We start from the raw sequence: 56902 nt of genomic DNA, 5'->3' as shown, positions 1-56902 counted from the left end.
AGACGAAGCCGGATGATAGGGGCAGCGCCCCGGCGCCCATCTGAACGAATGCTGGCAAAGCGGTGACCTGCGGCGTCAGGAGCCCGCCTGCCAGGTCTCGGGCTGGGGTGAGAAGGCGCGCGGATGGATGTCCAGAGTCGCTTCCAGAGCCCGATTGTCGGCGATCAGGTCGCTATCGAGTCGGTGGATGGGGCCGCGCATGGCCGGCGATACAGCGGAAGCCACGTTCAGGATAAACCGGGGAACCGGCAATGGCAGGGTCGCCGAACCGGCGGAACGGCGTGCCCGGCGGAACATCTCGGCGGCGCTGAAGCGTTCGCCGCCCCCGATCGAGAACGTCTGGTTACGCCCTGCCGGCCGTGTCAGGGCCGCGACGATCGCGGCGGCGATATCGTCGGCGTGCACAGGCTGACGCTGCCCCCGTCCCGCCGGCAGCGGGAACACGCGGCGGCGCAAGGCGTTCTGGACCATCGGCGTGAGGCTCTTGTCCAGGCCAGCCCCATAGACGAGGGTTGGGCGGAAAATGGTCCACGGCATGCCGCGCGACGCGCAGGTGGTACTGAGCTCGGTCTCGGCGTCGCGCAGGATGCGCGACAACTCCCGCTCGGCGGGGTCCGTCGAGTCGCGCTTGGTCTCCGCGCTCATCGACGAGGTCGCCACGATGTGCGGCGTGCCCGGCAGGCGCGTGAGCGCCAGCCATGGCGACAACCCGTTCAGCGGACCCAGGCAGACGACCGCCTTCAGCGGCGGCAGCGAGGGCATGCCACCCGGGAGGTGGCCGACGATCCAATCGGGATGACTATCGTGAGGCTGCCGGCTCAGGGCGAGCACGTCCTCGCCGGCGGCGGCCAGGCGAGGCAGGAGAAAATGACCGATCTGGCTGGTGGCGCCGATGACGAGAATCCGCATGCGTTCGCTCATCGTCCTGTCGCGATGCGCTCGTAAGCGCCCTGCAGGCGCGGGTCGTCCGGCGTGTAATGGCGTGCCCGGTCCAGCGCCTGGAACGCCCCCTGGCGATCGCCTTGCGAGGAGCGCTGGAGGGCGCTGTCGATCCAGGCGCTGCCCAGACGGTGACGCATCTCGCCCTGCGACGCATCGCCCGGAGCAAGGTCCGACAGCGTGGCGTAGAGGTCCTCGGCACGTTTGACGTTGCCATTGGCGACGGCCTGTTGCATCAGCTTCTCGACCTGACCGGGCAAACCCTGCAAGCCGGCACGGGCAGCCGGGTCGTTACCATCGATGGCGAGCGCGTTGCGATACAAATCGTAGGCGCTGTCGCCCGGCGGATCCATGATGTCGCCGCGCGTGGCGGCGGCCTGCGCCCGACCGACCAGCGCGGTGACTTTCGCCTTCTGTTCCGGGCTGACGGCAAGCGACGCCTCGGCCGTGTCGCCGTTGCGTAGCGTCGCGACCGCATCGGACGATGGGCCAAGCCTGGCGCCCTTCGCGTCCCCGCCACCGATACGCGCACGCGCAGCGGCGAGCTCGGCGGATTTCGGCGCCAGCTTCGCGGCCTGATCGAGCAGGCGCGAGGCCTGGGCATCGTCTTCGCTGTCGAGCGCGGCGTTGGCCTGCACGATGAGGGCCTGGGCAACCTGTCCGAGGCCCGCCTTTGCATCCGCGTTATCGGGGTCGGCGGCCAGCACGGCCTGGAAGCGGGCGAGCGCATTGTCGTCGCCGTCACCGGTGAACTGGCCGGCGCGCATGGCGTCATTACCTTGCTGGACGAGGGCCGTGATGGCCTGGTCGTCCTGTTTCCGGTTTTCCGCCAGCGAGGCGCGCAGCGACGGCAGGTCGCCATAACCCGGCACGAGGATGGCGATGCGATCGACCAGCGCATTCGCCTTGGCCCTGTCGTTGCTGGCCATGGCCTGACGGGCCTGGGCGGCGAGTGCGTCGCCGACCTTGTCCAGGCCGCGGGCGGCCACGGTGTTCGATTTGTCCGCGTCGAGCACACGGCGATAAAGGGCACCGGCACCGTCGTCGCCATCGAACTTGCCGGCGGCGAACGCTTCCTGGGCCTGATCGATGAGGGACGCGGTATGCCCTTGCGGGTTGCGTGCCTGCGAGAGGCGAGCGCTCAGCTGCTCGACATCGTTGCCGCCACCGAGCAACTCCCTTGCCACGCCGAGCGCGGCATCGGCCTCGTCGAGCCGACCGGCGTTGAGCGCCTGGTCGGCGCGGGCGATCTCGGCCTGCCCGACGCGACGAAGACCATCACGCGCCTGGTCACTGTCCGGTTGCTGGTCGCGTGCTTTTTCGAACAGCTCGCGGGCGCTGTCGCCCTGCGCGCCGTCGAGCTTGCCGGCGTCCAGTGCCTGGTTGGCCTGGGTGAGCACGTCGTTGAGTTCGGTGCTGGGAACAAGATTGCGCAGGCGATCCTGCTGCAGCCACAGGCCGGTGACGGCGCCGATCAGCACCAATACCAGCACGGGAATCAGCCAGCCACGCTTGCGTGCACGGCGCGGAGGCGGCGTCGGCCCACCCGTCCGGCGGCGTGGCTCGTCGACGACGAAGTGAGGCAAGCCGTCGTCGACCGGCGGTGCCGGCTTGTCCAGGTCGTCGAGCCGACCCAGGGTCGGTTCGGTTCGTCCGCGTGGTTCGTGGTCGTTCGAGTCTCGGCGTCCGCTCATCGGTCAGGCATCTTCCCTAGGAGCGCAGCAGCTTAACATCGGGGTGTGAACGGCCGTTCAAAGCTCGACGCGGATGCGGCTGGCCGCGCGCTTGGCCTTGTCGAGCGCCTCTTCCACGGTCGCGCCGCGGGCCAGGGTCACGGCCATGCGGCGGCGACCCCGCACTTCCGGCTTACCGAAGATGCGCAACATCGTGCCCGTCTCGGCCAGGGCCTCCGCGACGCCGTGGTACATCGGGGCCGCGCCCTCGCCTTCGACGAGGACGGCACAGGAGGCGGCTGGTGCGAACGCGTGGATTTCGGGCACGGGCAGGCCAAGGATGGCCCGCGCGTGCAGGGCGAATTCGGAAAGGTCCTGCGAGATCAGGGTGACCAGACCGGTGTCGTGGGGGCGCGGACTGACCTCGGAGAAGATGACGTCATCGCCACGCACGAAGAATTCGACACCGAACACGCCCCAGCCGCCCAGGGCGGCCGTGATCGCGTCGGCCTGGCGCTCGGCGGAAGCGCGCGCCTCCTCGCTCATCGGCTGCGGCTGCCATGATTCGCGATAGTCGCCTTCTTCCTGGCGGTGGCCGATGGGCGCGCAGAACGACACGCCATCGCGATGACGTACGGTGAGCAAGGTGATTTCGTAGTCGAAGTCGATGAAGCCTTCGACGATGACGCGACCGCGACCGGCGCGGCCGCCGGACTGCGCGTATTCCCACGCCGCGTCCGCATCGCCCGGCTGACGCACGACGCTCTGCCCCTTGCCCGACGAGCTCATCACGGGTTTGACCACGCACGGCGTGCCGAGCTCGGCAATGGCGGTAAGAAACGCCTCGTGCGTGTCACAGAACCGGTAAGGCGAGGTCGGCAGGCCGAGCGTTTCCGCGGCAAGGCGGCGGATGCCCTCGCGATCCATGGTCAGCCACGCGGCCTTGGCGGTGGGGATGACCCTGAGGCCCTCCTTCTCCATCTCGATGAGGGTCTGCGTGTGGATGGCCTCGATCTCGGGAACGACCAGGTGCGGCTGCTCCTCTTCGATCAGCTTGCGCAGGGCGGCACCATCCAGCATGTCGATGACGTGGCTGCGGTGGGCAACCTGCATGGCCGGCGCGTTCGGGTACCGGTCCACCGCGATCACCTCGACGGCGAAGCGCTGCAGTTCGATGGCGACTTCTTTGCCGAGCTCACCGGACCCCAGCAGAAGCACCTTCAGGGCGTTAGGGGAATGCGGGGTGCCGAAGCTGGTCATGGGGTGGGTCCGGAGGGAATTCGAAGCCCCTATTCTACCGGGCCGGGACACGACCAATGGGGGACTTGACTCCAGCCACGAAAGTGCTGTTATGAAGCTGTCCCCAACAATCCGGAAGTACGATCATGAGACGTCGTCTTGCCGCCGTCGCCGTACTGTTGTGTCTGACCGCCACCTCGGCCCTGGCGGATCAGCGCTGGATGACCGTTCTCCTCGACGGCCGCAAGGTCGGCAGCCTGCAGATCGACCGCGACGCGACGGGCGACAAGGTGACCACGACCCAGGTGCTCAACTTCCGTCTCACCCGTGTGCACACGCCGATCCTGCTCCAGACCCGGATCCAGACCCTGGAGTCCGCGCTGGGTGCCCCGCTCGCGTTCTACGCCACGACCAACATGTCCTCGCAGCAGAACCTGGTGCAGGGCGAGGTCCGTGACGATGGGGCTTTCCAGGTGGCCAATACGGTGGGCGGCCAGTCGAAGGTCAATCTGCTGATCTGGCCTACCGGGGCGTCACTGGCCGAAGGACAGCGCCTGTCCATGGTGGCCCATGGGTTCCGACAGGGCACGACGTACCAGATCCGCAACTTCGATGCCGTCAAGCAACAGGTGGCCACCGTCGATGTGCTCGTCATCGGTGATGAAGTGATCGAAATGCCCGATGGCAACCGCGAGACCCTGCATCACCTGCGACAGTCACTGGTGGGCTTCACGGGCGATCGCAGCGTCGATATCTGGGTCGACAACCAGGGTTACATTCGCCGCGGCATCTCGCCGATGCTCGGCTTTCGCCTGGAAATGGCCGCATGCAGCGAGGCCTGCGCGAAGGCGCCCGACCAGGACGTCGACCTGCTCCGCGCGGCCATGATCCAGTCGCCGCGCCCGATGGTCATGGCGCTGCGTGCTGCGCCTGTGCGCTACACGATCACGGTACGAGGCAACTTCCCGCAGCCCTTCGTTGAAACCGACGAGCAACATGTCACCGCGATCGGCGATGGTGTCTACACGATCGACGTCGGCTTCGGCCATATGACGAGCGACGAGGCGGCGCCCTCCCCCGAAGACATCGCACCCAATGCATGGGTGCAATCGGATTCACCGCAGATCCGTGCGTTCGCAAAACAGATCGTCGGCGACGCGACCAGCGATCTCCAGCGCATGCGCCGACTTCGCTCCTACATCTCGGATTACATCTCACGGAAAGGACTCGATGTCGGTTACGCATCAGCCCTGGAAACCATGGAAAGCCGGAACGGTGACTGCACTGAACACGCCGTCCTGCTGACAGCCCTGGCGCGGGCCGTCGGCATCCCGGCGCGCGTGGTCACCGGCATCGTCTATGTCGAGCGCATGGGCGGTGCGTCGCGCGTCTTCATTCCCCATGCCTGGACGCAGGCCTTCATCAACGGACGCTGGATCAGCTTCGATTCGGCGCAGCGCCGGTTCGACTCGACCCACATCGCGCTGGGCGTCGGCAATGGTGACCCTTGGCGCTTCTTTGCTGCGATGAGCACCCTGGGTCACATCACCATCAATCGCGCGATCGCCGCGTCGAACCTGATGGACATGCCCGTGCCCTCCGGGATGACGGCCAGCTCCAACGGCGGCAAGGGATCCGACTGATCGTGTGCGAGCCGCTTCAGCGGCGATGCTACGGAGCGGGCGCCACCCGTAACGACATCGCCGCAGCGATCCACCCACCGATAAATGCCACGCCGCCCACTGGCGTCACCAGTCCCACCAGCCGCGGCGCACCCACGGCCAACGCATAGAGGCTGCCCGAAAACAGCACGATGCCCAGCGAGAACAGAGCGATCGCCACCGACCGGGCCCGGCCGGACGGCAGCCCGATCACCGCGACGAACAACGCCAGCGCGTGCCAGAAGTGGTATTCCACCCCGGTGTGCCAGATACCCAGGCCGTGCTCGTCCACCACGCCATGCAGTGCGTGCGCACCGAACGCGCCGAGCGCCACCGCGGAGGCGCCGGCGATGCCGGCGAGAAGGGCTTGCGCGCCGCTGACATGTTGTCGCATCCGGATCGTTCCAGGTGAAGGAGGTGCCTGTAGGCCGGCACGGGTGGCGTATCCTTTGCGGGATATGTCGCGGAGTGTCGCATGAAGCCCTTGTTCTCCCGCCGGGTCCTGTGGGCCTTGCTGATCCTGATCGCCCTCGTCGGCGTGAGCGCTTGCCAGCGCCAGCCGCAACCCGAGTGGCGGCTGACCGATGTGTCCGGCCACCTGCCCGACCTCGACTTCCGGCTGACCGATGACAACGGCAAGGCCGTGACCGGGGCCGACTTCAAGGGCAAGGTCACCCTCATGTACTTCGGCTACACGCATTGCCCGGATGTCTGCCCGTTGACACTGACCCAGTTGCACGTGGTCCTGGATCGTCTTGGCCCGCCGGCCGACAAGGTCCGCATCCTGTTCGTCAGCGTCGATCCCAAGCGCGACACGCCGGAGATCATGCACGCCTACGTCAACGCCTTCGACAAGCGCGCCGTCGGCCTGGTCGGTTCGGACGCCGACGTCGAAGCGCTGGCCAAGCGCTATCGTTCCGCCTTCACCCGCGAACCGGACCGTGGCAATGGTGCCTACGACGTGAGCCACAGCTCGGCCATCTATTTCTTCGATGCCGAGGGCAAGGCCCGCCTGCTGGCCACGCCTTCCGCATCACAGGACGACATGGTGCACGACCTGCACCTCCTCACTTCACTGGGAGCCCAACCGTGACTTTCCGATCGCTCGCCATCGCCGTGATGCTCGTTGCCGGCGCCGCACAAGCCGCGGACGCACCTTCGGTCAAGGCCAGCGATGGCTGGCTGCGTGTCCTGCCGGGAAGCTTGCCCGCGGGCGGCTACGTGAGCTTCGAGAACCTGTCCGATCGCGCGGTGTCGATCGTCGGTGCGTCGTCGCCGGACTATGCCGAGGCCATGGTCCATCGCAGCAGCACCGACGGTGGCATGGGACGCATGGAAATGGTCGACAGCGTGCCGCTGCCGCCGAAGGGCAAGCTGGCCTTCTCGCCGGGCGGCTACCACGTGATGCTGATGGAGGCGAAACACCCGGTGAAGCCGGGCGACAAGATCGTCGTGACCTTTGCGCTGTCCGATGGCGGGAAGCTTCCCGTCACCTTGCTGGCGCGCCCCGCCAATGCGTCCGGCCCGACCGACTAAGTCGCGCGGGCTCTTTGTAGGAGCCGATTCATCGGCGATTGGGTGCTTGCCGCACCCTTCCCCGCTGCCGCGGGGTCGCCGCTGAAGCGGCTCCCACAGAAGCGGTGGCGCTACCGGGTAATGAATTCGCTCGGCGCGTCGTGCGCGCCGAGATCTTCGCGGTACAGCTCGTTGACCTCGGCCGAGTCCGGGCCATCGTGCAGCCACACTTCGAACCGGTCGATCGCCGCTGCCTCGCCGTAGACGACCACCTCGACGCTGCCATCCAGCAGGTTACGGGCGTGGCCGGTGAGTTTGAGTGCCGTCGCCTTCTCGCGTGCCGAGGCACGGAAGAACACGCCCTGCACCTTTCCCCTGACGATGAAGCGAGCGGCTTTCATCTCATTTCCCCTTGCTGATGGCCTCGCCGAGGCTCTGCTCGGTCACGGGGCCGACGAATCGCTTGGCCACCGTGCCGTCCGGTGCGATCAGGTACGTCGTCGGCAGGCCCTTCGGCGCCTCGAACGCTTTCGGCGGATCCATGACGTCGACCTGGGCAATCGGGTACACGACGGGGTGCTTGGCGACGAAGGCACGGATGTCCTTCGCATCGGTATCTTCGAAGGCGAGGCCGATCGCCGTGACGTTCTTGTGGTTCTTCACGAACGCCGAGATATCCGGCATTTCCTTGATGCACGGCACACACCAGGTAGCCCAGTAGTTAACCACCACCCATTTGCCATGCTGCGCGGCGAGATCGAACGGCTTGCCGTCCAGGGTGGTGACTTTCAGATCGGGCGTGGCGGCCGCGACAGCGACCGCGGGACCCGTGAGTACGAGCGCGGCGAGAGCGACGGCGAGAAAGCGGCGAATCATGCGGGAGAGTCCTCGATGGAAACACTGACGACAGCGGGGGGAAAGAGCTGGTCGAGCCGCGCACCCAGCGTCGCGTCCAGCGCGGCGGCAAGGTGATCGAGCAGCACGAGCAGCTCGGTGGGGAGATAGATGCCGAGGCGTTCCACCTGCTCGCGCGGATGCAGCGGCAGGCGATACGACGTGCAACGGTACACGCGAAGCAGCTCGGTGCAATCCAGGCTGCGGGTGAGCAGCCAGCCACCGGCTTCGCCGCGCTGGATCATGTCCGCGCGCTGGAGATCGTCGAAGTAGCAGGTGATCGCGCTCGACGGCAGGTACGGGGCACGGACGCGAACCGTGGCGGGATCCACGCTATCACCGGCGCGCTGCGCCTCGACGAAATGCTGCAGCACCACCAGCAAGCCGATGAACTCCGCCCCTTCGGGCAAGGCTTCCTGCGGCATGGTGTATTCGAACGCGGAAATCGAGGCGGCGATCGACGCACCGAGGATCACGATGATCCAGGAGAGGTAGATCCACAGCAGGAAAATGGGGATCGCCGCGAGCGCGCCGTAGATTTCTTCGTACGTCGGCGCGTTACGGATGAACAGCGTGAAGCCCCAGCGCGCGATCTCGAACAGGATCGCGCCCAGCAGCGCACCGATGCCGGCGTGCCGCCAGTCGACCCGGCGGTTGGGCACCATGGTGTACATCAGCACCAGGGTGACGAAGGTGATGACGAACGGCAGGAAATTGAGCAGACGGCTCTGCGTGGCGATCTGGTCCGCGGCCGCATGCAGCATCGGGAACGCGGTGATGTACGAGGTGAGCACCAGGCTGCCGACGACGAGGATGGGTCCGAGGGTGAGTGCCGCCCAGTAGAGCAAAAGACGCGACGTCCACCCTCGCGGCTTGCGCACCCGCCAGATGCGGTTCATGCGGTCTTCAATGCTGATCATCATCGACACCGCGCTGAACAGCATGACCAGGATGGAGATGCCGGTCAGCTGGCTGGCCTTGTCGGCGAAGGCCAGCATGTACTCCTGGATCTTGATGCCCGTGGCCGGCACGAAGTTCTGGAACGCATAGTTGGCCAGGCTGCCGCGCCACTCGGCGAACACCGGGAACGCCGAGAGAATGGCGAACACGGCAACGGTCAGCGGCACGAGCGAGACGAGCGTCGTGTACGACAGCGCACCGGCCGTCTCGAAGCATTTATCGTCGACGAAGCGCAGCCACGTGAAGCGGGTGAAGCTCAGGGCGCGGTCGCGGTCGAAGCGAAGCGGCGGCATGTCTGTCCTTAATCCTGTCCCGAAACATTGGGAACGTGTGGCAGTTCTGCGAGACTAGCGCCTTCGCACAGGCGCCCATCCATGTCCCACGACGTCCTCGTACTCTACTACAGCCGTAGCGGCCACACGGCCCAGCTCGCACGCCTCATTGCCCGCGGGATCGAGGAAGTACCGGGCATGCGGGCACGCCTGCGCCAGGTGCCGCCGGTGGCGCCGGTGACCGAAATCGCCATGCCGCCCGAGCCGGACGAGGGTGCTCCTTACGTATCCCGCGCCGATCTGCTCGAGTGCGTGGGTGTGGCCATGGGCAGCCCCACGCGTTTCGGCAACATGGCCGCGCCGTTGAAGTATTTTCTCGATACCACCGGTGCGGAATGGGCCTCCGGCGCGCTGGCCGGCAAGCCAGCCGCCCTGTTCACCTCGACCAGCACGATGCACGGTGGCCAGGAAGCCACCTTGCTGTCGATGGCCCTGCCCTTGCTCCACCATGGCATGCTGATCGTCGGCATTCCGTACACCGAGCCCGCGCTGACCAGCACGACCAGCGGCGGCACGCCCTATGGCGCCAGTCACGTGGCCGGCGGTCGCGGGGACAACACCATCAGCGAGCACGAGCGGGAGCTCGCCCGCGCGCTGGGACGTCGACTGGCCGACGTGGCGCGGCGGCTGGCGACGCCCGCATGAGCGTGCCCCTCACTGGCACGCAAAAGACCGGGCTGTGGGCATGGGGCGGCCTCTTCCTGCTCCAGGTGCTGTGGTACTCGCTGTATCCGCCGGTATCGATCCCGACCTGGGTCGCCTTCGCGATCACCGTACCGCCACTGCTCCTGCCCCTGCTATCGCTGCCGCGGGTGACACGCGCCCTGCTCTGGGTCGGCGTGCTGGCGCTGTTCTATTTCTGCCATGGCGTCACCGAGACGTGGAGTGGCGGGCCCGACCGCTGGCTCGGTGTGATCGAGCTCGTGCTGACCCTGCTGCTCATCGGCACGCTCGGCGTGGGTGTTCGCCGGCGGCGCTAGTCGATGGACTCTGCAAAGTCATCGGTGCACGCTAGGCCCGCTGACCGACGGAGAGGATGCCACGATGGCTTTTCTGCAGGACGCGCCTCGACTGGCGCACCCCTATCGCAACGACCGTGTACTGACCGCATGGCTCGGCCGTGTCCTGCCCGCCGAACGGCTCGACGCGATCCGTGCCGACCTCGACGCCCTCGGCGATTACGCGGTCATGGCCTGGGATCGACGCGGCCGCACACCGCGCACCGAACCCATCCTCACCTCGTGGGATGCGTGGGGCGTCCGCGTGGATCGCATCGCTCTCACACCCGCATGGGAAGAAGGTCCCGGCGTCACCACCCGCCATGCCGTGCTCGCTTCCGGTCATGACGCGTCGCCCTGGGCGCGCGTGGAAGAGTTCGCACGTGTTTACCTGTATCACATCGCCAGCGAGTTCTATTGCTGCCCGCTGGCCATGACCGACGGCGCCGCCACGGCGATTCGCGCCTCGGGCAACCGCGCACTGATCGAACGCGCGCTACCGCATTTCCTCAGCCGAGATGCCGCGACGTTCTGGCTGTCCGGACAGTGGATGACCGAAACGCCGGGCGGCTCCGATGTCGGCCGCACGGAAACCGTTGCCCGACAGGACGCCGACGGCCAGTGGCGCCTGTACGGCCGCAAGTGGTTCAGCTCGGCCGTGGTCGGCGAAGCCGCCCTGGCCCTGGCCCGGCCTGACGGCGCGGGTCACGGCACATCGGCACTCGCCTTGTTCTACGTGGAAACCAGGGATGATCGGGGAGCATGGCGCGGTATCACGATCGATCGCCTGAAAAAGAAACTCGGCACCCATGAACTGCCGACGGCGGAGATCCATCTCGACGGTTTGCCCGCGACGCCGGTGGGATCCCTCGACCACGGCGTGCGCCAGATCGCGCCGATGCTCAATGTCACCCGGACCTGGAACGCCGTGTGCGCCGTGGCGAGCATGGCCCGTGCCATTTCGCTCGCGCGCGACTACGCCACACGGCGCAGCGCGTTCGGAGCGCGCCTGATCGACCATCCGCTACATGCCCGCACACTGGCCGACATGCAGGCCGAGTTCGAAGCCGCCTTCTCGCTCACCTTCTTCGTCGCCGAGTTGCTGGGTCGCACCGAGCACGGAGAAGGCGCCGCGCACGAGGCCGCCCTGCTTCGCCTGCTCACGCCGCTGGCCAAGCTGTGGACGGCGAAAGTATCGATCCGCGTCGTTTCCGAAGCGCTCGAATGCTTCGGTGGCGCCGGTTACATCGAGGACACGGGCCTACCGCAGTTGTTGCGCGATGCCCAGGTCTACGCCATCTGGGAGGGCACGACCAATGTCCTCTCGCTCGACATGCTGCGCGCCATCGGCAGCACCGGCATCGCACCGTTGCGGGTCGCCATCGATGCACTGGTGGATCCTGGCGCCGCCGAGCGGACGCCGATCAACGTCGCCCTCGACGCCACCGAGGCCCTGCTCGGCGACGTCGTCGCGGACCGCGCCTCGCTCGAAGCCTCTGCGCGGGGCGTCGCCTACACTCTGGCGCGCACGATGGCGGCGGCCTTGCTGGTGCGCTCGGCGGGATGGTCGAGCGCGAGCGGCGACACACGGGCCTCGGCAGCCGCCCGGCGCTTCATCGCTCGCGGCCTCGACAGGCTGGCTCTGCCGGATAACGAGGAGGACATCCTGCTCGCGACCGACGTACTGCCCATGACCGGCCCGGTCACGCGGTAGAATGGCTGCCCCGCGTTACCCGGCTTCCCAGGTCTGACATGCAGCAGCTCACCATCGTTACCACCGGCGGCACGATCGACAAGGTCTACTTCGACGACAAATCGGACTACCAGATCGGTAGCCCGCAGATCGCCGATATCCTCCAGCAGCTCGGCGTCGCGTTCCGCTTCGACGTGATTCCGATCCTGCGCAAGGACAGCCTGCATGTGACGGACGAAGATCGCACGCTGATGCGCAGCACGATCGAAGCCCAACCGCACCGCCACGTGCTGGTCACCCACGGCACCGACACGATGGTCGAGACGGCGCGCGTGCTGGCTGGCATCCCCGGCAAGGTCATCGTCCTGACCGGCGCATTGAACCCAGCGCGTTTCCAGGGCTCCGACGCCGTGTTCAACATTGGCTGCGCCGTCGGCGCGGTGCAATCGCTGGACGATGGTGTGTACATCGCCATGAACGGCCGCGTATGGGACCCGGCCACCGTACGCAAGAATCGCGACGCGAATCGCTTCGAAGCGATTTGACGCCCCCGGATCGGCCATTCACGTGCCGGGGCGGGGGAGCACCCGATCCTCGACCACCGCGTCGACCGTCGCTCCCGCATCGATCAGCCCTGCTCCGCAACCTTTCGGGCAGGGACCAGGCAGCGGCCTGGCGTTGTCGACCAGCTGCGTCGTGATCTCGTCCACGCCGATGAGCGGATCGGCCGACCGCATGAGCGCGACCAGGCCGGCGACCTGTGGCGCCGCCATCGATGTGCCCGCGTAGTACTTGAAGATGGGCCGTTGGCGGGTACGCGCGCCCGCGTCGACCGACGAAACGATGTCGTCGCTGCCGAACTGCCCGAGTGAGCCGCCCGGCGCGGCCACCGTGACGCCGTCGCCGTAGTTCGAGTACCACGCCATGCCGCCGTCGCGATTGAGCGCGGCGACTGAAATGACGCCCGGGCAATTTGCCGGCGACACGGTGGAAGCCAGGATCGAATCGTTACCTGCGGCCGCCACCACGGCGGTGCCCCGGCTGCGCGCCTGTTCGATGGCGCGCCGCATGGCCACGCCGCAGGCGCCGTGCAGGCGCAGGCTGAGGTTGATGACGTCGACGGGGGGCCTGCTGGGTATGCCGGCCACTTCACCGCCGGAAGCCCACACGATGGCATCCGCCACATCGGAAAGTCTGCCGCCACAGTGGCCCATGACGCGCACCGGGACGAGTTTGGCCTCGGGTGCCACGCCAACGATACCCTGTACATTGCCGGCCCTCGCGACGACGATGCCCGCGACATGCGTCCCATGCCACGTCGAAGGCTCACTCCGGCTCGATCCGCAGTCCCCAGGCTCGGTCCAGTCGCCCTCGTCGGTAGGGTCGGCGTCGCGCGCGTCGCCATCGCGCGCCCCTTGCGCATCGGTGATGAAGTCGTAGCCGGGAAGCAGCTGGCCGTCGAATTCCGGGTGCGCCGTGATGCCCGTATCCAATACGGCGACCACCGCTCCGTCGCCGCGCGTATCGACCCATGCGACCGTTGCATCGATACCGACCTTCGGATCGTGCATATACCACTGGCGCCGCCAGAGCGAATCGACGATGCCGCCCGCCGGGGTGACCATGCGATCTTCCTCAACCGCGACGACACCCGCCGACGCCGCCACGGCGTCGGCCTCGGCGGCGGTAAGTTCCATGACTTCACCACCCGTCGCAAGACGACCCCGATGCCACGAAGGCGAAGGCGAAGGCGAAGGCGAAGGGCGCGACATCGTGGCGGGCGCCGCCTCGTCTGCCATGGCCTTCTCGACCAGGACGTCCTCGAAGTGGACGATGTAGCGGGTCGTCGTTCCGTCCGAGGCCACGACGGGCGTGCTTACCGAAAGGCACAGGGCAACGACGGCAAGGGGCGAACCCGAGCATTTCGACATGACGCTTTCCTTCGACAGAGCGCTTCGATGCGCCGGTCGAAACAAACTAGAAGACACCTGCCATCACAAACATTCGCAACGCCCCGACTACCCGCGTGCGAATGACGCCGGACTTGCGTCAGTTTTTCCCCACAAAGAAGGCCCGGCGTCGCCGCCGGGCCTCAGGGAACACACGATCAGACGCTTACGGCGTCCAGGTAGCCTTCAACGACACACCCGAGAAAGCGGAGTAGCCGCGGACCTTGACGTAGTACGTGCCAGCCTGGGTCGTCGCGAAGGTGCACGACTCGGCATTGCCTGCCTTGTACGGACGGCAGTTGTAGCTCGACGTGGTCGGAGCGGAACCGAACTTCACGTAGAGATCCGCGTCACCCGTGCCGCCGCTCGTGGCGATGACGAGGTTCTTGGCGCCAGCCGCGACCACCACGGTGTAGCTGAGCTCCTGGCCGGTGCTGCCGGCGAGCCCCGTCTTGGCGACGCCATTGGTCAAGGCACCACCACCGCCGCCACCCGTCGAGCAGGTGACGCCGACGCCGGTAAACGCCGAGGCGACATCCGTGGCCGAGAAGCCCAGGTCGGTCGCCGCGCTGGCGACGCCGCACGAGCCACTGTTGAACGTGGAGCTCGCCGTCCAGTACAAGGCGTTCGCGCGAGCGAATACCTTAAAGGCTTTCACCGTGTCCCAACCGGTCGTCTTCGCCAGCAGGCAGAAGGCCTTGTTGTAGACGCCGGACGAGTAATGCACGTCGAGGCCACTGGTGTAATCGGAAGCGTTGCCGATCGAGCCACCGTCCTGCGGCGGATTGCACATGTAACGCAGTGCGGTGCCGATTCCGGCACTGGCCTTGACGATATCCGCACCGACGAGGAAGTCATTGGTGCCGCGGTCGTAATACTCGGCCGCTTCGCCGGCGATGTCCGAATAGGCTTCGTTCATGCCGCCGGACTGGCCGCTATAGGTCAGGTTCGAATGCTGCTCGGTGTAACCGTGGCTGATTTCGTGGGAAGTCACGTCCAGGGCCACCAGCGGATAGAACGTGTTGGCACCGTCGCCGAAGTTCATCGAGCTGCCGTCCCAGAACGCATTTTCGTAGCTGTTACCGTAATGCACCTTCATCACCAGCACCTGGTTCAGCGGTGCCGCACCGGTGTACGCGGTGTACATGTCGTGCACCACGCCACCGAAGTGATGGGCGTCGTTGATCGGTCCGTAGGCGCCGTTGATCGCGTCACCGGTGGAATTGAAACAGGTGAAACTCCACAACGTGCCGGCACCGGACGTGAGGTGGTTGAGGTTGTATGTCTTCACGTTCGTGTTCTGCGCCGTACAGGTGTTACCCGACTGCGTCACGATCAAGGCGGGTTTACCGCCGGCACCCCAGGTGTACTGGCCGGTCTTCTGATTGCCGCCAGGACCGGTGGCGTTCACTTCGGCATAGGTCAGGCCATCCCACTGCTCGATGATCGCGCCCGTGTTGGCGTCGATCAGTGCCGTGGGACGCGTCGGATGGTCGCCTCCGGAGAAGAACGACGTGAGGTAAACCAGGCGTGCCGGGACACCATCACCGGGATAGACGTAGAGATCCGCCTTGGCGTTCTCGGGTTTGGCCACCGCACCGGCCAGTGCCGTCGCCTGCTTGCCAAGCAGCGCCACCGCGCGAGCCGCGTCGATCTTCGGCGTCACCGACGCCAGGTCGACCTGCAGATCGGACGTGACCACCCCGTTGGCGACCAGCGAGTTACCCTGGGCATCCTGCTCCACGGCGATACTCCGGCCGAAGACAGGCACGCCCTTGAAGGTCTGCTGCATGCGAACGGTCTGCGTACCCCTGACGGTCGGTAGCGCGTTCCTGGCGACGAAGGCGTTATCGGCGGAGAGGCCGAGCTTTGCGGCCAGCTGGCTGGCGGGGATGGCTCCCAGACTCTGCGCGCGCAGCGCCTGTTCGGTAGCCGCCGAAGCGACGGAACAGGTGGCGACGGCCAGCGAAGCGACCAGGAGTTTCAAGCGAACATGACTTGCCATTACGTTCCTCCTCCAGGAACAGGCCACACGAACCCATTGCGGTCGTGTGGACCACATTCCGAACGATATGATTGACGCGCCGAAGCGCGATGCCCGTTGCAACCTTCGGCCCCCCTGCCGAAAGTCCTTGTCAACCTAACGCAAGTTCTCGCGGTCGACTACCTAGGGATTTCCCTAGGAAACCGCCGGAACCGCGAAGCGACGCACGGATCCATTACACGAACTTGCGAAGATGAACGCCATGACGCAGCCGACCGATATCGACCTCGACCTCCGCCACATGACCCCCTCGGTACGTGCCTCATTCCGGCTCACATCGGAGCGGCATACCCTCGATCACCTGCTCGACGAACTGGGCGTGGCAGGTGCCCGGTGCTGGCAGCGCGGGGAAACGGAGGGGGATACCTTGCAGCGTCGCAGCCACGGCTGGTGCGTGGACCTGCCCGAGCAACGAACGTATTCGCTCGACGATGCCCTCAGCCAGCTGCTGGCCGTGCTTGCCCCGCACCGGGACGATATCGTCGCGACCATCCGCAGCCTGGAACTCGACGCGCATTTTGGTTTGCACGTGCAGGTCGCCGGCGACCGTGTGCCGGCCTGCTACTGGTCACCGGTGAACATCCGGACCGTGGCGCTCTATGAAGCCTCGCTGGAAGCCGATATCGCGGTATCCCCGGTCGCCTGACGCCCGCTCAGAGCATGCCGGTCTCGAGCTTGGCCGCGTCCGACATCATCGAATGGTTCCAGGGCGGATCGAAGACGAGGTCGACATCCGCTTCGGCGACTGTCGGGATAAGTTCGAGCTTGGTGCGCACATCGTCGACGAGGATGTCGCCCATGCCGCAGCCGGGCGCGGTCAGGGTCATCTTCACGTAGGCCTTGCGGACGCCTTCGTCGCTGGATTCCAGGCTGACGTCGTAGACCAGGCCCAGCTCCACCACGTTGATCGGAATCTCGGGATCGAAGCAGGTACGCAACTGCTGCCAGACCAGCTTCTCGACCTCGTCGTCGGAGGCGCCGTCTTCCAGTTCGATCGGGCGGGGCGGCTCCTTGCCGAGCGCGTCGGCATCGCCGCCGGCAATGCGGAACAGGTTGCCTTCCACATACACAGTGAAGCTGCCACCCAGGGCCTGGGTGATGTAGCCGATCTGGCCGGCCGGAAGCGTCACCGTCTCGCCCTGGGGCACCATGACCGCCTGGCAGTCGCGCTCGAGGGTGAAAGGTTCGCTGCTAAGGCTGAAACCGCTCATTGCTGTCCTGTAAAGGCCGCGCCGCGGCCGCAAAGTCGTCGATTATGCGCCCGCCGGGAGCCGACGGTAACCATCCTGCAGGGTAGATCGGGGCGATGGCCGACCGCCTCAAGAGCGCGCCGGCCGCCGGCCCGCTATCATTGCCCCCCTTTGCCCGACCCCGGATCCCATGCGCCATCGGAAGGAACACCATGCCGGCTGAGCGTTTCCGCCGCCTCCCCGGCCTCCTCTTTGGCGCCTTTTGCGCCGCCGCGTTCGGATTCGCCGCCGGTGCCGTCTGGATGGTGCCGTCGATGATGTTCGGCCGCGCCCTGCCCGCGCTGGTGCTTCCGGTGGGCTGGGTGCTGGGTATCGTGGTCCGGCGCTGGCTGGGCATCGAGCGTGGACTGGGCTCGGCCCTGGCCGCGCTCGCCACCCTGCTCGCATCGGCCTATACCGCCTGCCTGGTGGCGGCGGCGACCATCTCGGGGATGATGGGTATCGGCTTCGGCCAGGCCATCCATGACGCCGGGGCGGGCATGCTCCTCGAACTGGCGCGCCTGGCCCAAGGCCCCTGGGACCTGTTTCTCTACGTCGCCGGCGCCTTGCTCGCCGCCCTCGTCGCCTGGCCGATCGGCCGTCGTCCACCCGGGCGCTCCTGACTTCATAGGCCGTAAATGCCCGGCCCATGAAGATGGCGGGTGCGGAACCAGTCAACCGGCGGTCGCCGACCGCGTTTACCGGAGAGATTCAGGCTGTATGGAGCATCAGGATGCCAAGACCGACGAAGCGAAGGGCGCCGTGAACGGCTCGCTCGCGCTCGACAGCGCATCCCTCGACGATGTCCGCGAGGTCCCCGCGAGCATGGACGCCTTCCTGGCGGCTATCGAGCGTCGCGCCTGGCGCATGGCCGAGATCCATCTGGGTAACCGTGAAGACGGCATGGATGCGGTCCAGGACGCGATGTTGCGCCTGGTCCGTCACTACGCCGACAAGCCACCGGGCGAGTGGACCCCGCTGTTCTGGGGCATCCTCCGCCGCCGTATCGTCGATCTGCAGCGCCGCCGCAAGGTGCGCTCGATCATCGTCGGCTGGATCGGCGGGGGCCGCGACGACGACGGCGACGAGCTTCCGGCCTGGGAGCCCGCCGACGACAGTCCGGACCCATCCGCCCGCCTGCAGGACTCGCAAGCCTATGGCGACATCGTTGTCGCGGTGCGCAAGTTGCCACAGCGCCAGCGCGAGGCGTTCACCTTGCGCATCATGGAAGGCCTGGACGTGGCCGAAACGGCAGCCGTCATGGGTTGTTCCGACGGTAGTGTGAAGACTCACCTTTCGCGCGCGATGCATGCGCTGCGCGATCAACTGGAGGCATGGCGATGAGCCAGCACGATCGAGACCTCGAACGTCGCGCCCGGGAACTCTACCTGCGCGCCAGCCGCGATGTGGATCCGGCCACGGCCGGCCGCCTGCGCGCAGCGCGCCGCACGGCACTGGCCGCACCGCATGAATCCGCAGCGCGGCGCATGATGCTGCCCGCCGGCGCCTTCGCCGTCGTTGCGCTGGCGTCGCTGATGCTCTGGCAGCCCGGTGCGGCACCTCCGGCGGCACCGCCGGCGGTCATGCAGTCAGCGGATACCGAGGCGACCGATCTGCCGCCGGACCCGGACAGCGCCGATCCCGCCCTGTACCAGAACCTGCAGTTCTACAGCTGGCTGGCCTACAACGACACGCAGCCGTCCGCTGCCCATAAGTGATCCCCATGCGCCGCGTTCCCTTCATCATCGCCACCGTGTTCGCCCTGGCTGCGCCTCTCGCCGCCACGGCCCAGGATCGTCCGCCGCCGGGCGGGGCCTGGCCTACCAGCGAGCAGCCGCAGGTGCCGCCGCGCCCCTGGAGCCAGCTGACGCCTGATGAAAAGGACATCCTGTCCCCGGTCGCGCACGACTGGGACAGCTTCCCCGCCCGGAAGCAGTCGCACATGCTCGAAATGGCGCAGCGCTGGAAAGGTCTTCCGCCGGAACGCCGCGCCGAAATCCGCGAGCGTATCGATCGCTGGCAGCACATGACGCCGGAAGAGCGCGCGGAAGCGCGCAAGAACCAGCAGAAATTCCAGGACCTCAGCCCGGAGCAGCGCGCCAAGCTGCACGACGCCTTCGAACGGTTCCGCACCCTTTCCCCGGCGCAAAAACAGGCGCTGATGGAGAAGTGGCGCAACCAGACGCCCGAGCAGCGCCGCCAGGCCATCGACAATATGGGGCCGAACGACGCCCTCCCGCCCCCGCCGCCTCGCGGCGACAGGCCGGGCGAGCGTGGGCCACCGCCGGACGGTTCCGCTAAACTGGGCGGATGACGCAAACCACGCTGGACCTCCTCGACCGTCGCCGCTCCGTGCCCTCGCGCCAGCTCGGCGAACCGGCGCCCGACGATGCCGCCCTCAAGCGCCTGCTCGAAGCCGCGATCCGGGTGCCGGACCACGGCAAGCTGGAGCCGTTCCGGATCCGCGTGCTGCGCGGCGACGCCAAGCGGCAATTCGGCGCCGAACTGGCAAAGCTCGCCATCGAGGCCAATCCCGACCTCTCCGAGGCCAAGCGCGAGAAAGAACTGAGGCGCTACGACCACGCGCCGCTGGTGCTCGTCGTCTCGGCAAAGATCGACGACGAGAGCAAGGTGCCCGAGCTCGAACAGAACCTCACCGCAGGCTGCGTGGCGTACAACGTGCTGCTGGGCGCCCAGGCGCTCGGCTATGGCGCGCAGTGGCTCACCGGCTGGGCCGCCTACGATCGCAGCGTGGCCAAACTGCTCGGGATGAAGAAGCACGAACACGTCATCGGCTTCCTGCACATCGGCACGCCCTCGATGGACGCACCCGAGCGGGATCGCCCGGCCTACGACGATATCGTGAGCGTGTGGTCGCCGTGAGCGGCGATTCGCTCGTCCACCTGGTCGACGGCAGTCTCTACGTCTTCCGCGCCTGGCATTCGATGCCGGACGAGTTCCACGACCAGGATGGCGAGTCGGTCAATGCCGTGCACGGCTTCACGCGGTTCCTGTGCGAGCTGCTGGAGCGTAGCCGCGCGGAGCATGTCGCCGTCGCCTTCGATGCCTCGCTCACCACGTCGTTCCGCAACGCGATTTACCCGGCCTACAAGGCCAATCGCGAGCTGCCACCGCCGCAGCTCGTGCGCCAGTTCTCGGTCTGCCGTGAAATATCCGCGGCCCTGGGCCTGAGCGTGCTCAACGACCATCAGTACGAAGCCGACGACCTCATCGGCAGCGCGTTGTGGGGCCTGCGTTCGCATGGCTTCCGCGGCGTCATCGTCTCGGCCGACAAGGACTTCGGCCAGTTGCTGGGCGAGCACGACGAACAGTGGGATTTCGCCAAGAACGTCCGCTGGGGGCCGAGCGGCGTGTTCGACAAGCTCGGCGTTCACCCGCACCAGGTGGCCGACTACCTCGCCCTCTGCGGTGATGCCGTCGACAACATCCCCGGCGTACCCGGCATAGGCGCAAAAACGGCGGCGGCGCTGCTCGCCCACTTCGGCAGCCTCGACGCGGTGCTGGACCGGATCGATGAGGTCCCGTATCTGCGCATCCGCGGTGCGGCCGCCTGTGCGGCCCGCCTGCGCGAACACGCCGAGCAGGCCTTGATGTGCCGCCGACTGACCCGGATCGCCCTCGACATCGCGGTGGCCGAGACCGCCGATGCGCTACGCCGCCGTCAAGGTGAAGCGGCCACGCTCGACGAACTCTGTGAACGCCTGCGCTTCGGGCCGCTCACCCGCTCGCGGCTGCGTGCGCTGATCTGAGAGGATTCCACCCAACGTCACACGGCCGCGCTACCCTTGGTCGGATACTTCGTATCCACCCTCCAGGAGCCCGACCATGCAGACCAGCCCGTTGCCCCACGCCTCGCCGATCCCCGACGACGCCAGCGCACCGGAAGAGGTGCTGCACAAGGCGAAGTGGCTGACCCTGAAGCGTCGCGGTCGCTGGGAGTACGCCGAGCGGAACAATCCCGGCGGCGCGGTGATCATTCTCGCGGTGACGCCCGACGACAAGGTCGTCTTTGTCGAGCAGTACCGCGTGTCGATCCTGGCCAACACCATCGAAATGCCCGCCGGCCTTGTCGGCGATCTCGCGGACGCCGAAGACGAAGACGTGCTGATCGCCGCACGACGTGAACTCGAGGAAGAAACCGGCTACGCCTGCGGCAAGATCGAGTTCATTCACGAGGGCCCGTCGTCGGCTGGCATGAGCACCGAGATGATCGCCTTCGCCCGCGCCTGGGACCTCGTCCGCGTCGGCCAGGGCGGCGGCGATGAAACCGAAAACATCATCGTGCACGAAGTGCCGCGCGCCGAAGCCGGCAAGTGGCTGTTCGACCGGGCTGCCGAGGGCTTCTCGATCGACGCCAAGCTGTTCGCCGGGCTGTGGTTCATCGATCACCCCGAAGCGCACATGCGCTAATCAAATACATGTGGGAGCCGATTCATCGGCGAATAATGAATAAACCCGCTGCGCAGCAGCGCCTCCTTCAGGTTGCTGGCCTCGGTCCTCATCGGAGGAAGCCAGCAGGTGCCAGTAATCTGGCCCGCTGCCGCGGGATCGCCGCTAAAGCGGCTCCCACAGGTAGGGTCCATGGGTGGGGTAACCGCAATGTCAATTCTTGCTGACAACCCCCACCCCGGTTAGCCTTCCCTCTGCTTCACCCGGCGCCGCCCATGTCTGTTCGCTTTGCCCATCTTCACCTGCACAGCGAGTACTCGCTGGTCGATTCGACCATCCGCATCAAGCAGCTGGTCGCTGCCTGCGTGCGTACCGGCATGCCTGCCGTCGCACTGACCGATGAGAACAACCTCTTCGGCCTGGTCAAGTTCTACAAGCAGTGCACGGCAGCGGGCATCAAGCCCATCGCCGGCTGCGACGTCTGGGTATCGAGTCCGGACGATCCGCGCCCCTGGCGCCTGACCCTGATGTGCCAGGACCGCGACGGTTACCTCAACCTGTCGCGCCTGGTCTCCCGTGCGTGGCGTGAAGGCCAGGGCACCGGTCGCGCGCTCGTCGACGCTACCTGGATGCACCCCGAGAGCGTGCGCGGCCTGATTGCCGTGGTTGGGCGGGAAAGCGAGCTCGCACGTGTCGCCCTCGGCGCCGGCCTGCCCGCCGCCGGCCTCCGTCTGGAATCGCTGCGCCGCCTGTTCCCCGATCGCCTCTACCTCGAGCTGACCCGTACCGGTCGCCAGCACGAGGAAGACTGGGTGCGTGCCGCCATGGCCCTCGCCGGCGATTACGAGCTGCCGGTCATCGCCAGCAACGACGTGCGCTTTCTCGAGCGCGAGGGTTTCGAATCCCACGAAGCCCGCACCTGTATCAACCAGGGTCGCGTGCTCGCCGATCCGAAGCGTCCGCACGATTACAGCGAGGAGCAATACTTCAAGAGTGCCGAGGAGATGGAAGCGCTCTTCGCCGACATTCCCGAAGCCCTCGAGAACACGGTCGAACTGGCCAAGCGCTGCAACCTCGAACTGACCTTCGGCGAATACTTCCTGCCGAACTTCCCGGTGCCCGAAGGCCACACGCTCGACACCTTCATTCGTGCCCAGGCCCAGGCCGGCCTCGAAGAACGCCTCGCCGTGCATCCGCTCGCCGCGGGAAAGACGCGCGAGGACTACCAGGCGCGCCTGGACCGCGAAGTCGACGTCATCATCGGCATGGGCTTTCCCGGCTACTTCCTGATCGTGGCCGACTTCATCGGCTGGGGTAAGGACAACGGTATTCCGGTCGGTCCGGGCCGCGGTTCCGGTGCGGGTTCACTCGTCGCCTGGGTGCTCAAGATCACCGATCTGGATCCGCTCCAGTTCGAGTTGCTGTTTGAGCGCTTCCTCAATCCCGAACGCGTGTCGATGCCCGACTTCGACATCGACTTCTGCATGGATCGCCGCGACGAGGTGATCGACTATGTCGCGCGCAAATACGGCCGCGACCACGTCAGCCAGATCATCACCTACGGCTCGATGGCGGCGAAGGCCGTGCTTCGCGACTCCGGTCGCGTGCTCGGCATGGGCTACGGCCAGGTGGATCGCCTTGCCAAGCTCATTCCGAACCGCCCTCTCGACCTCACACTGGGCGACGCGCTCGGCCGCACCGAGAAGTCGAAGAAAGAGCCGGACCGCATCGTCAAGGAATTCTGCGATGTCTATGAGCAGGAGGAAGAACCGCGCCAGCTGATCGACCTCGCGCTCAGCCTCGAAGGCCTCACGCGAAATGCCGGCAAGCACGCAGGCGGCGTCGTCATCGCTCCCACGCCGCTGACCGACTTCGCGCCGCTCTACTGCGAAGCGAGCGGCGAAGGCGTCGTCACGCAATACGACAAGGACGATGTCGAAGCGGTCGGCCTGGTGAAGTTCGACTTCCTCGGCCTGCGCACGCTGACGATCATCGACTGGGCCGTCAAGGCGATCAACAAGCGTCGCGCGAAGGAAGGCACCGAAGCACTGGTGATCGAAGCCTTGCCGCTGGATGATCCCAAGGTCTACGACCTGCTGAAGAAGGCGCAGACCGTCGCCGTCTTCCAGCTCGAGTCGCGCGGCATGCAGGGCATGCTCAAGGATGCCCAGGCCGATCGCTTCGAAGACATCATCGCCCTGGTGGCCCTGTACCGCCCCGGCCCGATGGACCTGATCCCCAGCTTCTGCGCGCGTAAGCATGGCCGCGAAGCGGTGGAGTATCCGGATCCGCGCGTCGAGCCCATCCTGAAAGAGACCTACGGCATCATGGTCTATCAGGAGCAGGTGATGCAGATGGCGCAGATCGTCGGCGGTTACACGCTCGGCGGCGCCGATCTGTTGCGCCGTGCGATGGGTAAGAAAAAAGCCGAGGAGATGGTCAAGCATCGCGCCACCTTCCGCGAAGGCGCGGCGAAGGATGGCATCGATTCGATCAAGGCCGATGCGATCTTCGACCTCATGGAGAAGTTCGCCGGCTACGGCTTCAACAAGTCGCATGCCGCGGCTTATGCGCTGGTGTCCTACCAGACCGCCTGGCTGAAGGCGCACTACCCCGCCGAGTTCATGGCCGCGACGATCTCGTCGGACATGGACAACACCGAGAAGGCGGTCACCTTCCTCGAAGAAACCCGCACCATCGGCATCAAGGTGCTACCGCCGGACGTCAACGCCTCGGACTGGATGTTCGAAGCGGTGGAGCCGAAGGTCGTGCGCTACGGCCTCGGCGCGATCAAGGGCGTGGGCCAGGGCATCTGCGAGGAGATCGTCGCCGAGCGCAAGGCGAAGGGCCCGTACCGGGGTCTCGTCGACTTCTGCCAGCGCGTCGGCTCGAACAAGCTCAACAAGCGCACGATGGAGGCGCTGGTACAGTCCGGCGCGCTCGACGGACTCGGCGAGAACCGCGCCACCCTCGTCATGCACCTGCCCGAAGCGATGCGCGCCGCCGACCAGGAAGCGAAGAACCGCGCTTCCGGCCAGGTCGATATCTTCGGCAACGCCTTTGGCGCGGCGGAAACGCCGAGCATCATCGAACTCTCCGGCGCCGTGCCGGAATGGCCGCTCGAACAGCTGTTGCAGGGTGAGCACGATACGCTCGGCCATTACCTGTCCGGCCATCCGACCGACCCATGGAAGGGCGAGCTCGCCCAGTTGTCGAGCTGCCCGATCGGCGAGATCCCTCAGCGCTACCAGCCGCCCAAACCACGTCGCAACGACGACGATGAAAACGCCAGCCGTTTCCGTCGTGGCCCGGAAACGCCGTGGACGGTAGCCGGCATGGTGGTGGGCATGCGCAAGCGCGGTGACAGCGATGCCTTCGTACAGATCGAAGACGCCACCGGCCTGCTGGAAACGAGCTTTTTCCGCGAAGTATTCACCGAGGCGGCACCCCTGCTTACGCGGGGCACCCTCATCGTCGTCGAGGGTGGCCTGCGTATCGACGACTTCGCCGGCGGGTATCAATTGCGTGCGCGCAAGGCCTATGCCTTGTCCGATGCCATGGAACACTTCGGCCGCCTGCTGACGCTGCGACTCAACGGCATCGGTCCGGATTTTCCACAGCACCTGCGTCAGGCCCTCATGGCGTATCGCGGCGGCCGCACGCCGCTGATGCTCTCGGGCTACCGCAACGACACCGGCCAGGCCAGCTTCGAACTGGGCGAGGCCTGGCGGGTACGTGCCCTGCCCGACCTGATGCGCACACTGCGCGCCTTGCCGGGAGTATTGGGCACCGAGTTGCGACTGGTGCGGCCGGCCGACTAAGCCGTTCCGATCAGAGCACGTCCACGTCGGTGTTCTGGACGAGCGCGACGTCGTCCACCTGCACGGTCGTGTGCGCGCCGCCTTCGTTCTCGATTTCCAGCAGCACGTGTGCCGGGGCGGCGTAAGGGCGACCCTGCACGCTCAATGCCACGGTGCTCCATTCCTCCGCCTGCGCCGTGCTGGTGATGTGACCCAGGACAACCCTGCCAGCACCCTGGTCGGTGCTCATCGAGAGCGTGGCGCGTACCTGCGCCTGATCGTGCTCGGCGCGGACGCGAAAGCGCACGGCATAGACGGCATCGGCCGTATTCTGGCCCGTATGGGCGTAGACCGCTTGCGAGATGCCGCTGCCCGTCGGCAGGGCCGCATAGGTCATGCCGTCGGGGTCGACACCGTGACCCGGCAGACCGACGCGACGCCAGGACGACAGGCTGCCGTCCGTGAACTGACCGTCCTTCAGGGGCAGGAGGCAGGCGCCATCGTAGGCCTGCCCGAGGACACAGGCCGGGAGGTCCGGAAGCCGCCCGGGATCGCCGGCCAGGGCCGTGCCGGTGCCACCCAGGGCGACAGCGGACGCGAGCAGGAAGGCGGGGAGGGATTTGCGCATCATCATTCCTTGATGGTTGGGGGTGAGGCGATTGGAGCATGGAGGGCTGCATCGCGGGCGAGCCCAACGCCTGATCAGGCGGTCGACCTACACGGATTTCAGAAATCCGCTCAATCACTTACACCGATCCTCTGTCGTCCGTACCCTTGCGCACACCGCGCCGGGCGCCACTAGGTATAATCAGCGGTCTTGCCCGGATGCACCCTATTTCATGAATCCCAACTTCCTCGATTTCGAACAACCCATTGCCGAGCTGGAAGCGAAGATCGAAGAGCTTCGCCACGCCAGCAGCGGGCAGGCATTCAATATCGACGAGGAAGTAGGCCGCCTGCGTGAAAAGCTGAAGATCAAGACCGCCGAGATCTTCCGCAACCTCACGCCCTGGCAGGTCAGCCAGGTGTCGCGCCATCCGGCACGCCCGTACACGCTGGATTACATCCAGGCCATGTGCGAGGAATTCCACGAGCTCAAGGGCGACCGCATGTTCGCGGACGACCAGGCGATCGTCGGCGGCCTCGGCCGGATCAACGGCCGCTCCGTGATGATCGTCGGCCACCAGAAGGGCCGCGACACGAAGGCCAAGGTGAAGCGCAACTTCGGCATGCCGCGCCCCGAGGGTTACCGCAAGGCGCTGCGCCTGTTCAAGATGGCCGAGCGTTTTGGCATCCCGGTGTTCACCTTCATCGACACCGCCGGTGCGTGGCCAGGTATCAATGCCGAAGAACGCGGGCAGTCCGAGGCCATCGCCCGGAACCTGCTCGAGATGGCCGAACTGCGCGTGCCGATCATCTGCACCGTGACCGGTGAAGGCGGTTCCGGCGGCGCACTCGCCATCGGCGTCGGCGATCGCACGCTGATGCTGCAGTACTCGACCTACTCCGTCATCACCCCGGAAGGTTGCGCCTCCATCCTGTGGAAGAGCGCCGACAAGGCCAAGGACGCCGCCGAAGTCATGGGTCTCACGGCCCCGCGCCTGCTCGAAAATGGCCTGATCGACAAGATCGTGCGCGAACCGCTGGGTGGTGCACACCGCAACGCCCAGTCCATGGCGATTCGCCTCAAGGCCGTGCTGCTCAACGAGCTCGATGCACTCGAAACGCTCGGCGTCGATAAGCTGCTCGAGAAGCGTTACCAGCGTCTGCGCGGTTACGGCGCCTTCACCGAAGGCTGAGCTTCGACACATCGCGGCGGGGTACCATCGGGCTTCCATGCCCCGCACGCGGATCGAACCATGGCCAACGACGTCACCGATAAGCTCGCCGTCCTCATCGACGCCGATAACGCGCGTCCCGCGATCGTCGACGGCCTGCTCGCCGAAGTCGCCAAGTACGGCACCGCCCATGTGAAACGGATCTACGGCGACTGGACCGGCCCACACCTCAACGGCTGGAAGACCGCCCTGCTCGATCATTCGATCCAGCCCATCCAGCAGTTCGCCTACACCTCCGGGAAGAACGCCACGGACTCGGCGATGATCATCGATGCGATGGACCTGCTTTACTCCAATCGCTTCGACGGCTTCTGCATCGTCTCCAGTGACAGCGACTTCACGCGGCTGGCCTCGCGCATCCGCGAAGCCGGCCTCATGGTCTACGGTTTCGGCGAGCAGAAAACCCCCAAACCCTTCGTCTCCGCTTGCGACAAGTTCGTCTACACGGAAGTGCTCGTCGGCACGGTGGAGAACGAAGCCTCCGAGCCGCCGGTACAGCGCACCGCGCACGAGCTGCGCGGCGACACCAAGCTGGTCAACCTGATCCGCAACGCCATCGACGCCGGCTCCGACGAGAACGGCTGGGCGAGTCTCGGCGCCATCGGCAGCATCATCAACAAGCGCTCGCCCGAGTTCGACTCGCGCAACTACGGTTACTCGAAACTGAGCGGGCTGATCCACGGCATCGGCCTGTTCGAGGTCGAGGAGCGCGCGATCGGCAACGCAAGGCATCTCTTCGTTCGCCTCCGTGCCAAAGGTAAATGAACGTCTCGCTGATCGATCACCTCACCGCAGCCCTGGACGACGTGCCGGGCGTTGCGCTTGTCGTCGCCTTCAGTGGCGGCCCGGACTCCACCGCGCTGCTGCACGCACTCGCCGGCCAGATGCCGCGGCCGGCGCTGCGCGCCTTGCATGTCGACCACGGGCTGCATGCCGATAGCGCCACCTGGGCCGTGCACTGCCGCCGGATGTGCGATTCGCTTGGTGTGCCGATCGAGGTGGTACGAGTCACCGTGGACCTAACGCGCGGCGAAGGCATCGAGGCCGCTGCGCGACGCGCACGCCACGACGCCTTCGCTGCGGCGCTGAGGCCCGGCGAACACATCGTGCTCGCCCACCATCGCGACGACCAGATGGAAACCGTGCTGCTCAAGCTGATGCGTGGCGCGGGTCCGGACGGACTGGCGGGGATGCAGGCGATGCGCCCGCTCGCCGCCGGGATGCTGTGGCGCCCGCTGCTGGATCTCCCGCGTGCCGCGCTGCTCGACCATGTCGCCACACATGGACTGTCGACCCTGCACGACCCCTCCAACGACGACCCGCGCATCGCACGGGGCTACCTCCGCGCCACCGTCATGCCCGCCCTGATCGCGCAATGGCCGCAGGCACCCGTCAGCATCACGCACAGCGCGCGCCTGTGCCGGGAGGCGGCGGACGCCTTGCGTGAGAGCTGGATCGATGCACTCGACCACCTGCGCCGCGACGAGAACACCCTCGACGCCCGTGAATGGCTCGACCTGCGCCCGGCCTGGCGCGCCCCGCTGCTGGACCACTGGCTGCACGCCACTGGCCTGAGCGCACCGACGACGGCGCAGCGAGAGGCGCTCGAGCGGCAGATACGCGAGGCCTCGGCAGAACGCCTGCCACTCGTCGGCTGGCAGGACACGGAAGTTCGCGTCTGGAAGGGGCGGTTGTGGGCCATGTCCCGGTACCAGCCGTTCGACGAGGCATGGACGGGCCTGTGGCACGGCGAACCGATGGCCCTGCCCGGCGGCGGCGTGCTGACGCTGGGCGGCGCGCGCCTCGCCGAACCGCTCACCGTGCGCTACCGGCGCGGCGGCGACCGGATTCGCACCGCAGGCAACCACATCACCAAGGAACTGCGCGATCTTTTCCAGGAAGGCGCCGTGCCGCCCTGGCGGCGACCGCGCATGCCCCTGCTGTGCGAAAACGGCAGCCTGATCGCGGTCGGCGACCGCTGGATGAACGATCGCGGTAAGGCTTTGTTCGACGGAATAGGTGCCTTGCCGGTATGGCAGCGCGGCGTTTCCGATTGATCAAAAAGGCCATGTGAGCTAATTTTGCGGGCATGCCGAAGTCCCCCGCCCCTGTTGCACCCGCGTCATCCATTGCCGAATTCGAGCATTCGCTCGACGAGCTCGAGCAACTGGTCACGCGCATGGAAGGCGGCGAGTTGAGCCTCGACGAATCGCTCAAATCGTTCGAGCGCGGCATCGGCCTTTACCGGCACTGCCAAACGGCACTCGAGCAGGCTGAACTGCGCGTGCGCCTGCTGCTCGATCCCGAAGCCCCCGAGACCGCCGAACCCTTTGATTCCCACATCGACTGACCTGCCGGCGCCACTGAAGGCGCTGGTCGGCCGGGCTGACGAGGCGCTGGCGCGCGCGTTGCCCGGCGGCGACCTTCCTCCCGTGGAACTGCATGGCGCCATGCGCTACGCCGTCCTCGGCGGTGGCAAACGCCTGCGCCCGCTGCTGGTCTACGCAGCCGGGCACGCACTCGGCCGCGACGACGGCATCCTCGATGCACCCGCCTGCGCCGTGGAGATCATCCACGCGTATTCGCTGGTGCACGACGACCTGCCGGCGATGGACGACGACGCCCTGCGTCGCGGCCGGCCCACCTGCCACATCGTCTACGGCGAAGCCATGGCGATCCTCGCCGGTGACGCACTGCAGGCGCTGGCTTTCGAGATCCTCGCCACGCCGCACGGCGACCATGACGATCCGCTGGCGCGCATCGCCATGCTGCGCGCCCTCGGCGCCGCCTGCGGCGCCGAGGGCATGGCCGGCGGCCAGGCTTTCGATCTTTCCGCGGTGGGCCAGAAGCTGTCACTGGTGGATCTCGAGCGCATGCACGCCTACAAGACCGGCGCCCTCATTCGCGCTTCGGTGCGCCTGGGCGCCCTCGCAGCCGGCTGCACCGATCCCGACCTGCTCAGCCGCCTGGACCGTTACGGTCATGCCGTGGGCCTGGCTTTCCAGGTGCGCGACGACATCCTCGACGTGGAAGGCGAATCCGCCGTTATCGGCAAGACCGCCGGCAAGGACGCCGCCGCCGACAAGCCCACCTTCCCGTCGATCATCGGCCTGCCCGCCTCACGCGAGCGCCTCGACACCCTCGTCCGCGATGCCCTCGACGCCATCGAACCACTCGGCACACGCGGCGAATGGCTCGCCGACCTGGCGCGTTACTCCGCCCAGCGCGCGCACTGATCGGACAGCCCGCTGCGCGGGCTCATGCTTCCATTGTGGGAGCCGATTCATCGGCGATGAAGCCATGTGGGAGCCGATTCATCGGCGAAAAGCCAACGGAGCGGGGATGCCGCTGCGGTCATCGCTAGCGAAAGCCGCGAGGAGCAAAGCCCTTGGGGCCGCATAAGCTGAGGGCCGCTCAGTGATCGGCCGGAGCGAGCGCGTTGCTACGGCCCGCCTCGAAGAGCTGCGCCGGCGGCCCCAAGGGCCAACCCGACCGCGACTCCCACACCCACGCGAGCGCGAGGCGGCGAACGCCGCTGATACACGCGCCGCGAAGTGGCGGTCCTTCCAAAAAAAGAGCCCGCTAACGCGGGCTCTTCGTCACCCTGTTTGCGACAACTCAGCTAACCAGCCGCAACGCGAACGGATAGCGGTAGCTGCCCGACTGGCTGACGCGCACGGCGGCAAGGATGCAGAAGACGATGTTGAGGATCCACAGCACCACATGCAGGAAAGCACCGATCAGGATGACCGTGAGGATCCAGCAGATCACGTAGCCCAAAAGGACGGTGAGCTGGAAGTTCAGGGCTTCCTTGGACTCGGTTACGAGATAGGACTTGTCGGACCGGTCCTTGTTGATCAGCCACACGATCAACGGAACGATGATGCTGAACAGGAATCCCGAGAGATGCGTGAGCATCGCGAGGTTCTTGTCGTCGTTCCCGTGGGACACCGGCGGAACCGGCTCGTAAGGCGGTGGGCTCGGCGGGGGCGACGGTGGAATCTGGTCGGACGGCGTACTCATGGTGCGACTCCGGTGGCGATGTCAGGCCCACTGTCGGAGAGCGCCGGGGGCGTGTCAAGCCGTCCTTACGGCACATGCCGCCCCGCGAGGGGCGGCGCGCCTCGATCACTCGCCGGCGATCGTCATGTTTTCGATCAGCCAGGATCCGGTGAGGATGTGCGAGCGACGGTCCACGTCGTTACCCACGGCCACCAGATTGGCGTACATGTCGCGTAGGTTGGCGGCGATGGTGATCTCTTCGACCGGATAGGCGATCTCGCCGTTTTCCACCCAGAAGCCCGACGCACCGCGCGAATAATCGCCGGTAATGATGGACACGCCCTGCCCCATCACCTCGGTGACGAGAAGGCCCGTACCGAGCTTCCGCAGCATGCCGGCGAAGTCGTCATCGCCCGTCTTCACCAGCAGGTTGTGCACGCCGCCCGCGTTGCCGGTGGAGGTCAGGCCGAGCTTGCGTGCCGAATAACTGCCGAGGATGTAGCGCGAGAGCACGCCATCGACGATCAGCGGGGCATCGATCGTGGCGACGCCTTCGGCATCGAAGACCGACGAGCCCATGGCACGCGGAATGAGAGGTTTCTCATCGATGCGGAACCACGACGGCAGGATCTGCTTGCCGACGTGGTCGAGCAGGAAGCTGGAGCGGCGATAAAGCGATCCGCCGCTCACGGCGCCGAGCAGATGGCCGATCAGCGAACGGGAAATCTCGGGGGCGAACAACACCGGTGCCTGACGGGTACCCAGGCGACGCGCATTGAGTCGAGCCAGGGTGCGCTCGGCGGCCTTGCGGCCGATCGCGGCGGGATCCATGAAATCGGCGGCACGGCGCTGGCTGTCGTACCAATAGTCGCGCTGCATGCCGTCGTCATCGTCACCGGCGATCAGGGCGACCGACAGGGAATGCCGGGTGCCCCGTTCGCGTCCGAGGAAGCCGTGGGAATTGGCATAGACCGACAGACTCTGGCCAGCGCTCACGCTCGAGCCATCGGAGTTGGTGATGCCGGCGATGGCACGACCCGCGTCCTCGATCTCCTGACCCAGGGCAATCGCGCGATCCACGTCCAGGTCCCAAGGGTGCCAGAGGTCGAGGTCCGGGAAGCTCGTGGCCATGCGATCGGCCTCGGCCAGGCCGGAGGCCGGGTCGTCCTCGGTGAACCGGGCAATGGCGCAGGCCTGGTCGATCGTGGCCTGAATCGAGTCCGGATTGAGGTCGGCCGTGCTCGCCGATCCCTTGCGCTGACCGAAGTACACGGTGAGGGCGAAGCCGCGGTCCCGCGTGTGTTCGACGGTTTCGACCTCGCCCAGGCGGACATTCACGTTCAGGCCGACATCGACACTGGCGGATACCTCGGCCTGGGTTGCCCCGGCGGCGCGGGCCCTGCGGATGGTGTCCTCGGCCAGGGTGGCGAGGCGATCGAGGTCCTGCTGACTGCTGTCGACGGTGGAAACGAGGCTCACGTGGGCTTCCCGGGGGGCTGGCGGTTAGAATGGCAGGCCGCACGCGGCCAATCCCATCCAGATGGGGTCGCGTCACCCGATTAAAAAGCAACGCACCGCGCATGGTGCCATGGAACCCATATGAGCATCCGTGTCGGCTTCTACCGCCACTTCAAGGGCATGCCCTACCGCGTGCTGGGCACCGCCCGGCATAGCGAAACCATGGAAGAACTCGTGGTTTACCAGGCCCTCTACGGTGAGCACGGCCTGTGGGTACGCCCCGCCGCCATGTTCGCCGAGACCGTCGAGCACGACGGTCGCACGCAACCCCGTTTCGCCTTCGAAGGTGAAGCCACCGACCTATTCGCCACGCCGGAGACCCAGCCATGAAGCCCTACGACGATCGCCCGAAGAAGGACGACGAAGAAGAAGACTTCGGCCCGAGCCGCAGCGAACTGCGCCGCAACGCGCTCGACATGCTCAAGCTCGCCAAGCAGCTGGTCGAGCTACCGCCCAGCCGCATCCCCAAGCTGAAGCTGCCTGAAGATATCGTCGACGAGATCGGCCGGACGCGTAAGGTCACCGCCCACATCGCCCACAAGCGCCAGCTGGCGTTCCTTGCCAAGCAGATGCGTCGCCACGGCGATGAGGCCTTCACCGATGCGCGCGCCGCACTCGGCGAAGACCGCGACCGCCAGCGCCAGGAAGCCGCGCACATGCATCGCCTGGAAGCGCGCCGCGAAAAGCTGATGGAAGGCGGCGACGTCGCCCTCGGCGAACTGTTCGACGAATACCCGCAACTCGATCGCCAGCACCTGCGCTCCCTCGTCCGCCAGGCCAAGGCCGAACGCGAAGCGAGCAAGCCGCTGCATGCGTTCCGTGAGCTCTACCGGATCATCAAGGAACTCGAAGCCGGCACGGGCGACGACGAAACCTGAGCTCCACTCTCCCTGTAGGAGCCGATTCATCGGCGATGCTCTTAAAAAAAAGCCGGCGCTTCAGAGCGCCGGCTTTTTTTGTTCTTTGAGGAACGAACGGGAAAGAAGCACTCAGTCGCCGAAAAGCTCGAGTTCGCTAACGGAAGGAAGCGTCTTCGCCGCTTCTCCGGTCAACCCGTAGACCTCAACGCCTGCAAGCCGACTCGCTTGTTCGTAGACGAAAATGCCGCTCCGCTCCAGTCCCGCCTGGAAGGTGTATTCCGCCAAAGGTCGCATGCCGCCCACCGGCGCAGGATAACCGTTGATTTCAAATTGAAGGCTTGCACAGCCGCACTGGCACTTCCACGGCGAGACTTCGAGCAGATCAACTTGAGGCAGGAAGCCAGCTGCTGTGACCGAACCATGCTCGAGCATCCAGCAGACAAGCTGTCTTTCGCCGTCGCTCAGAGGACGATTCATTTGTGATGTCCATGGGACGAGTCTTCCTGGCGACGTTATCGGAGACTGCAAAGAGCATCAACACGAGGGTGTTTCAGCCCGTCCCTTTTCCCGAGACAACTTAGCGATCAGCGACAACGAACGCGGCAGCCGACGCGACATGCGTGGTGGGCGAAGCGACGAAGGCACCCAGCATCAGCAGGCAGGTCAGGACGCTGGCGGCGAAGAAGGTGTGCAGCATGGCGGTTTCGAATTTCATGGTCGTTGTCCTTTAGACGATGTTTGAGGTGGAGTCGTAGATACCTTTGCATCGGGCGTGCCAACGGGAGAAATCCGCTGCAGGGCGCATTCCTGTGCGGTTTTCGCGAAGTGATCAGACAAGGTGTCCGTGTCCGCGGACGATATGTGGGGCGTCCGGACGGGTGTCCGGGGTTGCGGCGACCGGGTTATCGCCGATGAATCGGCTCCCACAGGGGGTGGGCTCCCACAGGGGGCGGGGTCGCAAAAAGAAAAAGCCCGGCGTTAGCCGGGCTCTCCTTTTAAAGGGGCGGCGGATGAACCCGCCGCCCTGTCACACCAACCGCTTACCAGCCGATCCCGAGTTCGAGATGTTCCGGCTGCGTCTCGATCAAGGTCGAGCTCTGGTCGGATACGTCGTCGTACGCGAAGCCGTAGGCCTTGCCGTTCACGCCATGCAGGTGCCAGAAGCGCGAATAGTAGTTCGCCGGCGACTGCAGGTAGAACGAGGAGGCATCCTTCCACTGCGTGGTGTCTTCCATCACGTGGCGGTTGAACGCGGCACAGATCTGCGCCTCCAGCTGGCCTTCCACGCCCCAGGGGTCGTTCGACCGGGCCAGGGCGCCCTTGCCTTCCAGCACATCCTGCGTGGTCGGCTTCTGCACGTTGAAGAGCATGCCCTGCGGCTCGTCCGCTTCATGCGTATCGGCCCAGTTCGTGTGGCGGAAGGTCAGCACACCGTTGACCACCGACCCTTCGAACTGCTTGTTACCGATCGTCATCTCCAACAGGTGGCTCTGGTAGTAGGTCCACGAATCGTCGATGTAGCCGTCGAAGTAATGCTCCTGCGGCTTGCCCACGTCGAACTGATCCTTGCCCGGGGCGAGGATCCGGATCGGATCGGCCTCGGTCAGGGCGAACTCCGCCGGCACTTCCTGGTTGTACTGCGCGAAGATCTGCGCGCGGGTCTGCGTGATGCCGGACGCCACGTGCCTGGTCTTGTTGCCGCCGAACACATCGAGCGCGAGCGGGATGGAGAACTGATCCACCTGCGTCGTGTTGATGAAGATGGCGTTGTCGTTCCAGGTGAACTCGTACCAGTCGTAGTAGACGCCAATGTTCGGATCGGTACCGTTGAGCGGGTTGGGACCCGCGAAACCGATCGAATCGTCAGCGGCCTTGAGCACCTTGATGTACATCGGTTCACCGACCGAAACGAAGATCCGCCCGGAATCCAGCTTCGGCAGCAGGAGCAGCTTGGACTGCGCCAGCGTGAAGAAGTAGTTCGGGTAGTTCTGGCCGTTCTTGGTCAGGTGGCCTGCGCCATCGTTGTCCTCGACCTTCAGCGGTGCGACGGTGCCATCCGGCTTGACCCACGAGAACACGTTCGTCTTCGGGTCACGACCGATCACCGCGACGTACACCTTGTCGTCGGTCCACTTGCCGTTGGTCGTGTTACGCAGCTGGGTGCCGATGAAGCCCGGATACACCGAGTAATCGAAGCCCTGCGACGGATCGCCCGAACCAGGCTGGGTCGGCTGGGTCGGCGTCGTGCCGTCACCGTCCGTACCGTAGACCTCCAGTTCCCACAGCGAGTAGCCGTACTGCGTGCTGCGCTTGATGCCGTGCATGCGGACGTATTGCGCCGAGACCGGCGTAAACGTGCGCGTCTCCACGCCACCCGTGCTCGCCGGATTCGCATCCGCCGTCTGCCAGGTCGTGTGGTCCGTGGACACTTCGATCACGTACGACGTCGCGTGCGCGTTTTCCCAGTTGAGCACCACCTTGTTCACCAGCTTGACCGAACCGAGGTTCACTTCGATCCACTGGTCATCGGTGAAACCGGAGGACCAACGCGTGCCGGCATCGCCGTCATTGACGTTGGCCGGCTTGAACGCCGTCGGATTCTCCGAATCCGATGCGACCACCGGACGGTTCAGCGCGAGGTTGCTGGACCCGGAGACCGGCTGCTGCGGAGCGGCCGGCTGCTGCACGACCAGGGTCGCCGGCTGGCTGGTTGCGGTGCGACCGGCCGTGTCGGTGACGACCACGTCGTAATTGCCCGCATCGGCCACCGTGGCGTTGAAGCCGAGGCTGGCCTGGGTGGCACCGGCGATCGACGCACTGTTGCGGCGCCACTGGTAGCCCACCGTGCCATTGGCCTTGACGCCGACAGTGAAGTTGGCCGCCTGGCCTGCCGTCACGGTCTGCGACTGCGGCTGGCCGACGATCGTCGGTGCCGTCGCGGCATACACCTCGAACTCGAACATCGAGACGCCGTAGTCCGTGTTGCGCTTCAGGCTGTTCATGCGAACGTACTGCGCGGTCTGCACCGGGAAGGTCTGCGTGTCCACGCCGCCCTTGCCGACGACCGGACCGACCACGGTTTTCCACGTCGTGCCGTCCGACGACACATCGATCGTGTACTGGGCGGACGAAGCGTTCTCCCAGCGCATGATCACGTGGTCGAAGCTCTTCGGCGAACCGAAGTTCACGATCAGGTCGACCGGGTCCTGCTTCTGGATGGAACCCCAGCGGGAGTTGAAGTCGCCATCGATGGCCGCACCGGGATTGAGGTCCGGGCGCTCGGTGTCGTACGAGGACGACGCCGTGGCACCGAGGGCGATGTTCACGCCACCCTTGCCGTCACCCGGCGTACCCGGGCTGGGCGGATTGCCGCCACCGTTGTCGTTGCCGCCGCCGTTGTTCGGCTGCGTGACCGGGCCTGCCCACGTCGGCGGGTCGATACCGGCCGTGGAGTTGTCGACCGTCAGCAGCACGTTGTTGCTGGCAGTGGTGAGGCCCTGCGCACTGACGACATTCACACGGTAAACGGTGCCGTTCTGCGCAGCCGTGAGGGCACGCGTCGCGTAGTTGCCATCGGCCGTGCTCGACACGAACGTGAGCACGTCCTGGTCGTTGGCGTCCTTGGTGACCGTGTACCAGTCGTAGCTGAGCGGACCGACGCCCGTCGCCTTCACCGTGAAGGGCGCGGAACGACCGACACCGGCGGTCTGGTTGGAGGGCTGGGCGGTGATGGTCGGCGCGACCACCTTCGTGCCCTTCACGCAGAGCACGTGACCCGGGTTGTTCTCCGCCACTTCGCGACGGATATCACCCAGCGAGCTCACCTGGAAGGCGAAGGTCGAATCGTTCGGATCCTGCCCGGCCGTCCACGTGTTCCATGCACCCGGGAACGCTTCGCTCGAGTAGCTCTGACCACTGATGGCCAGCGCTTCGTCGACCGTCGGAAGGCGCATGCCGTCCTTCGCGCATTCCTGGATGGCGACCGACTGGGTGAACTGCGCGCCCTGGTCGGTGAAGCCGCGCTGCACGCGATCCCACTGCAGGCCACTCAGGTTGTCCGTCACCAGGTTCGAACCCGTCGCGGAGGTATAGCGGTCCGTGGCGGCACAGCAACCGGGCGAGTTGTACACCTCGAACTCATACAGCGAGTAGCCGTAGTCCGTGGCGCGCTTGATGCCCTGCATGCGGACGTAGCGACCCTTGACCGGATGATCGAAGGTGAAGTCCTCCGTGCCGCCGGTGCTGGTGTCGGTGTGGTACGCATCCTGGAAGCCACTATCCGGGCTGTCCGAGTACTGGATCTTGTACTCGCTGGCGTGGGCGTTTTCCCACTTCAGCACGACACGATTGAACGTACGCGACGAGCCGAGATCGACCGTCATGAACGCTGCATCGTCGCCGATCTTCGAGCCCCAGCGCGTCGTCTCGTCGCCGTCCACGGCCTGCCAGGCAGCGGTGCCCTGGGTGTTCTCGACGAGCGAGGAGGCCGTCACTTTTTCACGCGCCAGGTTCGCACCCGGCGGAGCCAGCGTGAGCTTGGCGGTCGTCGTTGCCACCGTGCCGGTGATGTTGCTCACCGTGACGGTATACGTACCGATATCGCCCTGCTGCACGGCGGGAATGGTGAGCGTCGGCAAGTCGTCGCCCACCGCCACGCCACCGACCGACCACTTGTAGTGGAACGGCGAGGTGCCGGCGACCAGACTGGTCACGTCGAACGTGGCCGGCTGGCCAGGGTTCGCGCGGACGTCAGCCAGCGTGCCGGTAAACACCGGCGGACGCGCGGCATTCACCGTGAGCGCTGCCGCCTGCGACGGCACGTTGCTACCGAAGTTGCTGATGACGACGGAGTAGTTGACGTTGCTGTCCGCAATGCTCAGCGTCGGCGTGTCATAGCTCGGGCCATTCGCGCCGGGAATCGCCGAAGCGCCCTTCATCCACTGGTAGGTGAGCGTCGGAGAGCCCGCTGCAACCACCTGGAAGTGAGCCTGCTGGCCCTCGTCGACGTTCTGCGCCTTGGGCTGGGTGGAGATGACCACTGGACTGAAGGCAAACACCTTGAGTGCGGCGCTGCTGGACTCCTGGTCCGGACCCTGTCCGTGCACGACCACGCTATAGGTCGAACCGTCGTCCGCACGCGTCGAGGCCGGCGTGACGTAGCTCGCGCTGGTCGCACCGGGAATCTCGACGCCATTCTTCTTCCAGGTGAAGCTCAACGGCGGCGTGCCGGAAGCGGTCACCGAGAAGTGGCCGACATCGCCTTCGGTGATGTCCTGTTCGATCGGCTGCGCAATGATCGACGGCGGACCCGATGCAGTCGGCGGCGCCGGCACGTTGACGATGGCGAACGTCGCGCTACCGGCCGTGAGGCCTGTCGCCGACGCGGTCACCGTCACCTGGCCCGGGGTGAACTTCGAGCGCAGTGCGATCTTCTGCAGGCCACCTTCGAACTGCAACTCCGACGAACCCGGCGAGTGGTAGCTGTGGATCGGCTCCGGGATACCGCCGTTGTTGTCCGGCACTTCACCGGCGCTGTAATCGACGTACTGCTGCGTGCCGCCCTGGTACGTCACGATCGACGCACCGCTGGTGACTTCGAAGGTCACCTTCTGCGCGGCATCCGGCACGACGATGCCATTGGCATCGACCACCTTCGCAACGATGAAAGCCGCGTCCGAACCGTTGGCCGTGACCTGGAAACGCGTGCCATCCGGCTTGACCACGTTCGGGACGACATCGAGCTCGATGTGATCGGCCTTGCCTGCCGTCGTCAGCGTATCCGACACCGGCTGGCCATCGGCGCCGTTACGCACGCTACCCAGTGCATCGATGCACTGCGCCGTCGCGGTACCTGCCTGCCACGTGACGTTCCAGTGGACCTGGCCCGGCAGCTTCGTGGTGGCCTGCGCCTTGCTGGAGCCGACGATCTTGCCGGTGTCTTCGTCCGTCGGACCATTTTCGGCGGCATAGGACGCGTCGTCGATCGTGTCCCAGGGGTTCGGCACCTGGTCGCTACCCTGCGGGATGCCATTGACGAGCAGGCGAACCTTGGGGCAGTTACTGAAGGCATTGACCTGGATGTCGCCCGTGCGATTCCAGGTGTTCGCCAGCTTCACCACGGGACGCAGGTCATACGGCACCCAGACCGACTCGTAGATGTAGTACAGCATGCGCGGGAAACGGTTCGCATCGGTCATCGATGCGTTGTTGCCACGCACGTTGTGACGGAAGCCCTTGATCGGCTTGCCGTCGGCATGCGTCGCGATGCTGCCGTCCGGGTTCTTCTGGTACGTCCAGTGCGTGGCGTCCTCGAGACCTTCGACCATCTCGATGACTTCGCCCGGCGTATCGGACATGTACCACTGCGCCATGCCGAAGGTGCCGACCTTGCGGGCCTGCGAGTACGGCACGAGGTAGTTCAGCGCGAACGCCAGCTCGTAGTCGTACGAATGGCGAAGCGTGCCCGGACCCCAGTATTCCGCGCCCCAGGCGGGCTTGTTCGGAAACTCGTTCGAGTGCAGGTAGGTTTCGCAACCGGCCTTCGAGCAGCTGAGGATGTCACCGTTGGCGGCGTCCGGCGTGCGGTCGGCCGCGGCGCGGGGATTGATGCTGTCCCACGTGCGGGCAAGCGCGCGGAGCTCGACGGCGAACGGCGTCGACATCACGCCATTGTCGTGCTCCCAGGCCAGGATCGACGGATGGCTGCGATCGCGGATCACGATGTCGCGATGGACCTCGCGCTTGATCGTCCACATGTCGTTGCACTGCTGGTCGCCTGCCTTGCAGGGCGTGGCGAAGCCGTTCTCGCCGTCGCCGCTGGGCTGGACGATGAACACGCCCAGCGCATCCGCGGCCTCGACGAACTCGGGGCTCGACGGGGAGTGGCCAGGACGCCAGAGGTTGCCACCGCCGGCAGCGAGCTGCTGGAGGTCACGCCATTGCTGCTCCTCGGGCACGGACGATCCGAGCGCGGGATAGTCGTAGCGACCCGAGCCGCCCCACATGTACTGCTTCGCGCCGTTGACGTACGGGAAGTCCTTGTCCCAGGTGATGACACGGATGCCGAGCGTGCTCTGCTTCGCATCCACCACCACGCCGTCGATGCTGACGGTATGCAGCACCTTGTACAGGTACGGCTTGCCGTTGACGCTGTTGTTCGGATACCACAGGTGCGGATTGCTCACCTGGAGGCTTTCATCGAACACCGGCGTTTCGTTGCCCGGCACGAAGTTCGCCGGCAGCGTCTTCTGCTGCTGGTCGGACTTCACGACGTTGCCATCGGCATCGACGATCTGCGTGGTCAGCGTCACCGTCTTGGCAGCGTTGGTTTCGTTGGCGATGTTGGTCTGAACCCTGACCGTCGCCGTGCTGTGGTCCGCACTGAGGCTCTGGGTGCCGACGTACGTGCCCCAGGTGTTCTGGCCCGCGTAGACGTTCTCCGGGATGTGCACGAAGTTGGTCACGTGCAGTTTTACCGGGCGGAACAGACCCGCTTCGGCCTGGCCGAAACGGAACGAACCGGAAAAGCCCGGATCCTCGAAGAAGCCACCGCCACCGCGACTGACCTTGACGGCCAGGACGTCGGTGCCGTCGAACTTGAGGAAGGGCGTCAGGTCCACGATGTGCGGCAGGAAGCCGATGACGTGGGTGGCGTTCGCGTCCGGCTGACCGGGCTGGTTGAGCACGCCGGTACCGGGGACGAAGTGGCCGTTGATGTAGACGCGATCACCGGTGTGGGCGCCTTCGAACTCGACCATGACTTTCTTGCCGGCGAACTTCGCCGAGTCATCGAGCTTGACGCGATACCAGCTGGTCTCGCCGTCCAGGCTGCCCTGGCCGCCGCCGGACTCCTGGTTGATGAAGGTGGTGAAATCGTTGGCGGCATGCGGGATACCGACGGTCAGCCATGCGCTGTCGTTATAGGTCGGGATCGCGCCGTCGTCACCGTTGGGTAGTGGTGCGTACACCACCGGGTCGTTCGGGTTCTGCACGGCCTGCTTGGTGTATTTCCAGGGCCGTGCGCCGAGGTTGATGTCCTGGCGGTCCGATGGCGCGACGGTGACCGCTTGCGCGGTCATCGTCGCGCCAAGGAGCACGGTCGCGAGCAGGCTTGCCAGCCGCCCTCGTCCGTTCGCCCTGCGTTGCAAGATCGGGTGTGTCTGCATTGGGTGTGGGTCCCCTGTGAGAGCCGCTGTGGGACAGCGCGTTCGCAACAGGCACGACGGCACGAGCCGGCGAGTCGAGCTGCCGGCTTACTGCGATCGATACGAGGTGAGTGGGAGGCTATTTAGCCGTCCATACGCTGTCTGCCGGCGGATCATCCGCCTGCCTGATGACACTCACAATACCTTGCGATCACGCAATCGCAGGTTTCTCCACCATACGCTCGCGTTCCGTGACGTGCGTCATATTTATTCGGGACGGGATAGAATTCGGCAAGACGCTTTTGCAGCATCGTGCGGTGATATCGCGGCATCCCTCTTTCGAGGGTATGCCGCCGGGATCACTTCTTGGACAGCGCGTCGAATTGTTGCTGAAGGTAGCTGCTGGTGCTGCCGAGTTTCGTCATCATCGTGTCGAGCGCCGTGTATTGCTTGGTGATGCGGTCGGAGAAGGTCTTCATCGTGACTTCGAAGTCCGCCGTTTTTTTGGCGATGTCCTTGGTCCGCGCATTTAAATTGGCGGAGCGCTGACTGAGGATGCCGCTGGACGATGTCCAGCCGGTGATCAACTTGTCCAGCTTCCCGGCGACGCTTTGCGAACCACTGAGCAGTTCCTGCGTCTCGGCGGGCGATGTCGCGAGCGCCTTGGTCAGCTTGGTGTTATCGAACTTCAGCGTGCCGCCGAGCTGGAACGCGATACCCAGATCACTCAACGAGCGCGGCCCCTTGCTGGAACCTGTCGACTGCGAACCTAGCAACGCCGTCATCTGACTCTTGATCGAGGTCACGGTGGCGTCGCCGATCAGCGCACCCACCTGCTTGTTGTTCGGGTCGTATTTGGTCAGCGTCTGGTATTGCGAGACGAACTGGTTGTAAGCGGTGACCAGGGAGGTCAGCGCCGCGGCAACCGCACTCGTATCGTTCTGGATGACGACCGTGCTGGTGCCCGCCTTGGTCAGCGTGAGCGTGACGCCATCGATGGCCGAGGCCACGGTATTGGACGGACTGCTCGCCTTCGTATTGTCGATGGTGAACTCGGCATCCTGCGCGACGACGGTCGCACTGTCCGTCGCCGGATCGAAAGCGAGTTGAGTCAGTGCGGGATCGCCACTGGCGGCGACCGTGAAAGCATTCTGCTTACCTGTCGAGGTCGAGGTCAGCGTCAGGTGCGCGCCATCCGTACCTGTCACGATGCTGGCCGTGACACCGGGATTACCCGGCGCCTTGTTGATCAGGTCGCGGATGTTTTCCAGCGTGTTCGCCGGCGGCTTGATGTCGAGAATCATCGACTTGTCGCCGATGGCGATCGTCAGCGCGCCCGTGCCGACCGCCTCCTTGCTACCCGGAAAGGCCGCGGAGGTGGTCTTCTGGGCGGCGGCGAGCTTGTCGACGACGATGGTGTACGTGTTGGAGCGGGCGTCCGGCTCGGCGACGGCCGAGAGAACGGTGGTCTCGCTCACTGTCGTTTTATGCGCCTTGAACACCGAGCCATCGGCGAGCGACTTGATCGCCGTCTGGAGGTTGGTCAGGGACGCGGTGAAATTGCCGACGGCGGAGATCTGCGTCTTGTTCGTCGTCGTCAGTACGGCCAGGGCTTTGTCCGTGGCTGCGCGCTTGTTGTTCGACAAATTCGTGACGATGCTCGAGACATCGATCGAGCTCGACCCGAGATTGATGGTGTTGGTTGCCACGAGGTTCTCTCCTTGAGAACGCCTGTTCAAGGCGTCGGGATCTTGACGGCCATGACGCCGTCAAGCCGCTTTCCCTACTCGCAAGCAATTACGATGCCATCGTAAATACATGTGGGAGCCGCTTCAGCGGCGAAAAGCCAACGGAGCGGTGACGCTGCGGCGCCAATCGCCGATGAATCGGCTCCTACCAGAGCATGGGCCTCAGGCCGCCGTGCCGCCGACCGTCATGGCATCCACCCGCAAGGTCGGCTGGCCGACGCCGACCGGGACGCTCTGCCCGTCCTTGCCGCACACGCCGACGCCTTCGTCCAGCTTGAGGTCGTTGCCGATCATCGAGACACGGGTCAGGACTTCCGGACCGGAGCCAACCAGGGTTGCGCCCTTCACCGGACGCGTCACTTTCCCGTCCTCGATGAGGTAGGCCTCGCTCGCCGAGAAAACGAACTTGCCGTTGGTGATGTCGACCTGGCCGCCGCCGAAGTTCACGGCGTAGAGGCCGCGCTTCACCGAACGGATGATCTCTTCCGGCTCACGTTTGCCGGCGAGCATGTAGGTATTGGTCATGCGCGGCATCGGCAGCTGAGCGAACGACTCGCGGCGGCCGTTGCCGGTGGACTTCACGCCCATGAGCCGTGCGTTGAGCTTGTCCTGCATGTAGCCCTTGAGGATGCCGTTCTCGATCAACGTGGTGCACTCGGTCGGCGTGCCTTCGTCGTCGATGCTGAGGGAGCCACGGCGGCCCGGCAACGTGCCGTCGTCGACCACGGTGACGCCTTCCGCGGCGACACGCTGGCCGATTCGCCCGGCAAACGCCGAACTGCCCTTGCGGTTGAAGTCGCCTTCCAGACCGTGGCCGATCGCCTCGTGCAGGAGCACGCCGGGCCAGCCCGGACCGAGGACGACGGTCATCGTGCCCGCCGGGGCGTCGACCGCTTCGAGGTTGACCAGCGCCTGGCGTACGGCTTCATCGGCAAAACCGTGCGCGCGACCATTGGCGATCAGTTCGCGATAACCGTAACGGCCGCCGCCACCGGAATGCCCCTGCTCGCGGCGACCGTTCTGCTCGACGATCACCTGGATGTTGAGGCGTACGAGCGGACGCACGTCGGCAGCCAGCGTGCCATCGGACGCGGCGACGAGGATGGTATCCAGCGTGGCTGCCAGGCTGACCACGACCTGCTTGACGCGCGGATCGCGCGACCGAGCATAGGCATCGACCTCGCGCAGCAGTGCGATCTTGTCTTCGTTGGGCAGGCTCTCGACCGGATCGATCGCCGGATAGAGGCCGCGCCCGGTGGCGATGGCCAACGGCTTGCCCTGACCGGCACCACCCTGCGCGATCGCCCTCGCCGCACGCGACGCCTCGAGTAGCTGAGGAAGGACGATTTCATCGGAGTAGGAGAAACCGGTCTTCTCGCCGGAGATCGCCCGGACGCCGACGCCCTGCTCGATGGAATGGCTGCCGTCCTTCACGATGCCCTCCTCCAGCACCCAGGATTCGCTGCGCGAATGCTGGAAGTAGAGGTCGGCCGCGTCGATCGACGGCCCCATGAGCTGGGAGAAGACGCGATCCAGGTCAGTGGACGCGAGGCCGCCCGGGGTGAGCAGGCGACGTTCGGCGAGGGAAATCAGGGAGTCCATCAGGTCTGCCGGTAGGGAATCGGGGTTACCCCGGAAATGGGGTCGGATAGGGGGAGCTTAAACCCTGGGGCCGGCTTTGGCAGGGAGCGGGCTGGCGGGTAAGCAAATTGCTACGATGGGCCGGAATCCAGACGGACGGACCAGCATGAGCAAGGGAATCAAGAGGGACTTCGCCCGCCGCGTGGTGGCGGCACCTGCCAGGCGCGCCGAGGCGGTCGTCGACGAGACGCGCGAGCTGCTGCACAAGAGTGGCGAGCTCTCGCCGGGCAAGGCGATGGTCAGTACCGCCATCGCGCTATCGCTCGGCTTCCTTTGCCTTCTGGCGGTGATTGCCTTTCACTACCCGCAGTACCTGACCACACCCGACCTCCGCCATAAGTACTCGGTCGACGTGCTTCGGCAGGCCTTGCTCGGCGCCCTGCTGGTGGCCGGCGGCCTGTCCCTGGCGAACGTGATCCTGGGCCGCAAGCGCAACCTCAACATCGCCGCCTTCGTCATGGTGGTCGCCGCCGTCGCGCTGGGTGGCTCCCGGGTCCCGGTGGGAGCGTTTCCGGATCACACACCGTACATCGGGCTGGACTGGTTCATTCTCGACCTGCTCGGCTCGACCGTGCTCTTCGTCGTCATCGAGAAGCTCTTTCCGCTCTATCGCGGGCAAAGCGTCTTCCGCTTCGAGTGGCAGACCGACATGAAGCATTTCGCGGTGAACCACTTCATCGTGGGTCTCGCGTTGCTGATCGTGAACTTCCTGATCCACCATGCGTTCGGCTGGCTGGTCAGCAGTCAGTTCCAGCGCATGGTCGCCAGCATCTGGTTCGTCCCACAGCTGCTGCTGTGCGTTCTCGTCGCCGACATGGCCCAGTACTGGACGCACCGGGCGTATCACGAAGTGCCCTTCCTCTGGCGCTTCCACGCCGTGCATCACAGCGTGAAGACGATGGACTGGCTGGCCGGCTCACGCCAGCACATGCTCGAGCTGATCTTTACCCGGGTCTGCGTGCTGGCACCGCTGTATGTGCTGGGTTTCAGCGAAGCGGTGATGAATGCTTACATCATCGTGGTCGGCTTCCAGGCCGTGTTCAATCACGCCAACGTGCATCTGCCCTGGGGCCCGTTGAAGTACGTCGTCGTCACGCCGGACTTCCACCATTGGCACCACGCCTCGGACGACGAGGCGATCGACAAGAACTACGCCGCGCATTGGGCTTTCCTGGATTACCTCTTCGGCACGGCCGTGAAGTCGACGAAGACGTTTCCCGAAAAGTACGGCGTTGTTGGCGACTACATGCCGGATGGATTCGTAAAGCAGCAGATGTTTCCGTTTCGGCGGCAGAAGCCCTGATCAGCTGCGAGAGCTGCGTTTACCGGACGTCGCCGCACGAGGTGCGGCAGCCTTCGCTGCTGGTGTGACCTTCGACAACTCCGACCAAGGAACGATCGCGGCGAGCGTGTCGGCCATGAGGTCGCGAGTCATTTCTCGGTCGTAGCTTGCCTGCAGGCCCGTCCAGAACTCCGGCGACTGTCCGAAGAAGCGCGACAGACGCAGGCCTGTATCCGCCGTAATCGAACGCCTTTCAGCAACAATCTCACCGATTCGCGGAGCCGGTACGCCGATCGCTTTCGCGAGACGATACTGGGTCAAACCCAGGGGCTTCAAATATTCCTCGAGCAGGATCTCGCCCGGATGGGGGTAGGGAACCTCGCGCATGATTGCGATCCTCTCAGTGGTAGTCGACAACGGTCACGCTATGCGCGTTTCCGTTGTTCCAGACAAAACAGATCCGGTACTGATCGTTGACCCGGATGCTGTACTGGCCGTTTCGATCGCCCTGCAGCGACTTCAGGCGATTGGATGGCGGATCTCGTAGATCTTCCAGCTTTCGCGTGTCATTGAGCATGGCGAGCTTGCGCATGAGCGTCCGCTCGACGTTGATCCAGCGCCGGATGCGCTCGCCCTCGAAGAACGCCCGCACGTCCGGATCGCCATAGGACAAGATCATGACTAGTAACGCCGCTCGATAATAACGAGTGGCGATACTATCGACAAGACGCGTTGGCGAATGCCGGTTAGGGGGCCGACTCAGCGTCGGCACACCGCGTGTCTTTCGTAGGAGCCGCCTTCATCGGCGATGAGCGCCTGGCTTCACCGCTTCGTTGGCTTTCGCCGATGAATCGGCTCGTACAACGAGCGGGGTCAGAGCAACGGTGCGGTGGAGGTGCTGCCTTTGTCGATCGGGGTGAAGATGGGTTTTTCCCAGGTTCCCGTCACGTGGTAGCGCTTGCGCGCCGCCTGGTTGAGGCCGTGGCCGAGGATGCCCTGCACGGCAAGGCCGGCGGCGGCACCGACGGGGCCGCCGGCGATAGCGCCGACGATCGGCAGGCTGCTGCCGAGGTGGGGCACCACCAGCACTTCCTGGTCGTAGTCGTGGATCTTGAGTCCAGTGCGGCCAGTGATCGTGATCTCGGCGGCAGGGCCCTTGATCTTGAGGTTCTGTGTGCTCGCATCGCCATTGGCAAAGCGGAAGTCGCCGGTGATGGAGTCGAAACCGAAGCCCTTGCCAACGACGTCACCGAAGTCGAGCGAGAGGCGACGCGGTAGCTCGGCGACGGAGACCAGGCCAAAGAGCCGGCCGACACCGGGCTGCACTTCGAGGATGCGACCGTTGGCGATATCGATCTTGAGCGTGCCGTCCATGTTCGCCAGCGCGAGCGCTGACGGGCCGCCCGGCCACACCGCATCGAGTTTCGCCGACGTGCGTCCGCCCTGGAAGATACCGACGAAACCGAGGGCGTCGAGCATGCGTGCCACGTCTTCGGAGGCGAAGTCCATGGTGAGATGCGTACGACTGCGCTTTTCGTCGCCGTTCCAGTCGCCGGTGGCCGTGATCTGGACGTTCTTGGACTGCGCGCGCAGCTGGTCGATGTGCATGCCCTCGTCGGTCGGCCACGTCTCCAGACGGGCTTCGCCCAGCTTGGCCTTGCCCAGACGCATGTCCGTCACCTGAAGATGCAGTGGCGGGAGGCTGGAAGGCGCGACGCCCGCCTCGTTCGCGTCGGGCGGCTTCTTTGCCGTCGCGGCCATCGCGGCGGTCGACGACGCATCGCTCGCCGCCGCATTGGTTGCCGTCGACGCATTAGCGGCTGCGGCGGCTTTGTCTTCAGCCTTCAACGTCGTCGATGCTACGGTCGCCGCGGCACCGGCGGCAGCCTTACCTTTCTTGCTCGCATCGGCGGCATCGTCCGCTGCCGGCCACCACAAACGGTCCATGCGCGCGGTGATGCCACGGCGACGCATGTCCTCGTTGGGTACGGTGAGCTGGCCGGCCATGGCATCGCTGTCGACCCGTAGCGACAGCTCCTTGGGACCGGGCTTCGCCACGATATGCATGTTGGAAAAATGCTGGCCGAACACCTCGCCGTCGTCGGCGACCAGATCCAAACCGCTCAGGCCGGGACCACCGCTACCGCTGGTAGACATGCCGACCACGTATTGCACCCAGCCGGACACATCGAGTTTCGACGCGTGGCCGCCGATCAGGTAACCCTGCGCGGGCATGACGCCCGGCACCGTGGCACCGAGGTTGAATGCCGCGGCGATCGGCAGCTTGTCGGTGGGCAGGCGCAGCCGCCCTCGCACGATGTCGCCGAGTGCGAGATCCAGACGCGCACCATCCACGGGCAAGCCCACACGCAGGGACAGGGACTGCGCGAGCGGCGCTGGCTTCTTCACCGGCGTCGGCAGCATCAACTCCACGCCGCGAAGATCCGAGTCCACGGTCAGGGCCTGTGAGGTCGCATCGCCCTGCCCCGTTTTCGCAAGCACATAGCCGATGCGGAAGTTGCCGCGCCCCTTCGCCGTGTCGCCCAGCCATGCGAGGTTCTCGTAATCGGCGACCATCTCGTTCACCGTGAACGCCCCGGTGATCGATGCATCGATCACCTTCGCCGGATCGCCGGTCGCGCCGGCGATAGCGAGATCCAGGGCGGCGGGCTGGCCGTGGAACGAGGTCTTCAGGTTGGACGCCGTGAAGCCCTTCGCATCGAAACTCATCGGCCCGGTGATCTTGTCCAGGCGCAGCTTCCATTCGTTGGCGACGAGGTCGGCGTCTTTCAGCGTGGCCTTGCCATCCAGTGTCACGTCATGCGCGTTGGCCAGCGGCATGAGCAGGTTGAAGCCGAACTCGCCGGTACCGCCCAGCTTCAGCTTGTCGATCGACTCGCGGCTGTTGCTGGCAATGGGGCTGTTCTTGATGAAATCGAGGAAGCTGTTGCCGGTACCCGCGCCACTCACTTTCAGGTCGAGGATGCCCTCGGCGAAATCGGGAATCGCCGCGGTCGCGGCGCTGACGGCATTGCCAAGCGAGTGACCTTCGCTGGCTTCGATATACATGCCGTTGTCGATGAAGCTGGCCACGGCCGACAGTCCTTCGGCGCGCGGCCAACCCGTGCCGTACTCGAGCACCGTGTCGTTGATGACGGCGCGTCCCTCGAAACGGCCTTCCTGGTTGCGGAACGGCCAGTCGCGAAGGTTGCCGCGGACCAGGGCCGAACCGCTTTCGATATGGCCCGAGACCAGACCACGGTTGAGCCAGTTCTGCGATCCCTCGGACATCGAATGCGGCCAGAAGAGCTTGGCCGCCGGCACATCACCCGGCCCGAGGGCGACATACATGTCCATGAACGGACCGGTATCCGCGCCGGGAAGAACGAACTCGCCGCGCGCCTGACCACCAAAACCCTCGCCCTGGAAGTCCAGCGGATCGGCGCCGATGTGCCAGTCGTCGCCATCCTTGTAGACCGCAACGTCGCCACCCAGCATGGACATCACGAAGGGCTTGCGGAACACGCCGGTGAAATCGAGCGTGGTGGCCTGTCGGGGCAGGCTGAGCGCGAGCGACTGGTCGTCGCCGAACACTTCGCCATCGAGTTTCGATACGCCAGGCAGTTTGCCGATCGCGTCGATGCCCAGCCCGGCAAAGGTCGCGTGGACGAAGCGGAGGCCGTCCACGGAATTCCAGTCCGCGCGCACGTCGTTGAAGCGTCCGCGCGGTCGCCCGTCCGCGAGCCAGTGGGCCAGCGACGGAGACACCTGCGGTGCGATGCCGACCCAGGGCAACAGTGGCCCGAGATCGATCCTGCGTGCGACGACCGTGCCATCGCTGCGATCGGCCTGCACGTGGGTCACGAACGCGACGTCCCCGCCATCGGCACCGGCCCAATCGATGCGCTGGCCGTCGGCGGTGCGATGCATGTCGACGATACCGTGCAGGCCGGGCGTACTCACGGTGCGTGCCGGACCTCGCACGGCAAGTCCGTCGAACGCGATGCGCGAGGTGGCGCGGACCACGTGACCATCGCGCCAGTCGAGCCAGGATTCGAAACCGCCCTTGCCGCCAGCCAGCGCATAGCCGCCGGCGTTGACGTCGGCCGTGAGCGCGGCGAGATCCAGGTCGGCGCCCTTGACGTAGACACGGCCACTGGAGCCGTCAGCGGCGAAGCGTCCGGCCGCGGTCAGCAGGCCGCTGACGTTCTCGCGCCGCAAGCTGCCACCGACCCGAACCGCCTGCCCCTGAAGACTGATGCGCAGCTGATCGGCGATGAGGCCATAGCTGCGGTGCGTGGTGTCGTCGGCGATATCCAGGTGGAGATTGCTGAGCCACAGATCCGCGGAAAGATTGCCGAAGGACACCTTCTGCGTACCGCCGCCGGCACCGAAACCATCGATGCTCCAGCGGCCGTCGGCCGCACGATGCAGGCCCATGCGCATATCGCGCAGACGAAGATTGAGCAGGTGGCGCGAGGGCAGGACGAAGGCGCCGAAGTCGAGCTTCACCGCGGCCTGGGGCAGGCGCAGCGCGTCACCACCTTCGGTCGGCGCGATGGTCACGTCGCGCATCACGAACAACGGGCCTGACGGCCGCCAGAAGCCTTCCAGCGAACCGAAGCGCACCGGCTTGCCGAGCTGCTTGCTCAGCAGGGCGGCGACCCGATCGGGATAGCGCGCCGCCAGCGGCAGCAATAGCTGGCCGACCGCCATCACCAGCGCGAGCGCCACCAGCACGCTTGCGACCAGGCCCAGAAGGAAGAACCGCAGGCGTCGTGCGCGATGGCGCCAGCCGGGACTCACCGGCCTACGTTCCGGCACGCGCCGGCGTCAGAGCAGTACGACATCGAACTGTTCCTGCGAATAATGCTCTTCCGCCTGGAAGCGGATGCTCTTGGCGATGAACTCCTCGAGCTCGGCGACGGCGGCGGACTCTTCCTCGAGAATGCGGCCGACGACCTTGGGGCTCGCCATGACCAACAGCTTCTGGGCGTTAAACTGGCGGACGGCACGCGTGATCTCACGGAAGATCTCGTAGATCACCGTTTCCGCGGTCTTCAGCGCACCGCGACCGCTGCATGCGGGACACGGTTCGCAGAGCTGGCGCTCGAGGCTTTCCGTCGTGCGTTTACGCGTCATTTCGACCAGGCCCAGCGCCGACATCGGATAGACCGTGGTCTTGGCATGGTCCTTCAGCAGGCCCTTCTCCAGCATGCGCAGTACCTGCCGCTTGTGCTCGTCATCCACCATGTCGATGAAGTCGATGATGATGATGCCGCCCAGGTTGCGCAGCCGAAGCTGGCGCGCCGCGGACTGTGCCGCCTCCAGGTTGGTGCGGTACACGGTTTCTTCGAGGTTGCGGCTGCCGAGGTAGCCACCCGTGTTCACATCGACGGTCGTCATCGCTTCGGTCTGGTCGACAATGAGGTAGCCACCAGACTTCAGCGGCACCTCTTTACGGAGAGCGCGCTGGATCTCGTCCTCGACCCCGTAGAGGTCGAAGATCGGCCGCTCACCGGCATAGTGTTCGATGCGGTCGGACAGCACCGGCATGAACTTCTGCACGAATTTGACGGTTTTCTCGTAGGTTTCGCGTGAATCGACGCGCACTTTTTCGATGCCGTCATTCAGCGAATCGCGCAACGAACGCAGCGGCAGCGAGAGTTCCTCGTAAACACGCTCGCCCATCTTCGCTTTCTGGATGTTCTCCTGGACCACACGCCACACCTTGCTCAGGTAGGTCACGTCGAACGCGAGTGATTCCTCGGACTGCCCTTCCGCGTTGGTGCGAACGATGTAGCCCAGCGGGTTCTCGCCAATCAGCGGCGTGATGATGTCCTTCAGCCGCTGACGCTCGGCCTCTTCCTCGATGCGCACGGATACGCCCAGCGTCCGCGAATGCGGCAGCAGGACGAGATAGCGCGAAGGTATGGACAGATGCGTGGAAAGACGCGCGCCCTTGCTGCCAATGGGATCCTTGACCACCTGGACCACGATCTCCTGGCCTTCGTGGACGAGCTCGCTGATCGGCGGCACCGGACCGTGGCCGTTGGACTTGCCATCCGTGGGGGCATCGGTGGGCGGCAAGGGGGCACGAACGATATCGGAAGCGTGCAGGAACGCCGCGCGATCGAGCCCGATCTCGACGAACACCGCCTGCATGCCGGGCATGACGCGCTGCACACGACCCTTGTACACGTTGCCGACGTAGCCGCGCTTGGATGCGCGCTCGACGTGGACCTCCTGCAGCATGCCATTTTCGACAACGGCCACTCGCGTCTCACGCGGCGTGACATTGATCAGGATTTCCTCGCTCACACCAGCCCCTATCCTTAAGTCATCGCGCTTTATAGCCCGCGCGTCGATAACATGTCACTGACTCCTGAGGAGCCGGGAAGTTTCGTGGAGCGGCAGGCCCATGACGCCCGAATAGCTGCCGGAAAGGTGTTCGATGAAGGCCGCCGCGCGACCCTGGATGGCATAGGCTCCGGCTTTGCCGAAGCATTCGCCGCTGGCGACATAGTCGTCTATCTGGGCCACGTCGAGTGCGGAAAATCGCACGATCGACACCGAAAGAGCATGGCGCTCGCTTTTCCCGTCGATCAGCCAGACCGCCGAGACGACGCGGTGCTCGCGACCGGACAAGCGGCGCAGCATCAGGGCCGCGTCCGTCGCATCACGCGGCTTGCCGAAGACCTCGTCGCCCAGCACCACCTCGGTATCCGCACCGATCACCCGGATGCCGTTTTCGTGCGAGACCATCGCGTAGCCCGCGCGGGCCTTGTCCAGGGCCACCCGTGCCACATAGGCGTCGGGCGCCTCCCCTGCCTGTCGGATCTCCTCGACCTCGACATCGAGCACATGAGGGGCCTCACCGATCTGGGCAAGGAGTTCCCGCCGGCGCGGCGATTGCGAAGCCAGGTAGAGCACGGCGTGTCCTTCAGGCGCGGTGGTAAGGATGGCCGGCCACCAGGGTGGTGGCGCGATACAACTGCTCGGCCAGCACGAGGCGGACCAGCATGTGCGGCAGGGTCAACGGACCGAGCGACCAGCGCTGGTCGGCCCGGGCGAGCACGTCCGGCGCATGGCCGTCGGGTCCACCGATGAGGAACGCGATATCGCGACCGCCCATCCGCCACTGTTCGAGTTGCTGGGCGAGGTCTTCGCTGGACCAGGTCTTGCCCCGTCCATCGAGCGCCACGACGTGGATATCGCGAGGCAGCGCCGCAAGGATGGCCACGCCTTCGTCGAGCGTGGCGCGTACATCGTCGCGACCCTTGCCCCGCGTGCCGGGCTTGATCTCGATCAGCTCGAGCGGGAGCTCGTGCGAAAGCCGCTTGCGGTACTCGGCGAAGCCTTCAGCCACCCAGGCCGGCATGCGTTCGCCGACCGCGATGAGTCGAGCCCGCACCGCGGGCTCAGTCGTTGGCGGCTTCGAAGCCGTCGTCGCCCACGGTCCACAGGCGCTCGAGGCCGTAGAACTCGCGGATACGGGGCATCATCACGTGGACGATGATGTCGCCCAGGTCGACCAGCACCCATTCGGCTTCGGTCTGACCTTCGACGCCGAGCGGCATCACGCCCGCCTCTTTGGCGAACTTGATGACTTCGTCGGCAATCGACTTGACGTGACGGGCGGAGGTGCCCGACGCGATGAAAAGAATATCGGCGATGGAGGTCTTGCCACGAACGTCGATTTCGCGAACGTCCTTGGCCTTGAGGTCTTCGAGCGCGGCGACGACGCGCTGGCGCAGGAGCTCGTTGTTGTCGGCAGACTTGCCCTTGGCCTTGCGGGATGCGGTCGAACTCAAGATGCGAAAACCTCATGCGGCGGGATGCCGGCTTCGAGGGCAGTATAACCCCCGCCGCTGCGGGGCGCGTCAAATGCCTGGGCAGGTATTCAGGTGTAGGGGGAGCCGATTTATCGGCGGTCAGCGCCCGAGGGCGCGATACGGCGCCAGCAGCGACTCGTCGTCGAAACAGGCCGAGGGCAGCAGGAACCGCGGCTCACTCCCCGCCGCGAACGCCTCGCGGATCGCCGTCGCGGCGATATCCAGCGGGGTGATGGCGATGTCGATCACCGTCCCGGCGGCGCCGTGGACCCGCTCCGAACGACGTCCGGCGATGAAATCGGCCAGTTCGGGGGGCGCCGTATGCGTCACGCCGGGCCGGTTCAACACACCGACGTGGGCGAAGGTGAAGAGCTCCCGCCACAGGTGCCAGGACGCCAGCCCGGCAAACGCGTCGGCCCCGACCAGCAACACCAGAGGCCGCTCCGGCCCAATGTCCGCACGCAGCGAAGCCAGGGTGTCGACCGAATAGGACGGGCCGTCGCGGTCCAGCTCACGGGTGTCGATGGTGAGCCGGTCCTGGCCGGCGAGCGCCGCCCGAAGCAGGGCGACCCGACCTGCCGCATCGGCGACCGGCGCCGGTCGGTGTGGCGGCGTACGCGCCGGCACCAGGCGGACCTCGGCCTCGAGCGCCTCGGCCGCCTCCCAGGCGGCACGCAGGTGACCGTGATGGATCGGATCGAAGGTACCCCCGAGGATGGCGAGCGGACGTACAGAGCTCATCCGAACGCTACCGCGGCCCGGGGTTCGGCGATCGCGGCGATCAACCGCTCGGCCTCGAGCCAGGGATTGCCCTGCTCGCGTCCCTTGGCCATGCGATCGATCCGCGCCGCACGGGCCAGGCAGGCCAGCCAATGTTCACGGGGCGCACGACGCAGGGCCTTGCGAAACAGTTGCTCGCGCGCGGGCCAGAGTCGCTCCACCTTGGCCTGTGCCGCGAAATCACGGGCATTGGCCAGGCGCAGCGCCAACTGCAGCTGGTTCACCAGCCAGCCCATCAGTGCGATGAGCTCGTCGCCCTCGGAGCGCAGGCCCGCCAGGATACGCAGGGCGCGACCGCCCTCACCGGCAAACGCAGCGTCGGTCAGCTTGAACGCGTCGAAGCGCGCGCTATCGGCGACGAGGCCTTCGAGCGTCGCCGCATCCAGCCGCTGATCGCCCGCCAGGACCACGAGCTTGTCGATCTCCTGCGCCGCTGCCAGCAGGTTGCCTTCGACCCGCTCGGCCAGCATGGCCACGGCGTCGGGGCTGGCCTTGACCCCACGGGAGGTGAGGCGCGCGCCAACCCACTGGGTCCATTCGTTCGGGCGCGGAGCATTAAAGACGACCTGGATGCCGCCGGCGTCGACGTTCTTGGTCCACACCGCCTCGTGCTTGGTGCTCCATTCGGTGGCGGTGATCAGCAGGGTGGTATCCGGAGGCGGATTGGCGACGAATTCGCTGATCGCGCTGCTCCCGTCCTTGCCCGCCCGGCCACCGGCCAGGCGCAGGTCGAGCAGCCGCTGGGTGGCGAACAGGGAAAGGCCAGCCGAGGACCGGGCCAGATCGTCCCAGTCGAAGCGGCTGTCCGCTTCGAGCACTTCGCGTTCGCTGTAACCCAGTCGGCGCGCCATCGCCCGGACGGCATCCGCCGCCTCGAGTACGAGCAGTTCCTCACCGGCGAGCAGGTACACCGGCGCCATCCGGTCACCGGCGAGATGCTTCTGCCACTGGCCGGGACTCATCGGCACCGTCGGGTTTCCTCAGGTGCCGCTGGGCGCGGGGGCCGGCGTCGCCGCGGCGGCGGGATGCGCACCGGCGGCTTCGAGGCGGAACAGGATCGACTGGACCATGTCGCCGACCAGGCTGCGCTGCAGCTCCTCGGTCTGGCTGGCCGTGCCGATGGTGTTGGTGGCGTCGTAGCTGAACTCACGGGACATATCGACCGACTGCGTCGGGACGATGACCGTGCCGTCGCCGGCCCGCACGTTGAAGTCCACGTGATAGCGGACCGCGTACTCGGTCACGCGTGCCGTACCGCTCACCGTAAGCGAGTCGGTGCGGAAGGTGTTCGCGGTGATCGTCAGGTCGGCCGCGTCGACGGACGCGTGGTCGACGATCTCCGCATTCGAATTCGACAGCGCGCGGCTCAGTTCGCGCTCCAGCAACCCGCCCGCCGCCACGGTCAGGTGGATCTTCTTCATGCCTGGCGGGAGCGCCGCGGTCTGCCGCAGATGAAAGCCGCAGCCACTGACCAGCGCGACGGCAGCGAGGACCAGGGCGGTACGCAGGGAACGGGAGAGGATCGGGATCATGATTATCCTGCGACGATGTTGACGATCTTTCCGGGCACGACGATCACCTTGCGCACGGTCTGGCCTTCGAGCATGCGCGCCACGGTGGGCTCGGCGCGCGCCATGGCCTCGGCGTCTTCCTTCGAGGCCGAGGCAGGCACCTCGATGGTAGCGCGAAGTTTGCCGTTGACCTGCACCGCATAGGTCAGCGAATCACGGACCAGGGCCGTCGGGTCCACCACCGGCCAGCCGGCATCCTCGACCAGGGTCTCGCCGTGACCGAGCACCTGCCACAACGCATGGGCGATATGCGGGGTAAACGGGTTGATCAGCTGGACCACGGCGGTGAACGCTTCCTGGCGCAGGGCGGCGCCCTGCGCGCTGGCGTCGTCGAACTTGGCCAGGGC

General features: G+C 65.7%; 53 protein-coding genes (1 of these 53 only partly in view). 24 read left to right on the top strand and 29 right to left on the bottom strand.

The features are described 5' to 3' along the window. Positions 1 to 75 precede the first annotated feature (75 nt). From BJI69_RS12815 to purT, 3 genes are read right to left on the bottom strand one after another with little or no spacing between them, the layout of a single operon-like run. Positions 76 to 921: an SDR family oxidoreductase gene (locus BJI69_RS12815; protein ID WP_244465203.1), complete on the bottom strand. Its 846-nt coding sequence runs from the start codon at positions 919 to 921 to the stop codon at positions 76 to 78. After that, positions 918 to 2633 carry a hypothetical protein gene (locus BJI69_RS12810; protein WP_046966360.1) on the bottom strand — a complete coding sequence of 572 codons (1716 nt, stop codon included), beginning with the start codon at positions 2631 to 2633 and terminating at the stop codon, positions 918 to 920. The genes BJI69_RS12815 and BJI69_RS12810 overlap by 4 nt, the downstream gene beginning before the upstream one ends. A gap of 57 nt (positions 2634 to 2690) precedes the next feature. Further along, positions 2691 to 3872: a formate-dependent phosphoribosylglycinamide formyltransferase gene (gene purT, locus BJI69_RS12805; protein WP_046966359.1), complete on the bottom strand. Its 1182-nt coding sequence runs from the start codon at positions 3870 to 3872 to the stop codon at positions 2691 to 2693. Positions 3873 to 3997: 125 nt separating this feature from the next. Between purT and BJI69_RS12800 the strand changes: the two genes are divergently transcribed. Continuing rightward, on the top strand, positions 3998 to 5494 hold the full coding sequence (locus tag BJI69_RS12800) for a transglutaminase-like domain-containing protein (protein WP_046966358.1): 1497 nt from the start codon (positions 3998 to 4000) through the stop codon (positions 5492 to 5494). A 28-nt stretch (positions 5495 to 5522) separates the two neighbouring features. Here BJI69_RS12800 and BJI69_RS12795 read toward each other — a convergent pair whose 3' ends face one another. Next, on the bottom strand, positions 5523 to 5906 hold the full coding sequence (locus tag BJI69_RS12795) for a DUF423 domain-containing protein (protein WP_046966357.1): 384 nt from the start codon (positions 5904 to 5906) through the stop codon (positions 5523 to 5525). Positions 5907 to 5987: 81 nt separating this feature from the next. On the opposite strand from BJI69_RS12795, the gene BJI69_RS12790 reads away from it, so the two are divergent. Both BJI69_RS12790 and BJI69_RS12785 read left to right on the top strand, forming a co-directional pair. Beyond that, entirely contained in the window at positions 5988 to 6605 is a 618-nt protein-coding gene (locus BJI69_RS12790; RefSeq protein WP_046966356.1) for an SCO family protein, read from the top strand. After that, positions 6602 to 7048 carry a copper chaperone PCu(A)C gene (locus BJI69_RS12785; RefSeq protein ID WP_244465202.1) on the top strand — a complete coding sequence of 149 codons (447 nt, stop codon included), beginning with the start codon at positions 6602 to 6604 and terminating at the stop codon, positions 7046 to 7048. Before BJI69_RS12790 ends, BJI69_RS12785 begins: the two co-directional genes overlap by 4 nt. 110 nt (positions 7049 to 7158) lie before the next feature. Here the strand turns inward: BJI69_RS12785 and BJI69_RS12780 are convergent, their stop codons facing one another. The 3 genes from BJI69_RS12780 to BJI69_RS12770 are packed head-to-tail and all read right to left on the bottom strand — an operon-like array spanning position 7159 to position 9174. After that, entirely contained in the window at positions 7159 to 7428 is a 270-nt protein-coding gene (locus BJI69_RS12780; protein ID WP_046966355.1) for an acylphosphatase, read from the bottom strand. Position 7429: 1 nt separating this feature from the next. Beyond that, the gene (locus BJI69_RS12775) at positions 7430 to 7903 is read right to left on the bottom strand and encodes a TlpA family protein disulfide reductase (protein WP_052767037.1); all 474 of its coding nucleotides are present in this window, start codon (positions 7901 to 7903) and stop codon (positions 7430 to 7432) included. Next, positions 7900 to 9174, bottom strand: coding sequence for a YihY family inner membrane protein (locus tag BJI69_RS12770; RefSeq protein WP_046966354.1), 1275 nt, complete (start codon positions 9172 to 9174; stop codon positions 7900 to 7902). The genes BJI69_RS12775 and BJI69_RS12770 overlap by 4 nt, the downstream gene beginning before the upstream one ends. Before the next feature lie 81 nt (positions 9175 to 9255). Between BJI69_RS12770 and wrbA the strand changes: the two genes are divergently transcribed. From wrbA to BJI69_RS12750, 4 genes are all read left to right on the top strand, one after another. Next, positions 9256 to 9858: an NAD(P)H:quinone oxidoreductase gene (gene wrbA, locus BJI69_RS12765; protein ID WP_046966353.1), complete on the top strand. Its 603-nt coding sequence runs from the start codon at positions 9256 to 9258 to the stop codon at positions 9856 to 9858. Beyond that, a complete protein-coding gene (locus BJI69_RS12760; protein WP_046966352.1) occupies positions 9855 to 10193 on the top strand; it encodes a DUF2069 domain-containing protein in 339 nt (112 codons plus the stop codon). Before wrbA ends, BJI69_RS12760 begins: the two co-directional genes overlap by 4 nt. A gap of 64 nt (positions 10194 to 10257) precedes the next feature. Beyond that, on the top strand, positions 10258 to 11925 hold the full coding sequence (locus BJI69_RS12755; protein WP_046966351.1) for an acyl-CoA dehydrogenase family protein: 1668 nt from the start codon (positions 10258 to 10260) through the stop codon (positions 11923 to 11925). Between the two features lie 38 nt (positions 11926 to 11963). Then, on the top strand, positions 11964 to 12449 hold the full coding sequence (locus tag BJI69_RS12750) for an asparaginase domain-containing protein (protein WP_046966350.1): 486 nt from the start codon (positions 11964 to 11966) through the stop codon (positions 12447 to 12449). 18 nt (positions 12450 to 12467) lie between these two features. On the opposite strand, the gene BJI69_RS12745 is transcribed toward BJI69_RS12750, so the two are convergent. Both BJI69_RS12745 and BJI69_RS12740 read right to left on the bottom strand, forming a co-directional pair. Then, entirely contained in the window at positions 12468 to 13835 is a 1368-nt protein-coding gene (locus BJI69_RS12745) for a S8 family peptidase (protein ID WP_046966349.1), read from the bottom strand. Between the two features lie 184 nt (positions 13836 to 14019). Next, a complete protein-coding gene (locus BJI69_RS12740; RefSeq protein WP_046966348.1) occupies positions 14020 to 15858 on the bottom strand; it encodes a M4 family metallopeptidase in 1839 nt (612 codons plus the stop codon). 232 nt (positions 15859 to 16090) lie between these two features. Between BJI69_RS12740 and BJI69_RS12735 the strand changes: the two genes are divergently transcribed. After that, the gene (locus tag BJI69_RS12735; RefSeq protein ID WP_046966347.1) at positions 16091 to 16543 is read left to right on the top strand and encodes a DUF4279 domain-containing protein; all 453 of its coding nucleotides are present in this window, start codon (positions 16091 to 16093) and stop codon (positions 16541 to 16543) included. A 7-nt stretch (positions 16544 to 16550) separates the two neighbouring features. Here the strand turns inward: BJI69_RS12735 and sufT are convergent, their stop codons facing one another. After that, positions 16551 to 17108, bottom strand: coding sequence for a putative Fe-S cluster assembly protein SufT (gene sufT, locus BJI69_RS12730; RefSeq protein ID WP_046966346.1), 558 nt, complete (start codon positions 17106 to 17108; stop codon positions 16551 to 16553). Between the two features lie 191 nt (positions 17109 to 17299). On the opposite strand from sufT, the gene BJI69_RS12725 reads away from it, so the two are divergent. From BJI69_RS12725 to dnaE, 8 genes are all read left to right on the top strand, one after another. Beyond that, complete coding sequence (locus tag BJI69_RS12725) at positions 17300 to 17749, top strand: hypothetical protein (RefSeq protein WP_046966345.1); 450 nt, start codon at positions 17300 to 17302, stop codon at positions 17747 to 17749. 97 nt (positions 17750 to 17846) lie between these two features. After that, positions 17847 to 18470 (top strand): RNA polymerase sigma factor, encoded by a 624-nt coding sequence (locus tag BJI69_RS12720; protein WP_181016715.1) that lies wholly within the window; start codon positions 17847 to 17849, stop codon positions 18468 to 18470. After that, on the top strand, positions 18467 to 18844 hold the full coding sequence (locus BJI69_RS12715; RefSeq protein ID WP_046966344.1) for a hypothetical protein: 378 nt from the start codon (positions 18467 to 18469) through the stop codon (positions 18842 to 18844). The genes BJI69_RS12720 and BJI69_RS12715 overlap by 4 nt, the downstream gene beginning before the upstream one ends. Before the next feature lie 5 nt (positions 18845 to 18849). Further along, positions 18850 to 19440, top strand: a complete 591-nt coding sequence (locus BJI69_RS12710; protein ID WP_046966343.1) for a DUF3106 domain-containing protein — start codon at positions 18850 to 18852, stop codon at positions 19438 to 19440. Continuing rightward, a complete protein-coding gene (locus tag BJI69_RS12705; RefSeq protein ID WP_046966342.1) occupies positions 19437 to 20009 on the top strand; it encodes a nitroreductase family protein in 573 nt (190 codons plus the stop codon). The genes BJI69_RS12710 and BJI69_RS12705 overlap by 4 nt, the downstream gene beginning before the upstream one ends. A 62-nt stretch (positions 20010 to 20071) precedes the next feature. Further along, positions 20072 to 20896 carry a 5'-3' exonuclease gene (locus BJI69_RS12700; protein ID WP_244465212.1) on the top strand — a complete coding sequence of 275 codons (825 nt, stop codon included), beginning with the start codon at positions 20072 to 20074 and terminating at the stop codon, positions 20894 to 20896. A 76-nt stretch (positions 20897 to 20972) separates the two neighbouring features. After that, complete coding sequence (locus BJI69_RS12695; RefSeq protein ID WP_046966340.1) at positions 20973 to 21557, top strand: NUDIX hydrolase; 585 nt, start codon at positions 20973 to 20975, stop codon at positions 21555 to 21557. Positions 21558 to 21811: 254 nt separating this feature from the next. Further along, positions 21812 to 25357: a DNA polymerase III subunit alpha gene (gene dnaE, locus BJI69_RS12690; protein ID WP_046966339.1), complete on the top strand. Its 3546-nt coding sequence runs from the start codon at positions 21812 to 21814 to the stop codon at positions 25355 to 25357. A gap of 10 nt (positions 25358 to 25367) precedes the next feature. Here the strand turns inward: dnaE and BJI69_RS12685 are convergent, their stop codons facing one another. After that, on the bottom strand, positions 25368 to 25964 hold the full coding sequence (locus BJI69_RS12685; RefSeq protein ID WP_046966338.1) for a hypothetical protein: 597 nt from the start codon (positions 25962 to 25964) through the stop codon (positions 25368 to 25370). 211 nt (positions 25965 to 26175) lie between these two features. Between BJI69_RS12685 and BJI69_RS12680 the strand changes: the two genes are divergently transcribed. From BJI69_RS12680 to BJI69_RS12660, 5 genes are read left to right on the top strand one after another with little or no spacing between them, the layout of a single operon-like run. Continuing rightward, entirely contained in the window at positions 26176 to 27135 is a 960-nt protein-coding gene (locus BJI69_RS12680) for an acetyl-CoA carboxylase carboxyltransferase subunit alpha (RefSeq protein ID WP_046966337.1), read from the top strand. Positions 27136 to 27195: 60 nt separating this feature from the next. After that, positions 27196 to 27939: an NYN domain-containing protein gene (locus BJI69_RS12675; RefSeq protein WP_046966336.1), complete on the top strand. Its 744-nt coding sequence runs from the start codon at positions 27196 to 27198 to the stop codon at positions 27937 to 27939. Beyond that, entirely contained in the window at positions 27936 to 29231 is a 1296-nt protein-coding gene (gene tilS, locus BJI69_RS12670; RefSeq protein ID WP_046966335.1) for a tRNA lysidine(34) synthetase TilS, read from the top strand. Before BJI69_RS12675 ends, tilS begins: the two co-directional genes overlap by 4 nt. A 32-nt stretch (positions 29232 to 29263) precedes the next feature. Continuing rightward, entirely contained in the window at positions 29264 to 29524 is a 261-nt protein-coding gene (locus tag BJI69_RS12665) for an exodeoxyribonuclease VII small subunit (protein WP_046966334.1), read from the top strand. Continuing rightward, positions 29508 to 30410: a polyprenyl synthetase family protein gene (locus tag BJI69_RS12660; protein ID WP_046966445.1), complete on the top strand. Its 903-nt coding sequence runs from the start codon at positions 29508 to 29510 to the stop codon at positions 30408 to 30410. Before BJI69_RS12665 ends, BJI69_RS12660 begins: the two co-directional genes overlap by 17 nt. A 382-nt stretch (positions 30411 to 30792) precedes the next feature. Here the strand turns inward: BJI69_RS12660 and BJI69_RS12655 are convergent, their stop codons facing one another. Further along, on the bottom strand, positions 30793 to 31197 hold the full coding sequence (locus tag BJI69_RS12655) for a DUF4870 domain-containing protein (protein ID WP_078023171.1): 405 nt from the start codon (positions 31195 to 31197) through the stop codon (positions 30793 to 30795). 105 nt (positions 31198 to 31302) lie between these two features. After that, positions 31303 to 32655 (bottom strand): metalloprotease PmbA, encoded by a 1353-nt coding sequence (pmbA, locus tag BJI69_RS12650; protein ID WP_046966333.1) that lies wholly within the window; start codon positions 32653 to 32655, stop codon positions 31303 to 31305. Between the two features lie 120 nt (positions 32656 to 32775). Here pmbA and BJI69_RS12645 point away from each other — a divergent pair, with 120 nt between their 5' ends. After that, positions 32776 to 33024 carry a DUF1653 domain-containing protein gene (locus BJI69_RS12645; RefSeq protein ID WP_046966332.1) on the top strand — a complete coding sequence of 83 codons (249 nt, stop codon included), beginning with the start codon at positions 32776 to 32778 and terminating at the stop codon, positions 33022 to 33024. Further along, complete coding sequence (gene yjgA / locus BJI69_RS12640) at positions 33021 to 33572, top strand: ribosome biogenesis factor YjgA (protein ID WP_046966331.1); 552 nt, start codon at positions 33021 to 33023, stop codon at positions 33570 to 33572. The genes BJI69_RS12645 and yjgA overlap by 4 nt, the downstream gene beginning before the upstream one ends. Before the next feature lie 111 nt (positions 33573 to 33683). Here the strand turns inward: yjgA and BJI69_RS12635 are convergent, their stop codons facing one another. The 5 genes from BJI69_RS12635 to tldD all read right to left on the bottom strand — a co-directional run bounded on the left by BJI69_RS12635 (position 33684) and on the right by tldD (position 45048). Continuing rightward, the gene (locus BJI69_RS12635) at positions 33684 to 34031 is read right to left on the bottom strand and encodes a hypothetical protein (RefSeq protein ID WP_046966330.1); all 348 of its coding nucleotides are present in this window, start codon (positions 34029 to 34031) and stop codon (positions 33684 to 33686) included. Positions 34032 to 34131: 100 nt separating this feature from the next. Further along, entirely contained in the window at positions 34132 to 34269 is a 138-nt protein-coding gene (locus BJI69_RS22525; RefSeq protein WP_154670745.1) for a hypothetical protein, read from the bottom strand. 325 nt (positions 34270 to 34594) lie between these two features. After that, entirely contained in the window at positions 34595 to 41719 is a 7125-nt protein-coding gene (locus BJI69_RS12630) for a beta-1,3-glucanase family protein (RefSeq protein ID WP_078023168.1), read from the bottom strand. A gap of 338 nt (positions 41720 to 42057) precedes the next feature. Beyond that, positions 42058 to 43407: a flagellar filament capping protein FliD gene (gene fliD, locus BJI69_RS12625; RefSeq protein ID WP_052767307.1), complete on the bottom strand. Its 1350-nt coding sequence runs from the start codon at positions 43405 to 43407 to the stop codon at positions 42058 to 42060. Between the two features lie 201 nt (positions 43408 to 43608). Further along, positions 43609 to 45048 carry a metalloprotease TldD gene (gene tldD, locus BJI69_RS12620; protein WP_046968906.1) on the bottom strand — a complete coding sequence of 480 codons (1440 nt, stop codon included), beginning with the start codon at positions 45046 to 45048 and terminating at the stop codon, positions 43609 to 43611. Positions 45049 to 45193: 145 nt separating this feature from the next. Here tldD and BJI69_RS12615 point away from each other — a divergent pair, with 145 nt between their 5' ends. Then, positions 45194 to 46390 carry a sterol desaturase family protein gene (locus BJI69_RS12615; RefSeq protein WP_046968905.1) on the top strand — a complete coding sequence of 399 codons (1197 nt, stop codon included), beginning with the start codon at positions 45194 to 45196 and terminating at the stop codon, positions 46388 to 46390. Here the strand turns inward: BJI69_RS12615 and BJI69_RS12610 are convergent, their stop codons facing one another. The 11 genes from BJI69_RS12610 to leuS all read right to left on the bottom strand — a co-directional run. Beyond that, entirely contained in the window at positions 46391 to 46756 is a 366-nt protein-coding gene (locus BJI69_RS12610) for a HigA family addiction module antitoxin (RefSeq protein ID WP_046968904.1), read from the bottom strand. A gap of 13 nt (positions 46757 to 46769) precedes the next feature. Further along, positions 46770 to 47048, bottom strand: a complete 279-nt coding sequence (locus BJI69_RS12605; RefSeq protein WP_046968903.1) for a type II toxin-antitoxin system RelE/ParE family toxin — start codon at positions 47046 to 47048, stop codon at positions 46770 to 46772. Between the two features lie 194 nt (positions 47049 to 47242). Next, on the bottom strand, positions 47243 to 51175 hold the full coding sequence (locus tag BJI69_RS12600; protein ID WP_052767306.1) for a YhdP family protein: 3933 nt from the start codon (positions 51173 to 51175) through the stop codon (positions 47243 to 47245). Between the two features lie 27 nt (positions 51176 to 51202). Continuing rightward, on the bottom strand, positions 51203 to 52690 hold the full coding sequence (rng, locus tag BJI69_RS12595; protein ID WP_046968902.1) for a ribonuclease G: 1488 nt from the start codon (positions 52688 to 52690) through the stop codon (positions 51203 to 51205). 54 nt (positions 52691 to 52744) lie between these two features. Then, positions 52745 to 53302 carry a Maf family protein gene (locus BJI69_RS12590; protein WP_046968901.1) on the bottom strand — a complete coding sequence of 186 codons (558 nt, stop codon included), beginning with the start codon at positions 53300 to 53302 and terminating at the stop codon, positions 52745 to 52747. A gap of 10 nt (positions 53303 to 53312) precedes the next feature. After that, entirely contained in the window at positions 53313 to 53783 is a 471-nt protein-coding gene (gene rlmH / locus BJI69_RS12585; protein ID WP_046968900.1) for a 23S rRNA (pseudouridine(1915)-N(3))-methyltransferase RlmH, read from the bottom strand. A 7-nt stretch (positions 53784 to 53790) separates the two neighbouring features. Beyond that, a complete protein-coding gene (gene rsfS, locus BJI69_RS12580; RefSeq protein ID WP_075019287.1) occupies positions 53791 to 54183 on the bottom strand; it encodes a ribosome silencing factor in 393 nt (130 codons plus the stop codon). A gap of 120 nt (positions 54184 to 54303) precedes the next feature. Further along, positions 54304 to 54945 carry a nicotinate-nucleotide adenylyltransferase gene (nadD, locus tag BJI69_RS12575; protein ID WP_071924955.1) on the bottom strand — a complete coding sequence of 214 codons (642 nt, stop codon included), beginning with the start codon at positions 54943 to 54945 and terminating at the stop codon, positions 54304 to 54306. Continuing rightward, positions 54942 to 55952, bottom strand: coding sequence for a DNA polymerase III subunit delta (gene holA, locus BJI69_RS12570; RefSeq protein WP_046968897.1), 1011 nt, complete (start codon positions 55950 to 55952; stop codon positions 54942 to 54944). Before holA ends, nadD begins: the two co-directional genes overlap by 4 nt. A gap of 12 nt (positions 55953 to 55964) precedes the next feature. Then, complete coding sequence (locus BJI69_RS12565; protein ID WP_046968896.1) at positions 55965 to 56516, bottom strand: LPS-assembly lipoprotein LptE; 552 nt, start codon at positions 56514 to 56516, stop codon at positions 55965 to 55967. A gap of 2 nt (positions 56517 to 56518) precedes the next feature. Further along, a protein-coding gene (gene leuS / locus BJI69_RS12560; RefSeq protein WP_046968895.1) for a leucine--tRNA ligase crosses the window boundary here: on the bottom strand, positions 56519 to 56902 show its 3' end. Its footprint extends 2364 nt past the window's final position; only the last 384 of its 2748 coding nucleotides appear in the window; its start codon lies off the right edge, out of view; it ends in the stop codon at positions 56519 to 56521.

The organism is Luteibacter rhizovicinus DSM 16549, from assembly GCF_001887595.1.
Taxonomy (GTDB): Bacteria; Pseudomonadota; Gammaproteobacteria; order Xanthomonadales; family Rhodanobacteraceae; genus Luteibacter; species Luteibacter rhizovicinus.
This window is presented reverse-complemented; position numbering and strand designations above follow the sequence as displayed.

Excerpts from the sequence above, each read along its gene's own strand:
- yjgA (WP_046966331.1), top strand. The coding sequence starts at position 33,021 with ATGAAGCCCTACGACGATCGCCCGAAGAAGGACGACGAAGAAGAAGAC.
- purT (WP_046966359.1), bottom strand. The coding sequence starts at position 3,872 with ATGACCAGCTTCGGCACCCCGCATTCCCCTAACGCCCTGAAGGTGCTT.
- sufT (WP_046966346.1), bottom strand. The coding sequence starts at position 17,108 with ATGAGCGGTTTCAGCCTTAGCAGCGAACCTTTCACCCTCGAGCGCGAC.
- BJI69_RS12605 (WP_046968903.1), bottom strand. The coding sequence starts at position 47,048 with ATGATCTTGTCCTATGGCGATCCGGACGTGCGGGCGTTCTTCGAGGGC.
- BJI69_RS12735 (WP_046966347.1), top strand. The coding sequence starts at position 16,091 with ATGAACGCCATGACGCAGCCGACCGATATCGACCTCGACCTCCGCCAC.
- BJI69_RS12755 (WP_046966351.1), top strand. The coding sequence starts at position 10,258 with ATGGCTTTTCTGCAGGACGCGCCTCGACTGGCGCACCCCTATCGCAAC.
- BJI69_RS12790 (WP_046966356.1), top strand. The coding sequence starts at position 5,988 with ATGAAGCCCTTGTTCTCCCGCCGGGTCCTGTGGGCCTTGCTGATCCTG.
- BJI69_RS12680 (WP_046966337.1), top strand. The coding sequence starts at position 26,176 with ATGAATCCCAACTTCCTCGATTTCGAACAACCCATTGCCGAGCTGGAA.
- tilS (WP_046966335.1), top strand. The coding sequence starts at position 27,936 with ATGAACGTCTCGCTGATCGATCACCTCACCGCAGCCCTGGACGACGTG.
- BJI69_RS12795 (WP_046966357.1), bottom strand. The coding sequence starts at position 5,906 with ATGCGACAACATGTCAGCGGCGCGCAAGCCCTTCTCGCCGGCATCGCC.
- BJI69_RS12810 (WP_046966360.1), bottom strand. The coding sequence starts at position 2,633 with ATGAGCGGACGCCGAGACTCGAACGACCACGAACCACGCGGACGAACC.
- BJI69_RS12715 (WP_046966344.1), top strand. The coding sequence starts at position 18,467 with ATGAGCCAGCACGATCGAGACCTCGAACGTCGCGCCCGGGAACTCTAC.
- nadD (WP_071924955.1), bottom strand. The coding sequence starts at position 54,945 with ATGAGCTCTGTACGTCCGCTCGCCATCCTCGGGGGTACCTTCGATCCG.
- BJI69_RS12760 (WP_046966352.1), top strand. The coding sequence starts at position 9,855 with ATGAGCGTGCCCCTCACTGGCACGCAAAAGACCGGGCTGTGGGCATGG.
- BJI69_RS12800 (WP_046966358.1), top strand. The coding sequence starts at position 3,998 with ATGAGACGTCGTCTTGCCGCCGTCGCCGTACTGTTGTGTCTGACCGCC.
- BJI69_RS12635 (WP_046966330.1), bottom strand. The coding sequence starts at position 34,031 with ATGAATCGTCCTCTGAGCGACGGCGAAAGACAGCTTGTCTGCTGGATG.
- BJI69_RS12655 (WP_078023171.1), bottom strand. The coding sequence starts at position 31,197 with ATGAGTACGCCGTCCGACCAGATTCCACCGTCGCCCCCGCCGAGCCCA.
- BJI69_RS12725 (WP_046966345.1), top strand. The coding sequence starts at position 17,300 with ATGCCGGCTGAGCGTTTCCGCCGCCTCCCCGGCCTCCTCTTTGGCGCC.
- BJI69_RS12775 (WP_052767037.1), bottom strand. The coding sequence starts at position 7,903 with ATGATTCGCCGCTTTCTCGCCGTCGCTCTCGCCGCGCTCGTACTCACG.
- wrbA (WP_046966353.1), top strand. The coding sequence starts at position 9,256 with ATGTCCCACGACGTCCTCGTACTCTACTACAGCCGTAGCGGCCACACG.
- BJI69_RS12815 (WP_244465203.1), bottom strand. The coding sequence starts at position 921 with ATGAGCGAACGCATGCGGATTCTCGTCATCGGCGCCACCAGCCAGATC.
- BJI69_RS22525 (WP_154670745.1), bottom strand. The coding sequence starts at position 34,269 with ATGAAATTCGAAACCGCCATGCTGCACACCTTCTTCGCCGCCAGCGTC.
- BJI69_RS12745 (WP_046966349.1), bottom strand. The coding sequence starts at position 13,835 with ATGTCGAAATGCTCGGGTTCGCCCCTTGCCGTCGTTGCCCTGTGCCTT.
- BJI69_RS12740 (WP_046966348.1), bottom strand. The coding sequence starts at position 15,858 with ATGGCAAGTCATGTTCGCTTGAAACTCCTGGTCGCTTCGCTGGCCGTC.
- BJI69_RS12665 (WP_046966334.1), top strand. The coding sequence starts at position 29,264 with ATGCCGAAGTCCCCCGCCCCTGTTGCACCCGCGTCATCCATTGCCGAA.
- BJI69_RS12720 (WP_181016715.1), top strand. The coding sequence starts at position 17,847 with ATGGAGCATCAGGATGCCAAGACCGACGAAGCGAAGGGCGCCGTGAAC.
- BJI69_RS12695 (WP_046966340.1), top strand. The coding sequence starts at position 20,973 with ATGCAGACCAGCCCGTTGCCCCACGCCTCGCCGATCCCCGACGACGCC.
- BJI69_RS12710 (WP_046966343.1), top strand. The coding sequence starts at position 18,850 with ATGCGCCGCGTTCCCTTCATCATCGCCACCGTGTTCGCCCTGGCTGCG.
- BJI69_RS12675 (WP_046966336.1), top strand. The coding sequence starts at position 27,196 with ATGGCCAACGACGTCACCGATAAGCTCGCCGTCCTCATCGACGCCGAT.
- BJI69_RS12685 (WP_046966338.1), bottom strand. The coding sequence starts at position 25,964 with ATGCGCAAATCCCTCCCCGCCTTCCTGCTCGCGTCCGCTGTCGCCCTG.
- BJI69_RS12750 (WP_046966350.1), top strand. The coding sequence starts at position 11,964 with ATGCAGCAGCTCACCATCGTTACCACCGGCGGCACGATCGACAAGGTC.
- BJI69_RS12645 (WP_046966332.1), top strand. The coding sequence starts at position 32,776 with ATGAGCATCCGTGTCGGCTTCTACCGCCACTTCAAGGGCATGCCCTAC.
- dnaE (WP_046966339.1), top strand. The coding sequence starts at position 21,812 with ATGTCTGTTCGCTTTGCCCATCTTCACCTGCACAGCGAGTACTCGCTG.
- BJI69_RS12780 (WP_046966355.1), bottom strand. The coding sequence starts at position 7,428 with ATGAAAGCCGCTCGCTTCATCGTCAGGGGAAAGGTGCAGGGCGTGTTC.
- BJI69_RS12565 (WP_046968896.1), bottom strand. The coding sequence starts at position 56,516 with ATGATCCCGATCCTCTCCCGTTCCCTGCGTACCGCCCTGGTCCTCGCT.
- BJI69_RS12770 (WP_046966354.1), bottom strand. The coding sequence starts at position 9,174 with ATGCCGCCGCTTCGCTTCGACCGCGACCGCGCCCTGAGCTTCACCCGC.
- BJI69_RS12705 (WP_046966342.1), top strand. The coding sequence starts at position 19,437 with ATGACGCAAACCACGCTGGACCTCCTCGACCGTCGCCGCTCCGTGCCC.
- tldD (WP_046968906.1), bottom strand. The coding sequence starts at position 45,048 with ATGGACTCCCTGATTTCCCTCGCCGAACGTCGCCTGCTCACCCCGGGC.
- BJI69_RS12615 (WP_046968905.1), top strand. The coding sequence starts at position 45,194 with ATGAGCAAGGGAATCAAGAGGGACTTCGCCCGCCGCGTGGTGGCGGCA.
- BJI69_RS12700 (WP_244465212.1), top strand. The coding sequence starts at position 20,072 with ATGCCGGACGAGTTCCACGACCAGGATGGCGAGTCGGTCAATGCCGTG.
- BJI69_RS12630 (WP_078023168.1), bottom strand. The coding sequence starts at position 41,719 with ATGCAGACACACCCGATCTTGCAACGCAGGGCGAACGGACGAGGGCGG.
- BJI69_RS12610 (WP_046968904.1), bottom strand. The coding sequence starts at position 46,756 with ATGCGCGAGGTTCCCTACCCCCATCCGGGCGAGATCCTGCTCGAGGAA.